At 33.5% G+C, this 57,671-nt stretch carries 52 protein-coding genes (2 of these 52 only partly in view); 17 read left to right on the forward strand and 35 right to left on the reverse strand.

The genetic code is table 11. The features are described from left to right. The 6 genes from BOW57_RS03390 to BOW57_RS03415 form a co-directional block, all read left to right on the forward strand. Positions 1-299: the final stretch of a GntP family permease gene (locus BOW57_RS03390; RefSeq protein WP_129053040.1), read on the forward strand. Its footprint begins 1,021 nt before the window's first position; the window shows 299 of its 1,320 coding nt (coding positions 1,022-1,320); its start codon lies beyond the left edge, outside the window; its stop codon occupies positions 297-299. A 4-nt stretch (positions 300-303) separates the two neighbouring features. Then, positions 304-771 carry a RidA family protein gene (locus BOW57_RS03395; RefSeq protein WP_089054685.1) on the forward strand — a complete coding sequence of 156 codons (468 nt, stop codon included), beginning with the start codon at positions 304-306 and terminating at the stop codon, positions 769-771. 186 nt (positions 772-957) lie between these two features. Next, positions 958-1,989, forward strand: a complete 1,032-nt coding sequence (locus BOW57_RS03400) for a sugar kinase (protein WP_129053041.1) — start codon at positions 958-960, stop codon at positions 1,987-1,989. Positions 1,990-1,998: 9 nt separating this feature from the next. After that, positions 1,999-2,646 (forward strand): bifunctional 4-hydroxy-2-oxoglutarate aldolase/2-dehydro-3-deoxy-phosphogluconate aldolase, encoded by a 648-nt coding sequence (locus tag BOW57_RS03405; protein WP_089054683.1) that lies wholly within the window; start codon positions 1,999-2,001, stop codon positions 2,644-2,646. Positions 2,647-2,649: 3 nt separating this feature from the next. After that, the gene (locus BOW57_RS03410) at positions 2,650-3,765 is read left to right on the forward strand and encodes a D-TA family PLP-dependent enzyme (protein WP_129053042.1); all 1,116 of its coding nucleotides are present in this window, start codon (positions 2,650-2,652) and stop codon (positions 3,763-3,765) included. Positions 3,766-3,783: 18 nt separating this feature from the next. Continuing rightward, entirely contained in the window at positions 3,784-4,854 is a 1,071-nt protein-coding gene (locus BOW57_RS03415) for a dipeptidase (protein WP_129053043.1), read from the forward strand. On the opposite strand, the gene BOW57_RS03420 is transcribed toward BOW57_RS03415, so the two are convergent. Beyond that, positions 4,851-5,627 (reverse strand): DeoR/GlpR family DNA-binding transcription regulator, encoded by a 777-nt coding sequence (locus tag BOW57_RS03420; protein WP_089054680.1) that lies wholly within the window; start codon positions 5,625-5,627, stop codon positions 4,851-4,853. The genes BOW57_RS03415 and BOW57_RS03420 overlap by 4 nt on opposite strands. Positions 5,628-5,818: 191 nt before the next feature. Here BOW57_RS03420 and BOW57_RS03425 point away from each other — a divergent pair, with 191 nt between their 5' ends. Beyond that, on the forward strand, positions 5,819-8,122 hold the full coding sequence (locus BOW57_RS03425; RefSeq protein ID WP_129053044.1) for a family 20 glycosylhydrolase: 2,304 nt from the start codon (positions 5,819-5,821) through the stop codon (positions 8,120-8,122). A 65-nt stretch (positions 8,123-8,187) separates the two neighbouring features. Here BOW57_RS03425 and BOW57_RS03430 read toward each other — a convergent pair whose 3' ends face one another. Genes BOW57_RS03430 through BOW57_RS03440 form a run of 3 tightly spaced genes read right to left on the reverse strand, consistent with a single transcriptional unit; the run spans position 8,188 to position 11,663 of the window. Further along, positions 8,188-8,934, reverse strand: coding sequence for a succinate dehydrogenase/fumarate reductase iron-sulfur subunit (locus tag BOW57_RS03430; protein WP_089054678.1), 747 nt, complete (start codon positions 8,932-8,934; stop codon positions 8,188-8,190). A gap of 51 nt (positions 8,935-8,985) precedes the next feature. Next, a complete protein-coding gene (locus tag BOW57_RS03435) occupies positions 8,986-10,986 on the reverse strand; it encodes a fumarate reductase/succinate dehydrogenase flavoprotein subunit (RefSeq protein WP_129053045.1) in 2,001 nt (666 codons plus the stop codon). Between the two features lie 11 nt (positions 10,987-10,997). Further along, positions 10,998-11,663, reverse strand: a complete 666-nt coding sequence (locus tag BOW57_RS03440; RefSeq protein WP_089054676.1) for a succinate dehydrogenase cytochrome b subunit — start codon at positions 11,661-11,663, stop codon at positions 10,998-11,000. A 359-nt stretch (positions 11,664-12,022) separates the two neighbouring features. On the opposite strand from BOW57_RS03440, the gene BOW57_RS03445 reads away from it, so the two are divergent. Next, positions 12,023-13,384, forward strand: a complete 1,362-nt coding sequence (locus BOW57_RS03445; protein ID WP_129053046.1) for a hydroxymethylglutaryl-CoA synthase family protein — start codon at positions 12,023-12,025, stop codon at positions 13,382-13,384. 289 nt (positions 13,385-13,673) lie between these two features. On the opposite strand, the gene BOW57_RS03450 is transcribed toward BOW57_RS03445, so the two are convergent. The 10 genes from BOW57_RS03450 to BOW57_RS03490 all read right to left on the reverse strand — a co-directional run bounded on the left by BOW57_RS03450 (position 13,674) and on the right by BOW57_RS03490 (position 19,043). Beyond that, positions 13,674-13,859 carry a hypothetical protein gene (locus tag BOW57_RS03450; RefSeq protein WP_129053047.1) on the reverse strand — a complete coding sequence of 62 codons (186 nt, stop codon included), beginning with the start codon at positions 13,857-13,859 and terminating at the stop codon, positions 13,674-13,676. Positions 13,860-13,938: 79 nt separating this feature from the next. Further along, positions 13,939-14,310, reverse strand: a complete 372-nt coding sequence (locus BOW57_RS03455; RefSeq protein WP_129053048.1) for a hypothetical protein — start codon at positions 14,308-14,310, stop codon at positions 13,939-13,941. Positions 14,311-14,347: 37 nt separating this feature from the next. Continuing rightward, positions 14,348-14,908 carry a hypothetical protein gene (locus BOW57_RS03460; protein ID WP_129053049.1) on the reverse strand — a complete coding sequence of 187 codons (561 nt, stop codon included), beginning with the start codon at positions 14,906-14,908 and terminating at the stop codon, positions 14,348-14,350. A gap of 102 nt (positions 14,909-15,010) precedes the next feature. Further along, positions 15,011-15,751 carry a LytTR family DNA-binding domain-containing protein gene (locus BOW57_RS03465; protein WP_129053050.1) on the reverse strand — a complete coding sequence of 247 codons (741 nt, stop codon included), beginning with the start codon at positions 15,749-15,751 and terminating at the stop codon, positions 15,011-15,013. Between the two features lie 11 nt (positions 15,752-15,762). After that, the gene (locus BOW57_RS03470) at positions 15,763-16,212 is read right to left on the reverse strand and encodes a GNAT family N-acetyltransferase (RefSeq protein ID WP_129053051.1); all 450 of its coding nucleotides are present in this window, start codon (positions 16,210-16,212) and stop codon (positions 15,763-15,765) included. Positions 16,213-16,254: 42 nt separating this feature from the next. Then, complete coding sequence (locus BOW57_RS03475; protein ID WP_129053052.1) at positions 16,255-16,554, reverse strand: hypothetical protein; 300 nt, start codon at positions 16,552-16,554, stop codon at positions 16,255-16,257. A 13-nt stretch (positions 16,555-16,567) separates the two neighbouring features. Beyond that, the gene (locus BOW57_RS03480) at positions 16,568-17,002 is read right to left on the reverse strand and encodes a GNAT family N-acetyltransferase (protein WP_241687371.1); all 435 of its coding nucleotides are present in this window, start codon (positions 17,000-17,002) and stop codon (positions 16,568-16,570) included. A gap of 19 nt (positions 17,003-17,021) precedes the next feature. Then, positions 17,022-17,189: a hypothetical protein gene (locus BOW57_RS20830; protein ID WP_241687372.1), complete on the reverse strand. Its 168-nt coding sequence runs from the start codon at positions 17,187-17,189 to the stop codon at positions 17,022-17,024. Between the two features lie 27 nt (positions 17,190-17,216). Further along, entirely contained in the window at positions 17,217-18,368 is a 1,152-nt protein-coding gene (locus BOW57_RS03485) for a polymer-forming cytoskeletal protein (RefSeq protein WP_241687373.1), read from the reverse strand. 36 nt (positions 18,369-18,404) lie between these two features. Beyond that, positions 18,405-19,043, reverse strand: coding sequence for a DUF2306 domain-containing protein (locus tag BOW57_RS03490; protein ID WP_241687374.1), 639 nt, complete (start codon positions 19,041-19,043; stop codon positions 18,405-18,407). 519 nt (positions 19,044-19,562) lie between these two features. On the opposite strand from BOW57_RS03490, the gene BOW57_RS03495 reads away from it, so the two are divergent. Then, positions 19,563-20,855: an aminopeptidase P family protein gene (locus tag BOW57_RS03495; protein ID WP_129053055.1), complete on the forward strand. Its 1,293-nt coding sequence runs from the start codon at positions 19,563-19,565 to the stop codon at positions 20,853-20,855. A gap of 65 nt (positions 20,856-20,920) precedes the next feature. Here BOW57_RS03495 and BOW57_RS03500 read toward each other — a convergent pair whose 3' ends face one another. Then, positions 20,921-21,439 (reverse strand): ferritin, encoded by a 519-nt coding sequence (locus BOW57_RS03500; RefSeq protein ID WP_089054664.1) that lies wholly within the window; start codon positions 21,437-21,439, stop codon positions 20,921-20,923. Positions 21,440-21,528: 89 nt separating this feature from the next. Next, positions 21,529-21,885 carry a hypothetical protein gene (locus tag BOW57_RS03505; protein WP_129023389.1) on the reverse strand — a complete coding sequence of 119 codons (357 nt, stop codon included), beginning with the start codon at positions 21,883-21,885 and terminating at the stop codon, positions 21,529-21,531. 181 nt (positions 21,886-22,066) lie between these two features. Between BOW57_RS03505 and BOW57_RS03510 the strand changes: the two genes are divergently transcribed. After that, a complete protein-coding gene (locus BOW57_RS03510; protein WP_089054662.1) occupies positions 22,067-22,870 on the forward strand; it encodes a TIGR00266 family protein in 804 nt (267 codons plus the stop codon). A 96-nt stretch (positions 22,871-22,966) separates the two neighbouring features. Here the strand turns inward: BOW57_RS03510 and BOW57_RS03515 are convergent, their stop codons facing one another. The 3 genes from BOW57_RS03515 to BOW57_RS03525 form a co-directional block, all read right to left on the reverse strand. Beyond that, complete coding sequence (locus BOW57_RS03515; protein ID WP_129053056.1) at positions 22,967-24,826, reverse strand: RagB/SusD family nutrient uptake outer membrane protein; 1,860 nt, start codon at positions 24,824-24,826, stop codon at positions 22,967-22,969. 4 nt (positions 24,827-24,830) lie between these two features. Beyond that, positions 24,831-28,157, reverse strand: coding sequence for a TonB-dependent receptor (locus BOW57_RS03520; protein ID WP_164973664.1), 3,327 nt, complete (start codon positions 28,155-28,157; stop codon positions 24,831-24,833). Between the two features lie 215 nt (positions 28,158-28,372). Further along, entirely contained in the window at positions 28,373-29,512 is a 1,140-nt protein-coding gene (locus BOW57_RS03525) for a FecR family protein (protein WP_129053058.1), read from the reverse strand. A 166-nt stretch (positions 29,513-29,678) separates the two neighbouring features. Here BOW57_RS03525 and BOW57_RS03530 point away from each other — a divergent pair, with 166 nt between their 5' ends. Further along, on the forward strand, positions 29,679-30,221 hold the full coding sequence (locus BOW57_RS03530) for a sigma-70 family RNA polymerase sigma factor (RefSeq protein ID WP_129053059.1): 543 nt from the start codon (positions 29,679-29,681) through the stop codon (positions 30,219-30,221). 28 nt (positions 30,222-30,249) lie between these two features. Then, positions 30,250-31,026 (forward strand): alpha/beta fold hydrolase, encoded by a 777-nt coding sequence (locus tag BOW57_RS03535; protein ID WP_129053060.1) that lies wholly within the window; start codon positions 30,250-30,252, stop codon positions 31,024-31,026. A 56-nt stretch (positions 31,027-31,082) separates the two neighbouring features. Here the strand turns inward: BOW57_RS03535 and BOW57_RS03540 are convergent, their stop codons facing one another. The 6 genes from BOW57_RS03540 to BOW57_RS03565 all read right to left on the reverse strand — a co-directional run bounded on the left by BOW57_RS03540 (position 31,083) and on the right by BOW57_RS03565 (position 40,972). After that, on the reverse strand, positions 31,083-33,848 hold the full coding sequence (locus BOW57_RS03540; protein WP_129053061.1) for a PD-(D/E)XK nuclease family protein: 2,766 nt from the start codon (positions 33,846-33,848) through the stop codon (positions 31,083-31,085). A gap of 63 nt (positions 33,849-33,911) precedes the next feature. Further along, positions 33,912-35,375 carry an OmpA family protein gene (locus tag BOW57_RS03545; RefSeq protein ID WP_129053062.1) on the reverse strand — a complete coding sequence of 488 codons (1,464 nt, stop codon included), beginning with the start codon at positions 35,373-35,375 and terminating at the stop codon, positions 33,912-33,914. 113 nt (positions 35,376-35,488) lie between these two features. Beyond that, positions 35,489-36,682, reverse strand: coding sequence for a glycine C-acetyltransferase (gene kbl / locus BOW57_RS03550; RefSeq protein ID WP_129053063.1), 1,194 nt, complete (start codon positions 36,680-36,682; stop codon positions 35,489-35,491). Positions 36,683-36,762: 80 nt separating this feature from the next. After that, a complete protein-coding gene (locus BOW57_RS03555) occupies positions 36,763-39,918 on the reverse strand; it encodes an exodeoxyribonuclease V subunit beta (protein ID WP_129053064.1) in 3,156 nt (1,051 codons plus the stop codon). A 133-nt stretch (positions 39,919-40,051) separates the two neighbouring features. Further along, positions 40,052-40,651 carry a lipoprotein signal peptidase gene (locus tag BOW57_RS03560; RefSeq protein ID WP_129053065.1) on the reverse strand — a complete coding sequence of 200 codons (600 nt, stop codon included), beginning with the start codon at positions 40,649-40,651 and terminating at the stop codon, positions 40,052-40,054. Positions 40,652-40,771: 120 nt separating this feature from the next. Then, positions 40,772-40,972: a hypothetical protein gene (locus tag BOW57_RS03565; protein WP_089057100.1), complete on the reverse strand. Its 201-nt coding sequence runs from the start codon at positions 40,970-40,972 to the stop codon at positions 40,772-40,774. Between the two features lie 177 nt (positions 40,973-41,149). Here BOW57_RS03565 and BOW57_RS03570 point away from each other — a divergent pair, with 177 nt between their 5' ends. Continuing rightward, entirely contained in the window at positions 41,150-41,506 is a 357-nt protein-coding gene (locus BOW57_RS03570) for a roadblock/LC7 domain-containing protein (RefSeq protein WP_089053285.1), read from the forward strand. A 31-nt stretch (positions 41,507-41,537) separates the two neighbouring features. Further along, the gene (locus BOW57_RS03575; RefSeq protein ID WP_089053286.1) at positions 41,538-41,918 is read left to right on the forward strand and encodes a hypothetical protein; all 381 of its coding nucleotides are present in this window, start codon (positions 41,538-41,540) and stop codon (positions 41,916-41,918) included. Positions 41,919-42,157: 239 nt separating this feature from the next. Here the strand turns inward: BOW57_RS03575 and BOW57_RS03580 are convergent, their stop codons facing one another. The 5 genes from BOW57_RS03580 to gdhA form a co-directional block, all read right to left on the reverse strand. Continuing rightward, positions 42,158-42,538, reverse strand: a complete 381-nt coding sequence (locus BOW57_RS03580; protein ID WP_089053287.1) for a TraR/DksA C4-type zinc finger protein — start codon at positions 42,536-42,538, stop codon at positions 42,158-42,160. A gap of 10 nt (positions 42,539-42,548) precedes the next feature. Beyond that, the gene (gene ileS, locus BOW57_RS03585) at positions 42,549-45,950 is read right to left on the reverse strand and encodes an isoleucine--tRNA ligase (RefSeq protein WP_129053066.1); all 3,402 of its coding nucleotides are present in this window, start codon (positions 45,948-45,950) and stop codon (positions 42,549-42,551) included. Between the two features lie 130 nt (positions 45,951-46,080). Beyond that, positions 46,081-46,794 carry a DNA repair protein RecO gene (gene recO, locus BOW57_RS03590; RefSeq protein ID WP_129053067.1) on the reverse strand — a complete coding sequence of 238 codons (714 nt, stop codon included), beginning with the start codon at positions 46,792-46,794 and terminating at the stop codon, positions 46,081-46,083. A 102-nt stretch (positions 46,795-46,896) separates the two neighbouring features. Further along, positions 46,897-49,179: a T9SS type A sorting domain-containing protein gene (locus tag BOW57_RS03595; RefSeq protein WP_129053068.1), complete on the reverse strand. Its 2,283-nt coding sequence runs from the start codon at positions 49,177-49,179 to the stop codon at positions 46,897-46,899. Between the two features lie 126 nt (positions 49,180-49,305). After that, positions 49,306-50,649 (reverse strand): NADP-specific glutamate dehydrogenase, encoded by a 1,344-nt coding sequence (gdhA, locus tag BOW57_RS03600; RefSeq protein ID WP_089053291.1) that lies wholly within the window; start codon positions 50,647-50,649, stop codon positions 49,306-49,308. 325 nt (positions 50,650-50,974) lie between these two features. Between gdhA and BOW57_RS03605 the strand changes: the two genes are divergently transcribed. Beyond that, positions 50,975-51,766 carry a glutamate dehydrogenase gene (locus BOW57_RS03605; protein WP_129053069.1) on the forward strand — a complete coding sequence of 264 codons (792 nt, stop codon included), beginning with the start codon at positions 50,975-50,977 and terminating at the stop codon, positions 51,764-51,766. Between the two features lie 71 nt (positions 51,767-51,837). On the opposite strand, the gene BOW57_RS03610 is transcribed toward BOW57_RS03605, so the two are convergent. After that, positions 51,838-52,980, reverse strand: a complete 1,143-nt coding sequence (locus BOW57_RS03610) for a cystathionine gamma-synthase (RefSeq protein ID WP_089053293.1) — start codon at positions 52,978-52,980, stop codon at positions 51,838-51,840. 104 nt (positions 52,981-53,084) lie between these two features. On the opposite strand from BOW57_RS03610, the gene BOW57_RS03615 reads away from it, so the two are divergent. Continuing rightward, positions 53,085-53,828 carry a DUF3298 and DUF4163 domain-containing protein gene (locus tag BOW57_RS03615; RefSeq protein ID WP_129053070.1) on the forward strand — a complete coding sequence of 248 codons (744 nt, stop codon included), beginning with the start codon at positions 53,085-53,087 and terminating at the stop codon, positions 53,826-53,828. A 95-nt stretch (positions 53,829-53,923) separates the two neighbouring features. On the opposite strand, the gene BOW57_RS03620 is transcribed toward BOW57_RS03615, so the two are convergent. The 4 genes from BOW57_RS03620 to BOW57_RS03635 form a co-directional block, all read right to left on the reverse strand. After that, a complete protein-coding gene (locus BOW57_RS03620) occupies positions 53,924-55,069 on the reverse strand; it encodes an ATP-binding protein (protein ID WP_129053071.1) in 1,146 nt (381 codons plus the stop codon). Between the two features lie 103 nt (positions 55,070-55,172). Beyond that, a complete protein-coding gene (locus tag BOW57_RS03625; protein ID WP_129053072.1) occupies positions 55,173-55,925 on the reverse strand; it encodes an SDR family NAD(P)-dependent oxidoreductase in 753 nt (250 codons plus the stop codon). A gap of 85 nt (positions 55,926-56,010) precedes the next feature. Next, the gene (locus tag BOW57_RS03630; RefSeq protein ID WP_129053073.1) at positions 56,011-56,502 is read right to left on the reverse strand and encodes a GNAT family N-acetyltransferase; all 492 of its coding nucleotides are present in this window, start codon (positions 56,500-56,502) and stop codon (positions 56,011-56,013) included. A gap of 15 nt (positions 56,503-56,517) precedes the next feature. Next, complete coding sequence (locus BOW57_RS03635; RefSeq protein WP_129053074.1) at positions 56,518-57,390, reverse strand: aldo/keto reductase family oxidoreductase; 873 nt, start codon at positions 57,388-57,390, stop codon at positions 56,518-56,520. Positions 57,391-57,602: 212 nt separating this feature from the next. Between BOW57_RS03635 and BOW57_RS03640 the strand changes: the two genes are divergently transcribed. Then, positions 57,603-57,671, forward strand: partial view of a MoxR family ATPase gene (locus BOW57_RS03640; protein ID WP_129053075.1) — the 5' end (the start) only. Its footprint extends 936 nt past the window's final position; only the first 69 of its 1,005 coding nucleotides appear in the window; its start codon is at positions 57,603-57,605; its stop codon lies off the right edge, out of view.

Below are 57,671 nucleotides of genomic sequence, written 5' to 3' on the forward strand. Positions count from 1 at the left end.
GGATAATGGCTGCGATAATTCGTGTTTGTGTGGGCTCTGCAACCGCTGCCGGATTAATGACTGCCAGCGTTTTATTGCCTTTACTGCAGCTTAATGGCTTAGATCCAAACTTACTGGTTTTATCAGTAGGCGCAGGAAGTTTGATGTGCTCGCATGTAAACGATCCAAGTTTTTGGATGTTCAAGGAATATTTTAATATCAGCCTGAAAGATACTTTCAAATCATGGACAGTCATGGAATCATTAGTATCTGTTTTAGGAATCATTTTCGTTTTTATTTTAAACTCTATAATACATTAATATCATGAATTTATTACCTCAAGAAAAATTTGACACTCTTGGTTTGTCTTTACCGCCAGCACCTCAGCCTTTGGGTATTTACAAACCCTATTTAGTTGATGGTAAATATTTATACCTTTCAGGTCACGGCCCTGTTAGAGATGACAAATCCTTAATCATTGGCCGAATTGGCGATGATATGGATATCGAAGAAGGAAAATTAGCAGCAAGACAAGTCGGACTAACTATGCTTTCTACAATTGTAACCAATTTTGGAAGCCTAAACAAAGTAAAAAGAGTCATAAAAGTACTTGGAATGGTGAATTGCAATGGCGATTTTTTAAGACATCCTTATGTAATAAACGGCTGCAGTGAGTTGTTTGCGGAAGTTTGGGGACAAGAAAACGGAATTGGAGTAAGAAGTGCCGTAGGAATGGGTTCTTTACCAGACAATATTCCTGTAGAAGTTGAAGCTGTTTTCGAATTATATTAAAAAAAGATATGCCACAGATTAAAAAGGATTATTTTTTTGTTAGCCACGAATTTCACTAATTTTCACTAATTCGCTGCGTAAAAAATAATTCGTGCTAATTCGTGAAATTCGTGGCGAACAAAAATCTAAAGACACAATTTATAAATCCTTTTAATCTGTGCAATCAGTGGCAAAAAAACAAAAACCATGAATACAATTACCTCACAAACTAGAATTGCAACTTTTGGAGAGTTGTTACTCCGAATGAATGTTGCTGATGGAAACCGATTTACGCAAGCCAATGAAATAAAAATTCACGTAGGCGGCGCTGAAGCAAATGTTTGTGTTTTACTTTCTCAACTCGGAATTCAAACTGACTATATTACCCGACTGCCACAAAATGATCTGGCACAATTAGCCGTAAACGAACTTCAAAAATACAATGTTAACACTTCAAAATGTGTTTACGGCGGAGAACGTTTAGGCTTATATTTTGTTGAATCTGGAAATCAAATCAGACAATCTCAGGTAATTTACGACCGAAGCAATTCCTCTTTTGCAACCATTCAGAAAGATCAAATTGATTGGAATAAGGTTTTAGAAGATGTTACTCATTTTCACTGGTCTGGAATAAGTCCAGGAGTTTCTAATGAAGCTGGTTTAGCCTGTAAAGAAGCAGTTCTTACCGCACATAAAAAAGGACTTCCTATTTCTTCTGATTTTAATTATCGCTCGAAATTATGGCAATACGGAAAACATCCTTCTGAAGTTATGCCCGATTTACTTCAATACAGCACAATTACAGTAGCCGATTTAGATGCTATTGAAATTTATTTCGGAATCAAAACGGATAAAAATGAATCTGATGAAAACCGATTTCAAAAAACATTTGAGCTGCTAAAAGAAAAAATGCCCTACTTAAAAACATTGGCAATGAGTTTTAGAAAATCTGAAGGTCAGGCGCATCTGTACAAAGGATTATTGATTCATGAAGGCAATTTTTACCAAACTCAAGAACACAAAATACATGTTGTAACAGACCAAATTGGTTCTGGAGACGCTTTCAATGCGGGATTATTATACGGATTATCCAATAAATTATCTGGACAAGAATGCATCGAATGGGCAACAGCTTGCGGCGTAATCAAACAAAGTATACACGGAGATTTCGCAATAAGCAACATTACCGAAATAAGTCATTTTATTAAAAATGGCTCAAGTAACAGAATTAATAGATAAAATAAGAATATGTACAGCATTTTAAAAACGCAAGGTGTACTTCCGTTAGTAACCCAAATCGACATCGAAACTGCCCAAATAATATTGCGATCAGCTGCTGATGCTGGCATTAAAATTATTGAGTTTGCTGCGCGTTCAAATGACTCTAAAGAAGTTTTCAGCCAAATGATAAACTTTAAAAAGGCAAACAATTTAAACATTAAAATAGCTGTTGGCTCTATTTTGACTATTGAAGATGCAGAGACCTACCATAAACTAGGCGCCGACTGTATTGTATGTCCCCACACTGATTTAGAAATTGGCAATTACTGTATTAAAAACAACATTTACTGGATTCCAGGAGCAGCTACATTAAACGAAATACTTTATGCCAACAAACAAGGAGCCGAAATTGTAAAACTATTTCCTGCTGATAAAATTGGAGGATCAGGATATGTAAAAGCAATAAAAGCACCATTTCCAAACTTAAAAATAATGCCCACTGGAGGCGTAACTTTAGAAGAAAGTAATTTAAAATCTTGGTTTAAATCTGGTGTTGTGTGTGTTGGAATTGGTTCAAATTTATTCTCAAAAGAAATGCTGCAGCATTTAACTTATGATCAATCACTCGAAGCATTTCAAAATTTAATTGAAGTGATCGAAAAAATAAGAAACTAGATTATGCAAAAAAAATGGTGGAAAATTAATTCCGAAACTCAACTTGATACCCCATATCTAGCAGTGTACGAAGATCGTCTCCGCTGTAATATTGAATATCTGATCAGTTTGGTAAAAGGAGACACTCAAAAACTGCGTCCTCATATCAAAACACATAAAATAGGCGAAATTCTAGAGTTGTTTAAAATTTACAATATCAAGAAAGTAAAATGCGCTACAATAGCAGAGGCAGAACTTGCTTCTATACATCAAATTCCCGATGTACTTCTTGCCTACCAGCCAGTTGGACTTAAAGTTGACCGATGGATTTCACTTATTCAAAAATATCCCGAAGTTCATTTTTCTACCATTGTCGACAATTTAGAATCTGCAAAAACATTAAATGAAACCGCTTTAGAACACAATTTAAATCTCACCATTTATCTAGATTTAAATACAGGAATGAACAGAACAGGAATCGCTGTTTCTGAAAACTGGAGCGCTTTAGCTAAAAAAATTATTCAGTTAAAAAATATCAATCTAGCTGGTATTCATATTTATGATGGTCATTTGAAAGGCAGTATCGAACAGCGAAAAGAAGAAGCTCAAGAAGCCTTTACGAAAATCGTCGATGAAATCGAAAAACTACAACAAAATCTAAATTACGAATTAAAAATTGTTGCCGGCGGATCAAATACATTCCCATTTTATGCCCTTCAGGAAAATGTAGAATGCAGTCCTGGTACTTTTGTTTTTTGGGATGCTAATTATCAAACCAATTTACCCGAGCAATTATTTAAACCTGCTCTGGTTATAGTTGGAACAATTATTTCAAAACCTACAGCATCAACCTTTTGCATTGATATTGGATATAAAGCAGTTTCTTCAGAAAACCCAATTGATAAAAGAGTAATAATCCTAAATGATGAAGATTTAATTCCTGTTTCACATTCAGAAGAACATTTGATTATAGAAAACAAAGGCCAAAATGATTATAAAATTGGCGATACGATTTATGCTCTTCCATATCATGTTTGTCCAACCTGCGCCTTATATGATACTGTTCAGGTAATAAATAAAGAAAATCGTATTTGCGACCAATGGCAGGTTGCCGCAAGAAGCAGAACAATTAATATATAAAACTAAGTCCATACAAATATGTTTATAATAGACGCCCATTTAGACCTGAGCATGAATGCAATGGAATGGAATAGAGATTTACGAAATGATGTTACCACTTTGCGTCATTTAGAAAAAGGAATGACAGATAAACCCGATCGTGAACGCGCAACGGTTTCATTTCCAGACTTACGAAAAGGAAACATCGGAATCGTGGTTGCTACTCAAATTGCAAGATTTGTAAAACCTGACAGTATTATTCCGGGTTGGAATTCTCCTGAACAAGCTTGGGCACAAACGCAAGGACAGCTTACTTGGTACAAAACTATGGAAGAAGCGGGAGAAATGACACAAATAACAGATAAAAAATCGCTTCAAAAACAAATTGATTTGTGGAATGACGGCACTCCAAATGACAAAAAACCTATTGGATATATTTTGAGTTTAGAAGGCGCTGATTCTATTATTGACATTTCTTATTTAGAAAAAGCATATAATTACGGATTACGTGCTATTGGGCCAGCACATTATGGGCCAGGCAGATATGCAAACGGAACGGATGCAACGGGAAAAATGAATCAAAATGGTCTTGATTTATTGAAAGAAATGGAACGTTTAAACATTATTTTGGACGCAACTCATTTGTGCGACGATGCTTTCTGGCAAGCTTTAGATCATTACAATGGTCCAGTTTGGGCAAGTCATAATAACTGCCGAAGTTTGGTTGATCACAATCGTCAATACAGCGATGAAATGGTTAAAGCTTTAATTTCTAGAGGAGCAGTTATTGGAGGTGCTTTAGATGCATGGATGCTGGTTCCGAATTGGCAGAGAGGTATTTCGATGCCTTTAGAAATGAATTGCAATTTAGAAACCGTTTTTAGACACATGGATCACATTTGTCAATTGGCTGGAAACGCAAATCACATTGGCGTAGGTTCAGATTTGGACGGTGCTTTTGGAACAGAACAATCTCCGCATGATTTAAATACAATAGCCGATTTACAAAAATTGGTCTTGATCTTTAAAAACAATGGATATTCTGATGCAGATTTAGACAAAATCTTTCATCAGAACTGGATTAATTTTTTAATGAAAAATTGGGATTAAACAAAAACTAAACTTGGAACTGCCTTCTTATACGCTTGTAATTTTTCGTCGTTAGGATCAACTTCTGTAACAACGTAATCTACCTCAGATAAGTTGGCAATTTTCATTTTTAGCACCGTATCTAATTTTTCAGAAATAGTAAGAATCGCTGTTTTTTCAGAGGCTTGAATCATTGCTTTTTTTACCTGAACTGTTTCCCAGTCAGAATCTGAGAAACCACCTTCGACGTCTAAAGCATTTGTACCTAATATTAACAAATCAACTTTAATATTAGCCAATTGAGTATAGACATCGCCGCTCACACACATTTGGCTGTAAGATGAAATACTGCCGCCAATCATTATAATTTTAACATTAGGTTTGTCTAGAAGTTCAACTGCAGACAAAACAGTAACAGTAAAAATGGTCAAGTTTAAGTAGTCAGGAATCAATCGGATAAACTCTCTAATTGTTGTACCGCCTCCTAATAACAAAACCATTCCATCGCGAAGCAACCCTATTGTTTTTTGTGCAATAATTTGTTTAGACTCGCCCGCATAAACTTGATTTGATGAAGAATGATGATACGCTTTTGTCATTGCACCGCCTTTCACTTTTATCAATAACGATTCAGATTCAAGTTCATTAACATCGCGTCTAACAGTATCTTCCGAAACAAACAATTTAACCGATAGTGTTTCAAAACTTACACGGGTATGCAGATTTATCTCTTTTAAAATAAGATTTTTACGTTCTTCCTTCGTGTAATTTACCAACTCATTATCATTATTCATGCAAATTCATATTTATAAAAACAAAGGTAAACAATAAATGCAATATTATTGCGAAACAAATTATAACAGAAAGCAACCAAAAAGTTAATTAGCCTATTACAAAGACATTTAAACAAATTTTAGTTTTGCATTTTTTTTGCAAAAAGCATTTCATAAACTCTAAATTTGTTTTGTAAATCAAGAAAACAACCATGCAAAAAAGTATCTTTTTATTTTTAATGTTTTGCTGTTTCTTCGGAAATGCTCAAAACCCATCCAACAACAATACAATAATCCCAGAACCAAACTTTTACAAAGCTACAGGAGACAGTATTCGAATTAACGGATTGATAAAAGTCATTTTTAAAGACAACAAATTCAGCACCAAAGAAAAAAGAACAGCTTCTATTTATGAATCGGTCGTAAACTCTAATATGCCCAATAAAAAAAGCAATATTGAAGTTCTGTTTATTGCTCAAACTCCAAGTACGTCTGAAAAAAAAGAAGCTTACAAAATCAATATAACTTCAAAAAAAATAACAGTTACAGGAAACGAAGAAGGATTGTTCTATGCTGTTCAAAGTTTACTGCAGCTGCTTCCAAATCAACTAAAAAATCAGGAAATAAAACTTCCTTGCGTAACTATCGAGGATGAACCAAGATATACGTATCGCGGATTACATTTAGATGTCTGCCGTCACTTTTTTAGCGTTGATGTTATAAAAGATTTTATAGCACAGATGTCTTATTATAAATTAAATAATTTCCACTGGCACCTAACTGACGATCAAGGCTGGAGAATCGAAATAAAAAAATATCCAAAACTAACCGAAGTAGGATCAAAAAGAGCGCAGACTTTAGTGGGAAATAAGTTTGAAAGATTCCCTTATTTTTTTGATGGAAATCCATATGGAGGTTTTTACACGCAGGAAGAAATCAAAGACGTTGTAAAATTTGCCGAAGAACATTATGTTAACATCATTCCTGAAATCGAAATGCCGGGACACGCAACAGCTGCCGTAAGTGCGTATCCTAATTTATCCTGCTTTCCTGATCGTCAATATAAAGTTGTCGAATACTGGGGTGTTTTTGAAGATATATTCTGTGCCGGAAAAGAAGAAACTTTTACATTTTTAGAAGATGTTTTAACTGAGGTTATGGCTTTGTTTCCGAGTAAATACATTCATATTGGCGGAGACGAATGTCCAAAAGCAAGATGGAAAGAATGCCCGAACTGCCAGAAAAAAATCAAAGAATTAGGCATAAAAGACGAGCACGAATTACAAACTTATTTAACTACTAGAATCGAGAAATTCCTAAATGCAAACGGCAGACAAATTTTAGGCTGGGATGAAATGCTCGAAGGTGGACTGGCTCCAAATGCAGCCGTAATGTCTTGGCGTGGAGAATCTGGCGGTATAAGCGCTGCTAAGCAAAAACATTTTGTTATTATGAATCCTGAACAATTTTTATATCTGGATTACAATCAAGGCTACTCTCCACAAGAACCGCTTACCGTTGGAAGACTAGTAACTGTCGAAAAAATCTACAACTACAACCCAACTCCTGTTGACAGTTTAACCATTGATGAACAGAAATATATTTTAGGAGTACAATCTAATCTTTGGTCTGAATATTTGACGAGTCCTGCCAAATTAAACTACCAAATTTATCCCCGAGTATTTGCTTTTTCTGAAATTGCCTGGACAAACTCTCAAAATAAAAACTACAATAGTTTCATTTTAAACCGAATGCCACATCATTTAGAAAAACTAGAATCTCAAAAACGATTGTATAAAGTTCCAGTACCATTTGGAGCAGAAGAAACGGCGTTAATCACATCAAAATATGTTTTAGACTTAAAACCGACTATTAAAAACGGGCAGATTTTTTATACAATTGACGGTTATAATCCAGATGAAACCGCAGCACTTTACGAAAAGCCTGTAACGATAAACATTTCAAAAGGAGAATATAGAACCATAAAAACTGTTCAAATAAGTCCAAGCGGAAGAAAAAGTTCTATTAATAAAATAATAGTCAAGAATCCTGATTTAAAAACTGCTCTCTCTATAAAACCAACAAAACAAGGTTTAAAGTTTGATTATTATACAGGAAAATTATTCCAACAGGTACAAGATTTAGAATTGGCAAAACCTATTAATTCTGGAATTCTTGAAGGTAATATCAGCAGCGAGAAATGGAAAACGAAATTGGAGCGTTATATCGGCTTAAAATTTAACGGATACATCTATATTCCAGAAACAGGAAATTATACCTTTTCAACGCTTTCAGACGACGGATCGAAGCTTTTTATAGATGATGAACTAATTGTCGATAATGACGGTATCCATTGGCTAAATGAAGCTTATGGAGCTGTAAAACTCGAAAAAGGATTTCATAAAATAAACATCAGTTATTTTGACCAAATTGGAGGAACAACTTTAAACTGTTTTATACAACAGGAAGGAAAAGAAAAACAAGAAATAAGTGCTTCACAATTGTTTTACGAATAGACCACAAAAAAACGCATCCGCCTAAGCGGATGCGTTTTCAATATAAACTAAAATTGCGTTCTAAATTATCCTTTCAAACTTGCTGCTAAATACTCACGGTTCATACGTGCAATATTTTCAAGTGAAATTCCTTTTGGACATTCGATTTCACAAGCTCCTGTATTTGTACAGTTACCAAAACCTTCTAAATCCATTTGGTGAACCATGTTTAATACACGGTCAACCGCCTCAACTTTACCTTGCGGTAATAAAGCATATTGAGACACTTTTGCAGAAACGAACAACATTGCTGAAGAGTTTTTACAAGTTGCAACACAAGCACCGCAACCAATACAAGCAGCAGCATCAAATGATTTATCTGCATCGTGTTTGTTAATTGGAATTGTATTTGCGTCAATAGTATTTCCTGAAGTATTTACAGAGATAAATCCTCCTGCGTGTTGAATTCTGTCAAAAGAACTTCTGTCAACCACTAAATCTTTAATTACCGGGAAAGCTTTTGCTCTAAATGGCTCAATAAAAATCGTATCACCATCTTTAAACATACGCATGTGTAACTGACAAGTTGTAACACCTCTGTCTGGTCCGTGCGCTTCTCCGTTGATGAATAAAGAACACATTCCACAGATTCCCTCACGACAATCGTGGTCAAATGCAACTGGCTCTTCTCCTTTATTGATTAATTGTTCGTTAAGAACATCAAGCATTTCAAGGAAAGACATATCTGGTTCGATTCCATCAATAGGATATTCTACAATCCCTCCTTTATCTTGGGCGTTTTTTTGACGCCATATTTTTAATGTAAGTTTCATTTTGTATAAGTTTTAAGTAATATGAAATAAGTATCAAGACTTTTTCAAATACTATTTATAGCTTCTTTGAACTAATTTAATGTTTTCGTAATTAAGAGCTTCTTTGTGTAATACTGCATCACTTGGTTTTCCTTTGTATTCCCAAGCTGCAACATATGCAAAGTTCTCATCGTCACGAAGTGCTTCTCCTTCTTCTGTTTGGTATTCCTCACGGAAGTGACCACCACAAGATTCGTTACGGTGTAAAGCATCTTTCGCGAACAATTCTCCTAATTCTAAGAAATCGGCAACACGAGTTGCTTTTTCTAATTCTTGATTAAATTCGTTAGCGCTTCCTGGAACTTTTACATCTTTATAAAACTCTTCACGTAAAGCAGCAATTTCTTCGATAGCTTCAGTTAAACCTTTAGCATTACGAGCCATACCTACTTTATCCCACATGATTTTTCCTAATTTCTTGTGGAAATAATCTACAGAATGTTTACCGTTGTTATTGATGAATTTGTTAATTTGATCTACAACCGCTTTTTCAGCTTCAACGAATTCTGGTAAGTCTGTAGAAATTTCTCCCATTTTAATATCCGGAGCAAGATAATCTCCAATAGTATATGGCAATACGAAATATCCATCAGCTAAACCTTGCATTAAAGCAGAAGCTCCAAGTCTGTTTGCTCCGTGATCAGAGAAGTTAGATTCTCCAATTGAGAAACATCCAGGAATTGTAGTCATTAAATTATAATCAACCCAAGTTCCGCCCATTGTGTAGTGAACCGCTGGATAAATCATCATTGGTGTTGTATAAGGATCTTCGTCAACGATTTTGTAATACATCTGGAATAAGTTTCCGTATTTACTTTTCACGATTGCAGCTCCTAATTTAGTTACCAAAGCAGCATCTTTATCATCTAAACCTTTTACATAAGCATCTTCAGTTCCGTAACGTTTAATTGCTGCGGCGAAATCTAAGTAAACAGCTTCTCCAGTTTTGTTAACTCCAAAACCAGCATCACATCTTTCTTTAGCTGCACGAGACGCAACGTCACGAGGAACTAAGTTACCAAAAGCTGGGTATCTTCTTTCTAAGAAATAATCTCTCTCTGCTTCCGATAAATCTGTTGCTTTTTTCTTTCCTTCACGAATTGCCTGAGCATCTTCTAATTTTGCAGGAACCCAAATACGACCATCATTACGTAAAGATTCAGACATCAAAGTCAGTTTTGACTGGTGATCTCCTGAAACTGGAATACATGTTGGGTGAATTTGTGTGTAGCAAGGATTTGCGAAAAACGCTCCTTTTTTATGAATTTTCCAAGCTGCTGTTGCGTTACTTCCCATAGCATTTGTTGAAAGGAAAAATACGTTTCCGTATCCTCCAGAACCAATTACTACCGCGTGAGCAGAATGTCTTTCTATTTCTCCAGTAATTAAGTTACGAGCGATAATACCTCTCGCTTTTCCGTTCACGATTACAATGTCTAACATTTCGTGACGGTTGTACATTTTTACTTTACCACGACCAATTTGACGGTTCATTGCAGAATAAGCTCCTAACAATAATTGCTGTCCAGTTTGTCCTTGTGCATAAAATGTACGAGAAACCAAAGTTCCTCCAAAAGAACGGTTATCTAAAAGTCCGCCATATTCACGAGCCAACGGCACCCCTTGAGCCACACATTGGTCAATAATATTTGCCGAAACTTCAGCCAAACGATAAACGTTTGCCTCACGTGCACGGTAGTCACCACCTTTTACAGTATCATAAAACAATCTGTAAGTTGAGTCACCGTCACCTTTATAGTTTTTTGCTGCGTTGATACCCCCTTGCGCAGCGATTGAGTGCGCACGACGTGGTGAATCTTGAAAACAAAATGCTTTTACGTTATATCCTAACTCAGCCAAAGTAGCTGCTGCAGAACCTCCAGCCAAACCTGTACCAACAACGATAATATCTAAATTACGTTTGTTAGCAGGGTTTACTAAATTAATATGATCTTTATAATTTGTCCATTTGTCCGCTATAGGACCATTTGGAATTTTTGAATCTAATGCCATTATAATTGATATTAATTATTGAAATGATGAAATAATGCGATAATTACGAAAAGTGCCGGTACTATTACAGCAAACCAATAACCTACTTTACTTAAAAATCTAGAATACTTATTGTGCATCCCAACTGATTGAAGAGATGAACTGAATCCGTGCCAAAGGTGAAATCCTAACAACACAAACGCGATACAGTACAATCCTGTACGAATTGGGTCATGAAATTTATGCACCAATTCTCCATAATATCTTGTAGCATCTGGAGCTGTTCCTGCAATATACTTGTAGGTTACTTCTGGAAACCAAAAATCATAAAAATGCAATACTAAGAAAGCTAAAATAACTGCTCCAGAAATAATCATATTTCTTGAAGTCCAAGAAGCATTAGCCGCTCCGTTGTATTTTGCATACGCAATTGGTCTTGCTGCCTTATTTTGTGCAGTTAAAATAAATCCCATTACAAAATGGAAAATTACCCCGATCGCCAAAACTGGCTGCATTACATATTGAATCAGCGGATTGTATCCCATAAAGTGAGAAGCCTCGTTGAAAACGTCTTCACTAATAATAGAAATAAAATTTAAGGAAACATGCAGCGCTAAAAACGTGATTAAGAATATTCCCGAAAGAGCCATAGCTACTTTCTTTAAGATGGAAGCATTCAATAGTGCAGATTGTGCCATAAGTGTTTAAGTAGTTTGTTTTAAAAAATTATACAAAAATAACTCAAATACAAAAGAACTACAACCATTTCGTTCTTATTTATAATGATTTTAAAATAGCTTCCAAGTACGTATTTTTACGTACAAAAAAGAAGCTGCTAAAAAATAATTCCCTATAGAAGATTCCAAAAACCTACTCACAAAGGCTTAAACCCAAAAATCACTTCTAAGTATATTGTCAAAAATTTATGATATTGATATTTTATTTAAAGTTTTAATCTGTTTTCTTCAAAAGTGCAGCTGGAGCAAAATTTAATCAATCTAAAAAATTGCCATTCCACAACATAATTTTACCTTTATCGGCTTCAAAAAAAATGAGAATGAAAACAGGAATTGACGCTATTTCTTTTGATGTAGCAAACATACACTTACCCATAAAAACTTTGGCAATCGCCAGAAATATTGAACCAGAAAAATTAGAAAAAGGTCTTGGATTACTTAAAATGACTTTCCCAGACGTTCATCAAGATGCGGTTGTGTTTGGCGCAAATGCTTTAACTAAACTTATTATTGATAATAAAATAAACCTAAACGAAATAGGTCGAATTTATGTTGGGACCGAAAGCGGAATCGACAGTTCAAAACCAATTGCTTCTTATTTAATTAACTTAATGGAGCAAAAATTTGGAGAAGATACCTTATCCGAATGTGATGTAGTCGATTTTACTTTTGCTTGCATCGGCGCTGTTGATGCCTTGCAAAACTGTCTTGACTTTGTAAAATTAAACCCAGCAAAAAAAGCAATTGTAGTAGCTGCTGATTTTGCAAAATACGATTTAAATTCAGGCGGAGAATATACACAAGGAGCTGGAGCTGTTGCAATGTTAATTAGTGCAGATCCCAAGATCATTGCTTTTGATGACAATTGGGCGACAAGTACAAAAGGTGTTTTTGATTTCTTCAAACCGTACAGGACTATCTCTAAAAACGAAATCACAAAAAACACAAACAACGATTCTTGGTTTGATAATTTAGAAGCAGAAATCGAAATCCATAAAGATCAACCTGTTTTCGACGGACAATATTCAAATCAATGTTATATGGATCGTACGCGAAATGCTTACTTTTCATTCAAAAAATTAAAAAACACTACCGAAACACTATATAACACTTGGCATAGCATCGTAATGCATTTGCCGTATTCTTTCCAGGGAAGAAGAATGTTATCTGAAATTTATGCTTTAGACAGCACTGAAAAAATTATTGCCGATGATATTGCACCAGCAGATTATCAGACAAAAATTAAAGAAGTGGCAAAATCTGAAGATTACAAAAGTTTTGTGACTGAGAAATTACAACCTGCCGAATTGGCTTCTTCATTAATTGGAAACCTTTACACTGGTTCCATTTTCATGGGATTATTATCGACTTTGGCTCATTTTTATGATACTAATGCAGCAATTTCAGGAACTAAATTCGGTTTTCTAGCTTACGGAAGCGGATCGAAATCTAAAGTTTTTGAAGGAACAATTCAACCAGAATGGAAATCTGCTCTAGAAAATGTAAAGCTTTTTGAAAATTTAGCCGAAAGTGTAGAAATTGATTTCAATACTTATGAAAGCCTTCACAAAAAAGAACAAAAACAAAGTGTTAGAACTCCAAAAAACGAATGGATTTTAGATCGAATTGAAAAAGAGATTCCAGTTTTGATTGGGGCTAGATATTATAAATGGGTTGATTAAATTCCAACATTTGAAATCCCAAAATTCAAACAAAAAACCGAAGCTTTCGCTTCGGTTTTTTTATACATGTATAATTTGTCATTTCGACGGAGGAGAAATCTTCGCAAGAAGCTCTACAAAGATTGACTTTCGTTGCGGAGTCACTTGTAGAGATTTCTCCTCCGTCGAAATGACAAGATTATGTGTGGACTTTGACAAAGGTCACAATATAAAATTGAAGCTGATTATTTTTCTCAATTTCATAAAAATTCTCTAATTATCAAATTGACACATTCTCTAATTAAAGAAATCAATCTTTTTTATCCTGTTGTTCTGTCTGAACAAAACTTCCGTTAATGGAACGATCTTCGGCATTCATTCCGTTTGACATTCCGAGCATAAAAGCAGTCATTATTAAAAGTAATTTTCTTTTTATCCAATTAAGAACTGGTCGCTTAGATTGCTCCAAACGAGATTTTTTGTTTTGTTTATACATTTTGAAAATGATAAATGATTAGACATTATTATATCATCTTATGCTTTGAGATTGCATAAAGCCTCAGAAATAAATTTTCTTAAGCGTTGTATAAACTTTTACCGAAATGATTTGAAATGATTATTTCATTTATAAAAACAGACTGATTTATAAATGACGTTAGTTTTTGATGAAGCAGATTTTGTAATTTCAGTAGTTTCTCAATTTGAAAAGTAAAGACATTTTCGGTTTCAAGAAAATTCAAAACAATTGAAAATCTTGTTTTACCACATGAAGCAACTTGTCCAAATTTATATAAACGAGAACTTTTAAGATTTAATTCCCTTCTTAAAACTACAAAAGAAGATTCGTAATATTCTGCCGATTTAGATTGAGAATACAAAGTACCATCGCTCGCAATCACGACAAAAGCCAGAAAGAGTGCGATTAGATATTTTATATGTTTTTTCAATCTTTAAGTTTTTGATTATAGAGCGAAAATACAACTTTTATTCTTGAAATACTTTCTCTAATTCCTTTTTACAAAGCAGCAAACCCAATCCTAAAACAAAAACCAAACAGCTCAAGAACATACAAACACCATTTTTCAACACAAAAAATGAAAACCCAATAGCAGCCGAAGCAAAAATAACCATCAAAGATTTTATTGTTTCTGTTTTAATAAAACCAAAAGCATGTATTGCCAAACCAATAAAAAGCAAAGATGGTCCAACGACAACAAAAGGATACAAAATACTTGGAGAATTACTAATCTGGTTGCTTAATGCGGATTTTGCAATTTCATTATTTCCGTAACTCGACATAATAAAATCGATGGTGCAAAGTCCGATATGCGCAATAACACCCAAAGTTGTCAGCACAGAAGCCACTGAATTTAATCTGCTTTTAGGGAACACATCATTAAACGACAACAATAAACAAGCTCCAATTAAATTAAACCAATGAGCAAAATCAATTGGTTTTTGAAAATTGGGTAAAATTTTAGAAAAGAATAAATAACTGATCAGGAAAAATAATAATCCTAGAAGGCAAAGATGTTTTGTTTTCATAATTCATTTTTTAAATTGATGAAGCAAAACTAAAATGAAAAAACTAGCTCAAAGCCCTATTTTAGAGACTTAGGTACAAAACATATTGTTTTAGGTACGAAATTATAATATCAATAAGGTTTCTTTATAATTTTTAGAAACCGGCAGTTCAATTTGGGTCAAAATAATGGTATTTTGATTTCTCCAAGATTTAAAATGAGACGGATTTATTAAATGCGAACGATGAATCTGCATTAAAAAGCTAAAATCTTTTTGAATGTTTTTGAGCGAACTTCGCAATAGTTTTGAAGTTAGTTTTCCATTTTCTATATAAAAAATCTCGACATAATTTTGAGCATTCGAAATGCAAACCAAATCGGATTTTTTAATCTTTAGGACATCTAGTTTATTTTCGCCTTTAATTACCAGAAAATCTTCTTTTACCGGAATTAATTTGATTAAATATCTTCTTGCTAGAATAATTACCGGAGTCAAAATCAAAGCGACTTTTATAAATATTACCGAAAAGAACTCGTAAAAACTATATCCTCCATTTAAAATCGGGCTTTTATAATATGCATAAACCCCAAATAAATAAACCAAATAAAAGAAAATGACACTTGCTATTTCTAAACCGACATTCCACTTTGTTATTCTTTCGTAAAAGCTTTTTTGAACAATCGTTAAAAGACTGTAACACAAAAACGCTATAATACTAAAACCAAAACTAATTAAAAACCAAGCTTTAAAATTTATAGTGCCATCATCAAAAGGTTTTATGATGAAAGCAAAAACAAAAAGCCATAACGCAATAAACAAACCAACTAGAAGATTATGTTTTATGGAAATGTTTAGCTGTTTCACTTGAATTAAATTTAAAGTTTCATTTCCATAATAGGCATGAAACGATTTTTTATAGAAGTTTCGAATTCTCCAATTTTTACAAATCCCATTTTAGCATAAAAATCCTCAGCATTTGGTTCTGAATCGAGTATTATTCTTTCTGCTTTTTGGTCTTTAATTCGGTTTAAAAAATCAAGCACTAAATATTTACCCAATCCTTTGCCAATATATTCTGGCAAGATAAATAAATTATCAAGCTCGATTTCTTTTTCATCTTTAAAAAAATACGAATAATAGCCAATAATTAAATTATTAACTGTCAATTTATAAACATTATGTTCTTTAATATAATCCTTAGAAATGGTTAAGTTTTTATTCCATTTTTCAATTTGCTCTGCCGAATAACCCCAAAATGCTTTTGATTTTTTGGTTATTGAAGTTAGGATTTCATCGTCGGTTATATTGGCTTTTTCTATTATCATTGGTTTGAAAATATATGAACGAAGCTTTAAAAATTTTCATTTCTAATAATAATTACTGGAACCTCGATTTAATTCTTTAAGTTCAAAAAAACACACCTCACAAATGAGTTGAATTTGAGCAAATTCTTCAGATACATCATTCCATTCTCCTTGCTCAACCAGTATCTTATCACATTTATCACACCAAGCATTTAATTCGCCATCATCATACTCTTTTGTTGAATCTGAATCAAACGGTTCCCAAAAACCAGGAAACTCTGAGTTTACTAAATGCTGACACACAAAGGCGTTATTTCTTAATCCATGATTGCTGCATTCTACTTTTCTATGATTTTCTGACATTAAATTATAGCATTTATTTGTAAATCGTAAACTTATTATGACTCAGATTAAATCCGAGATTTTCATAAATTGCAACATTCTCTACTCGTCTTTTATTGGTTGTCACTTCGATACTTTTTAAATTATGCTGTTCTGCAAAATTCTTGATTTCATTTATCAATAAGCGTCCAACGCCTTTACCTCTATGTTTTTGATGAATAAAAAATTCCTGAATCTCACCAACTAATCCGCAATGATGGAGAAGATTTTGGGTATGAAAGCTAATAAAACCTAAACCTTCCATTTCGTTTTCGGCAATTAAATAAAGATTTTTCGGGTTTGAAATGTTTTCATTGAAAATTGCTTCGAAAACTTCAAAATCTAAAATTTCATTTTCGAGTTCGCAAATTGCTTTGTATACAAAGTCTAAGTCTTGTTTTTCTACTTTTCTGATATTAATATGTAACACTATAATCTATTTTACCGTTTTACAAGTATCCATTCAAACCAATGCGCTCAAACTTAAGTTTATATTTTTGAACATATTTGTTCCAATTCTCTTGATTTTTATAAACCGAAAAAGCATAATCAACCGTTTCTTTACTGAAATGATTTCCAAAAATATTATCCAAATATTCAATTCCAGAATCGATCACTTGCTTTAAAACCTGTAATTTATCAATTCAGTTTTGCTTGCACACTTTATCCAGCCACAATCCTTTTCCAATTTTTACATATTCTACAAGAAGATTCTCTGTAATAAATCGAGAAGGAACATCGTTGATATCAGGTTCATGTTTTCCGTTTTTAAAAACCAATAGTATCAGTTCTTCAGAGTAGTATTCTTCTGGAATCAATCGCAGCATTGTACCATTTTCAGCCGCTTTAAAAGAAAGTTCTTTTGTTATAAACTGATCTGGAATTACCTGAATTGCAAAACCATCTTTACTCACTAATTTCTCGCAAAGTTCGTATGTTATTAAATTCTGCTTGATAAATGGCAGAGCGTGAAATGTAATATTCAATGCCAAATTACAAAGTTCTTCGGTTTTAAATTGTTTTGGAACCAATTTAAGATCCCTATAATTTGCCAAAACACGATCGCGCCAATATTCATAAGTTTTCGCAGGTGGATTATTTTGTTTTAAAACCAATTCGCCTCTTGTCAAATCTCGTTCCAACTCTTCAAAAGTTTCAATTAACGGATTATCCAATAACTTTCGAAGTTCATTCGAGATAATTTCATCGCCGGTTTCATCATCATATTCACATTCATTTTTTGGATCGACATCATCGGCTCTGTCATTATAATAAAAGAGAATATTTTTTCTTTCTGCAAATGTTGTATTATGATCATTAACAATAAAAACTGGAGAATCAATTAATCCTGTACAATTAAAACTACCATGATTATAATACGTCATAACCACTTCTTTCGCTTCAATATTTCCTTTTATTTCAACATTGGCACCTCCTAACAACAGACTTTGACAAACAATATTTCCGTTTATAAAAACATAAGGCCCGTAATCGCCTTCAGCATTAATAATTGAACCGCTTACAGAGAAATTTCCATTTATCAAAACACCTTCAATTCTTATTTCTTCCACCTTTTTAATTGGAAGATTTAACAAGTTGGCAAGCCATTTTTTCTCTTTATCTTCATAAAGATCTAAATAAAAATTCCCTTCAAAATTTACATCTTCTTCTGCAATAAGAAAAAAATCCTCGTTTTCCCAATCATCAAAATAATCAAACTTTTCATCTTCAATTAAAAAAGGATATTTGGCTTTGATTTCGGCTATTGTAATTAATTTAAAATTAGAAGTCTGCATTTTATTTTATTAATAGAAGTTTTCTTTCTTCAGTTTTTATTCCTTTTCTACGGCAATACTAACTTTCTGTTTTTTATTCAATTTACGAATCCAATACGCGATATAAAATCCTCCAATAATTCCGGGAATAAACCAGCCATAAAAACTTGAAAAAAATTCGTTTACCACTACAAAAGCTGTTACAGCGCAAATATATCCGCCAATCATTTTACCTAAATGCAGTTTTAACCAATCCTTTTTTAATTTATCAGTTTTATTAAAAAGCACTAAATCTCTCATTGAAAAACTCAAACTTACAATTCCAAAAACAGTTAGAACTATATTGATTTTGTGATTTACTAAAGGATTATACAAGATCATCAAAACAGCTGTAAAAACCATAATCCACGAAATTGTTTTATCTGTTTTTAGATTATAATTTATAGTTTTAAACCGCAAAGCTCTGTAACCCGTTAGAATAAAATAAGAGCTGAAAACTCCAATTGAAAATAAAAAAGGATTTTCATGTCTAGGCAAAACAGAAATTACTAATGCCGTAAACGCTGATAAAAGCATGGAAAAATAAAATAGTTTCCCCGTTTTTTTATGGATTATTTTTCCTTTTTCTACAATTAAAGAAACAAAACCTGAAAGCAATGCAATGCCGCCAAATAGTGCGTGACAAAAAATCAGCATTTGAATTATTTTCTCCTCTTCCACTTTATTAATACTTATTTCCCAAAATGATCAACACCTTAAACTATCTTGTCTTTAAGCTAAAGTAACTTTTTTTTCATTATTAGAAACAATTAAAACTAAGAATGTATTATAAAACTGACGGGAGCGTGAGAGATAGATTGTCAATCTTTGCAGAGTTACTTGCGAAGATTTCTCCTTTCGTCGAAATGACAAGATTGTGGTGAATTACGGCTTTGAAAAGAAAAAATCTGCTAAATCTGCTAAATCTGCGTGAAACAAAACTGCCAATCTTTGTAGAGTTACTCGTGATCCTTCGACTTCGCTCAGGATGACAATATTGAGGAAATCTTTGCGAGCTTTGCGTAATTCTTAGCGCCCTTTGCGGTTAGAAAACTTTGTGTCTTAGTGCCTTCATGGCAAAACTCAAAACAAATAAGAAAACTTTAATAAATCTATCATACACTACTTTGTAAAAAAATGTAATTTTGAAATTCGAAGTTCAAAAACTAAGTTATTATGAAATATCATCAAATAAACAGCGCTCTTTTTGTAAAAAACCGCAAAAAATTCACGGCAGAAATGAAACCAAACTCTGTTGCCGTTTTCAATTCTAATGACATTTACCCAGTTAGTGCCGACAGTACTCTTCCGTTTGCACAGCACAGAGATATTTTTTATCTAAGCGGCGTAGATCAGGAAGAAAGCATTTTACTTTTATTTCCAGATGCACCTTATGAAAATCAAAAAGAGATTCTTTTCCTGAAAGAAACTAACGATCATATCGCTGTTTGGGAAGGTGAAAAACTAACTAAAGAACGTGCTTTTCAGGTTTCGGGAATTAGAACTGTTTATTGGCTGCAGGATTTTCATAAAGTCTTAAACGAAATGATGACGTATGCGGATACAATGTACATCAACACAAACGAACATTACCGCGCGTCTGTTGAAACTGAAACTCGCGAAGCACGTTTTGTAAAATGGTGGAAAGAACGTTACCCAGCACATAATGTTGCAAAAAGCAACCCAATTTTACAGCGAATTCGCTCTGTAAAAGAAAGCGAAGAAATCGATTTGATTCAGCAGGCTTGTGATATTACAGAGAAAGGTTTCCGCAGATTATTGTCGTTTGTAAAACCAAATGTTACTGAATATGAAATCGAAGCTGAATTGGCTCACGAATTTATCCGTAACCGCTCAAAAGGTTTTGCTTACACGCCAATTATCGCTTCTGGAAACAATGCAAATGTTTTGCATTATATCGAAAACAATCAGCAATGTAAAGCTGGTGATTTAATTTTGTTGGATGTTGCAGCTGAATATGCAAATTATTCAAGTGATATGTCGAGAACAATTCCAGTTTCAGGACGTTTTTCTGATCGTCAAAAAGCCGTTTACAATGCTGTTTTAAGAGTTAAAAACGAAGCAACAAAAATGCTTACACCAGGAACACTTTGGAAACAATATCATATTGAAGTTGGTAAAATTATGACTTCTGAATTACTTAGTTTAGGCTTAATTGATAAAGCTGATGTTCAGAACGAAAATCCAGAATGGCCTGCTTACAAAAAATATTTCATGCACGGAACGTCTCACCACATGGGACTTGACACACACGATTACGGTTTGCTTCACGAACCTATGAAAGCGAATATGGTTTTTACGGTTGAACCAGGTATTTATATTCCTGCTGAAGGTTTCGGAATTCGTTTAGAAGACAATGTTGTCGTTCAAGAAAAAGGAGAGCCTTTTAACTTAATGCGCAACATTCCGATTGAAGCTGATGAGATCGAAAGCTTGATGAATGAATAAATAAACAAAGCCCTTAATAATTTCGAATCATTAAGGGCTTTTTTAATTTTATAAATTGGGTTTACTTATCCAATTTTAGCTATTTGCACATCTAATTGAAATTTGCCGTCAGCTGCGTTTTCGTTGATCAGTTCAAAAAGCTCTAAAGCTCTTCTTGCATTTTTCTCTTCTTCTCTTTGCTCAGCCACATACCACATCATAAAATCTTCTGTAGCATAATCATTTTCAGCTCTGCATTTTGCGATTACTTTATTGACTGCCTGAGTTACTGCAATTTCATTTTGTAATGCGATTTCAAATACTTCTTTAAAAGAAGCAAATTCTTGCTGCACTTCTGGAACAGATGGCGTAACTGCAATCCCTCCCATGTCTGTAATATATTTGAAAACTTTTAGAAAGTGCTCTCTTTCTTCTTCGGCTTGCTTATACATATAAGATGCTGTATTTGCGTAACCATTTCTATCCAGCCATGCAGCCATAGCTAAATATTTGTTAGAAGCGTCGCTTTCTAATTTTGCTTGTAAGTTCAATATATTTTCGATTCCTTCAACTAATGAAGTACTTGTTCTTAGTAAATCTTTCATAACCTTTAATTTTTATACGTGTAAAATTACAAAAATTAAAGACGGCAGCTCTAAACACCTGAAAATTTGGATTTAATCTAAGTAAGAATCTAAATAAGCTCTACATTAACAATATTGCAAAGCATAGAATGTAATGTAAGGGTAAATTTAGTTCCGTTCAATAAATCTCTCAACTGCACTATTTCGCAGATAGTAAGATTTCTGGAAAAATTTCTTTTGGTAGTTTCAATCAACTGCGCATCTGACTGATCAGATAGGTCATAAAGCATGTTAAGAATGTCAACGCTGTTAACCTTTCTTTGAAAAATCAAAAAATCCTGAATTCTATAACTTGACACTGTATCAACAAAATTGATAATAATGCTATTGGTCAAATCACATTGATAACTGTATCCTTTTTCGGTTTCAAATAATACTTTGGTGGTCAAATCACTAACTAATGCCATTCTGATAAAATATAATAACGGTGCAAAAATATAGAATTTAAAGCAATAAAAAACATAATTAAGACTAATTTAAAATAACAAAATCATATAATATTCTTAAAAACAGCCGAAGTACACAAAATGCTGTAACATTCGATAGCATTTTGTGTCTAATTTTAAAAACCAAAAAAATTTAGAAATTATGCAGGCACACGAAATAGATTATCAGATTTTTGGAGAAGAAATGCAGTATGTTGAAATAGAACTAGACCCGCAGGAAATTGTAATTGCCGAAGCTGGAAGTTTTATGATGATGGAAAACAATATCCAGATGGAAACGATATTTGGAGACGGTTCTCAGCAACAAGGTTCAGGTTTGTTTGGCAAACTTTTAAATGCAGGTAAAAGAGTTCTTACTGGCGAAAGCTTGTTTATGACAGCATTTTTAAACCAAGGAAATACTAAAAGCAAAGTATCATTTGCATCGCCATATCCAGGAAAAATCCTTCCAATTGATTTAACAGAATTTCAAGGTAAATTTATCTGTCAAAAAAGTTCCTTTTTATGCGCTGCCAAAGGTGTTTCTGTTGGAATAGAATTTTCTCAGAAATTAGGACGCGGTTTATTTGGAGGCGAAGGTTTTATCATGCAGAAAATTGAAGGAGACGGAATGGCATTTGTACATTCTGGCGGAACAATGGCTAAAAAAGTATTAGGTCACGGCGAAGTTTTAAAAGTAGATACAGGATGCATTATTGGTTTTACCAAAGATGTAGATTATGATATTGAGTTTATTGGCGGAATCAAAAATTCTATTTTTGGCGGCGAAGGATTATTTTATGCTACTTTAAAAGGTCCGGGAACAGTTTACATACAGTCACTCCCATTCTCAAGACTGGCTGACCGCATTATTGCATCGGCACCGAAATCTGGCGGAAACAGTCGTGATGAAGGAAGTCTGCTTGGCGGATTAGGAAATCTTTTGGATGGCGATAATCGTTTTTAATTTTATAGAATGACTTTCAGAAATGGAAGTCATTTTAATTTATAAAAAGAAGGGCAGCTCTTTCGAACTGCCCAAAGCACCTAACCAAAAGTGCACTTAATACCCATTAGTACCAAATTCTTTGGCATTTGAAATTGCATCCAAAAATGATCTCGGAATTGGTCTAACAGTATGTTTGCCTTCAACAAAATTTGTTCCTGCGATTGGGTTTGTCTGATCCAAATAAGTTTTAGTTAACTTTCCTGTACGTTTTAGATCAATCCATCTTGTATGTTCGCCAGATAACTCTCTTGCTCTTTCTTTTAAAATAAAATCGATATTCATTTGAGCACCTGAAACCAACATTTCGCTTTCTCTTGATGTTAACGCGGCTCTTTTTCTAAGAGTATTTACATAGGTCAATGCCTTAGCCTGATTATCTGTTAAAATAGCTGCTTCTGCCGCTATCAAATACACTTCTCCCAAACGAATAATAGGAATATCTCCTAACCAATACTGATTGCTTTGACAATACAATGCTGCAGAAAATTTTCGCATGGCTGGAAAAATATTAATAAGATTGGGATCGTTTGGATACATTGCAGGATCCTTATACTTATTGGTTCCTGATTCGAAAATATCACTTGGATCAGCTACAAGCATTGGCATTTTGCTTTTCACAACTGGATCGATATTCCAATTTGGAGTGAATACAGCTAAACCTTCATCATTATTCATATTAATTTGTTCCTCTATTCTTTGCGAATAAAAATTAACCGCCGGAAGTGCCTGTGCTAATGTGTTTTTAATGGTATAACCAACTACCGAAGGATCTTTTTTATAAGCCGTCGCCATAGTTTGTGTAATCGTTTTATTTGCTGCAGCATAAAACTTGTACGTAAATGTTTCTGCAAAACGTGTATCTGCTGGCGATTGTACAGGCGTAAACACTTCTGTCAACAAATATTTACTTGGTTTTAGCAAACGGCTATTGGCTCGTCCGTACAAAATACTAGTTGCTCCTGCTCCCCATTCAGCTCCTCTAGTTGCTAAATCTGGCAAATAATACTGTCTTGTTCTTCCTCTGTTGAAACCTTCTGGATTAAGACCTCCAGGATCAATTCCCTGAGTAAACAAAAATTCTGTGTTTTTCTTATTATTGCTGCCTTCCCATAGCTTCTTAAATCCCGATTTAGCATTGTCGCTTAAATATAAAGCAGTCTGGTATTTTGTTGCATTATTAATTAATTCTTCAGCGGTTTCTAAAGCCAATTTTGCATACTCAGAAGCGTCTCCTAATCTTGTTCTCTGCAGATATACTTTTGACAATAAACCATAAGCTGCTTTTTTAGCCACTCGTCCTTGTAAAGTCTGCTGCACTGGGAGATTTGCACAGGCAAATTTTAAATCTTCAATAATTAAATCGTAAAACTCTTTCTCGGAACTACGCACTGGAGCGTTATCTGCTCCTTCGATAATAGACGATTTTGTTCTTAAAACTACACCTCCAAATTGTTCTACCAATGTAAAATTACTAAAGGCTCTTAAGAAATAAGCTTCTGCCAATTTTGCATTCAACTCTTCTGTAGAAGCATAACCTTTAACATCTTTTGAATAATAAATTGCTGTATTGCATAGATTAATAGTCGTGTAAGCTGTACCCCAAATTACTTTAATATTTCCGTCATCTGGATTTAACTGACTGGCATATTGCGTAAAACCAATTCCGCTATTACTCACGTTCTCCCAAGAATCGGTTCCTGCTTCTGTAGGCGCTATGTAATCAACCTTTCCGTGCAGGAAATATAAATTCTCATAACAACTGTTGATTAATCCTTCGAATCCCGGCCTTTCGCTATAGGATTTATCCAAAGAAACAGTAGTAAGATTTTTTTCGTCTAAACTGCATGACTGAGTTAATCCAGCCATAAAAAACGTTAAGACAATTACTGATTTTAATTTTATATATTTTTTCATGATACTACAATGATAAATTAAGACCGAAAACAACTTGTTTAAATAATGGGAATGAATCTGACCCTCCACTTTCTGGATCTACATTTTTCAACAAATGACTACGGCTAAAAACAAAAGGATTATAAGATGTTAAATAAAGTCTCAAATTACTTAAACCCGTTTTTTTAAGAAAATCTTCGGGCATAGAATAACCAAGAGTAATATTCTTGATTTTTATATATGATGCATCTACAAGCTCTAATGACGATTGAAATTGTGTATTAAAACTGCCTCCCGGTCTAGGAAAATCATTTGTTGGATTATCTTGTGTCCAGTAACTATACGTTTCCGGCTGTGCTTCTTTGTTCCAATAACCCAAAACCTGAGCACGCATCATACCGCCTTGTCTTCCGTTTACAAATATTGTAAGATCAAAATTCTTGTACTTGAATGTGTTTTGGAAACCAAAGAAATAATCTGGAACATTATTCCCTACAATCATTCTGTCTTTTGTAGAATAAACGTGTACTCCATTATCAGAAACTCCATTAGCATCAACTTGCGGCACTGTCTGCAATTTTATGTCTCCAGGTTTTGCACCATATAAAGCGGCTTCGGTTTCTTGACCCAATTGCCAGATTCCTATTTTTTTATAATCATAAAACACACCGCCTGACGCTGGAGTCTGCCCAATGAAGAGACCTTCAGAGATTAATTCATTAACGGTTAAATTCCCTAAATCAATATTGGTCAGCTTTTCTGTGGCATGTGTAAAGGTGAATGAAGTATTCCATTTAAAATTTTCGGTATCAATATTTTTAGTATTTATAGAAAGTTCAAAACCTCTGTTTTGAGAAGTTGCAATATTAGAAGTCTTTTTATAAGGTGTTTTAGCATCGTAACCTCCTGAACTTGTAGGCAGACGACGATCCCATAAAATACCATCTGTATTCGTCCAATAATATTCGGCTACAAGATCAATTCTATTTTTTAAAACAGAGATATCTAAACCTAAATTAGTATTTGTAGAACGTTCCCAAGTTAAATCTGAATTTGAAATATGCTCAGTAGGAACATACATTGGCAAAGCTGTACCACCGCCAAGAGAAAGACTGCTTGTTTTAGTAGAGGTACGAGTCAAACTAGAGTAAGGATCAATATTTGCCGATCCCGAAACACCATAACCAAGTCTCAGTTTTAAATTATTTAGCCATGAACTCATTCCTTCCATAAAACTTTCATCGCTGATACGCCAAGCCAATGATGCAGATGGAAAAGATGCCCATTTATTACCTTCCGCCAAAGGAGAAACTCCATCCCAGCGATTGGTTAATTGAAATAAGTATCTTCCTTTAAAGCTGTAATTAAAACGACCCGCAAATGACATTCTGTTAAACTGACTGTAAGCATTCATTCTGGTAGTTAGATTTTTTACCGCTCCCATGTTATAAAACTTAAAGTCGTCGTAATCTATACCATTACCGCCTAAATAAGCTCCCTCTGATCTGCTGTCTGCCCAAGAAGTAATTCCTGTTAAACCAAAATCATGATCTTTACCAATTTTAAAGTTATAGCTCAAAATATTTTCCCAGATATAACTATAAGCCAGTTCATTATTATAAGTGGCTTCGCTAGCAGTTCTACCTTCCGTTAACAGATTGTATGAATTTTTATTTTGAAAAGTCCCCGCTCTGCTTCCTGAAAATCGAGTTCCTAAATTAGATCTTAACTTAAAATTTTTAGCAAATTCAAACTCCAAATAAGGATTGAATTGTACATTATAACTTAATGATTCATTAGCAAAAGCCCCTGGATAATTATTCGCCAAAATACTAATGTTGTTTTGATCTCCTTCGATTGGATAAAGATTCACAACACCATTTTCATCAAACGGAACTCCTAAAGGATAAACACTGTATGCTTTATTAATTCTACTGTTGGTTGTGCTGTTTTTACGATAGTTTAAAATCAATTGGAAACCTGTTTTAAATTTATTACTAAATTTAATATCAACTCCTCCTCTGGAATTAAAGCTGTTTACTTTATCATTTTCATAAATTCCTTCTTCACCTATATATCCTAAAGAAAAATACCCTTGTACTTTTTCAGATCCGCCTCTCATAAAAAGATTATGGTTTTGCTGCGTTCCTACTTGTAAAGTTTTATCGATCCAGTTTACATATTGTCCTTTTTCAATCGCGGCAACTGCTGATGCGTTCAAACCTAAATCTGTTAAATTCGTTGCTTGGTAGCCATTGTCTAAATAAAATCGGTCTTTTTTATAGTTTAACCATTTCTCTCCTGTAAGAGGAGCAGGAAAAGAAGAGAAACCATTTAGTCCAAAATAACTGTTAAAGTCAATTTGTGTTTTTCCTGCTTTTGCTTTTTTAGTGGTAACAATAATAACCCCATTCGCGCCCGAAGAACCATATATTGCAGTAGACGAAGCATCTTTTAAAACATCAATACTTTCTATATCATTCGGATTCAAATTATCGATGCTAGAAGGAAGTCCGTCAACAATATACAACGGATCCTGACTCGCTGTCAAAGATCTATTCCCTCTTAATAAGACTTTTGGAGATGTTCCAGCTTTTCCAGATCCACGTTGAATATCCAGACCCGAAACTCTCCCTTGAAGTGCTTCCATCGGACTTAAAACTGGACTTAAAGCAATATCCGTTGATTTCACAGTTGCTACAGCTCCTGTCAAATCTTTTTTCTTTACCGCACCATAACCAACAATTACAACTTCATTTAAAGCTGCATTTTGCTCGTTTAAAATCACACTCAAAGACTTACTTTGACCAACCGTTACTTCTTTGTTCTCAAATCCTATAAAAGAAAAAACTAAAACACTATTGGCTCCATTTATACGAATTATAAACTTTCCGTCTAAGTCGGTTTGTACGCCATTTTTAGTTCCTTTTTCAGTAACATTAGCTCCTGGTATGGGCATATTCTTCGAGTCGGTTACAACTCCAGTAACTTCAATACCTTGTTCGATTATAACCTTCTGAGCTACATTTTTTTCCTGAAGATGTACTTGCTGTTTTTTCTTTACCAAAATAATCTGGCGATCATTTATCGTATAAGAAATATCGGTTCCTTTAAAAACCTCTTCTAATATTTCGGTTATCCCCTTTTTCTTTACATTAACTGTCACCTTTCTGTTCAGGTCAATTATACTGCTTTCAAAAAGAAATCTGTATTCTGAAACAGATTCTACTTTGTTAAACAGCTTTTCGACTGGCGCATTCTTTATGTTAAATGTAAGCTTTGTATTTTGCGAATAGACACTTGCTTGAATTTTCATCAAAGAAAGTATCAGTAATAATGTGGTTAGTTTCATTCTTAGACTAATTTTAGGCAAATAAGGACTAAGCCAATTCCTCTTAATTATTTTTTTCATAATTTTGGATTGATTTTAAATGATTTAATTTCGATACGTCGTTTGAAACACTTAAATCGGGAAATACTGGTACTATTTTCCGATTTTACTTCTTATGTTTCTCAAAAAATTACATCCTCTTCATAATTTCTTTTTTTTGGTTGGTTAGTAAATAGTTAGTTTATTTTTATAAGCTTTCCTTCTATTTTATAAGTAAAGCCTTGAATTTTACTCATTGTTTCTAATACCTTTTCTATACTTTCAATATTCTTATTGAAACTGGCATTGAATTTTTTATCTAAAATATCTTTCCTGTTATTTTCAATAGTAACATTGTAAGTCCTTTCTAGTTTTATTATAATATCTTTAAAAGCCGTTTTTCTGAAAACAATTTCACCATTTATCCATTCGGTATAAAAACGGGTATCTACTTTCTCTTTAGCTATCTCCATATTTCGACTATTCCAAGATCCTTTTTCACCTGGAACCAGCATTGTTTTTGTATTTGCATTAGCAGCATCAGACAAACTCACCGAACCTTCGACTAAAACTGTATTGATATCTGTATCTTCTTTATAAGAACTCACATTAAACTTTGTTCCCAAAACTTTCACATTTACACCTCTTGTTTTAACAATAAATGGATGCGCTTTATCTTTTGCAACATCAAAAAAAGCTTCTCCTTCTAAAGCAACTTCCCTATTATGTCCCTTAATAAATTGAACTGGATATTTCAAAGAAGAACCAGCGTTCATATTGACCAATGTTCCATCCGATAATGTTATTTTAAAAGTCTTACCGTACGGAATTTTAATTTCGTTGTAAACCAATTTGTTCATTGACTTAGCCGAATGATAATTAATCTCATTTTCTTTTTGAGAAGCCACTACTTCTCCATTTTTCTTGATAATCTGTTGTTCTCCATTCGGATTTAAAATCTGAATATCTCCATTTTCTAAAACCAATTGAATGGCATTAGGAGAAACTGCTTTATTATTTTGTTTACCCGTTTTGTACTGAAAAACATACACTAAACCTAATACGCAAAAAAACATTGCCGCATATTGAAAAATACTCCTCCAATTGATTACAACTGATTTTTTTTCCAGATTTAGTTTCACTTGTAATTCTTCCCAATTCTTATCAGCGTCAATAGATTCCAAATACAACAGCGCTTCTTCCAGCAAACCATTAATCTGAAGATTTTTTATCAATTCCTGATCTTCAAAGGGCAGTAATTCAATTTTAGACGTATCAAAGTTCTTTTTCGTCACTATTTCCCTAAGGATATCGAGCAATTGTGAGTTTCTGTTCATTGTTTTATATAAGTGGTTATTTGTATAGGTTAGAAAAAAAGTTTTTTAGGGTGACAACTAATCAAAAAATTTTGATTTTTTTTACACTTTGTTGAAAATAAATAACTTTTTATTTTACATTTGACACCGTGTAATCCATTACAGAACGAATAAATGCAATTCTCAGATGTCTAATTTTAAGGATTTAAAAGTATTTGAAGCCTTGTACAAAGAACATTTTGCTTTTTTTTCCTTAGTCTCTTTTAACATAGTTAAGGATAAAGATGCAGCAAAAGATCTGGTACAAGATTTTTTTATGTACTTATGGGAAAAAGAAGAATCATTGAATTTTACCATTTCATTTAAGGCATATGGTACAAAAGCAATCAAAAACTTAAGTCTGCAGCATTTAGAAAAAACCAAGACTATCAGTCTAAAAAATGCAAAAATTGCCCTTCCAAAATCTGAAGAAGAACTTGCATTTGAGAACACAGAAGAAAACAAAAAGCCTAAAATTCAAACATTAATTGACAAAATTCCGCAATCGAGAAGAGAAATTTTTATATCGCATGTAGTCGAAGGACTGAGTTACGCAGAAATTGCCGAAGACCAGAACATCTCAATAAATACGGTAAAAACACAAATGAAAAGAGCTTATGCCTCCTTAAGAGACTCTAAAAACACTTTGCACTTAAAATTCATCCTATATTTCATATGGCTTATAAAATAACTTATTTTTGCTATATAAAATTTACATTTTGAATTACACTTTATACAAAAACACAAAAATATCTTACTCCGATACTGGAAAAGGAAATACAATTGTTTTACTTCACGGTTTTCTAGAAAACAAAAAAATGTGGAAAGATTATGTTGCTCTTTTCTCAGAAAAATATCGCGTAATAGCAATCGATTTATTAGGTCACGGCGAATCCGATTCTCTAGGTTATGTTCACGAAATGGAAGATAATGCGAATGCTGTTCACGAAGTTTTACAGCATTTAAAAATTGAAAAAGCAACTATTCTCGGACATTCTATGGGCGGCTACGTTGGTTTGGCTTTCGCCGAATTGTTTCCGAATAACATAAAAAAACTAGTTTTACTAAATTCAACTTCTAAAGAAGACAGTGCTGAAAAAAAAATAAATAGAACTCGCGCCATAAAAGCAGTAAAACAAAACTATGTTGGTTTTGTAAGTTTAGCTATTGCTAATTTATTCAGCGAAACCAATCGCGCTCGATTAGTAAAGGAAATTGAAAACGCAAAAGAACAAGCTCTAAAAACACCATTACAAGGAATTATAGCTTCTTTGGAAGGAATGAAAATACGAAAAGACAGAGAAGCGCTTTTACATGAAAATCGATTTCCTGTTTTATTAGTTTTAGGCAAAAAAGACCCCGTTTTAAGCTATGAAGAAAGTCTTTCTCAAATTCATGACACAACAGTTGAATTAGTTTCGTTTGAAGACGGACATATGAGTCACATCGAAAACAAAGAAGAATTAAAAACAATCCTGCTTAATTTTTTCGATTAAAAAAACGAATTCACTTATTATTACCGAATAAAATTTTCAAACAATTTTCTAATTGTTTAACTTATCTTTTCTTCAAAAGGAATAGTTACGTCTAAGATTTCCTTTAGAAGTAAAACGATTTCCTCTAGGTAATTTTTCAAAATTTCGTTAGTCACTGTCAAATTCAATTCTTTATCTTCTTTGAAACCAAATGGCAGAAAACCTGATTTTAGATTTTTAAATGATATAATTCCAACTTCCATAGGAATATCTCCTGCTTCATTCTCAAACATGAAAGCATAAGCTAAAACCTGAATTATTTTATCATTTTTAAGCTCTTGTGTCAAGCCATTCCATGATTTAAGCACGACATTAGCCTTTTCGACTTTTCCTGTCTTATAATCAATAATTCGTATTCTTCCGTTTCGAAGCTCAATACGATCCACATTTCCTTTAATTAAAACTGGGAATGGAAGATTAGGGTGATTTAATTCACGCTCGAATGTTTTCTCTAAAGCTATAATCTTAACCGCATCACCATTTTTCACAGCATCCAATTCCATTTTCAAGAAATTAGAAACATTTCGTTTAGCTACTTCAAAAGCCAAAAGATTGCGGCCTTTTTTAATTTCACCTTCTTTATAAACCAATTTAAACTGCTTTAAAACTTCATCATCCAGCAAATTGAAGCAATTTTTAATATCTGCCTCCGAAATAAACTTATCAATAAAAGGATCATACAACGCCTTTAAAGTTTCGTGAATAATAGTTCCAAGCGTATTTAAAGCAATATTCTCCTCCACCTCTTCAACTTCTCTAATGCGAAGAATCTTTTGAAAATAAAAATCAATTGGATTTCTAATATAACTTGTCAAAGCCGAAGGCGAAAAACCGGCAGCAGCAATTTCTTTCAAACGTTCTAATACCGCTTCTGATTTTGGAACCACCATTGGCTGATAAGCCGTATCTGGCAAAACAGGATTATATATGTCAAAAGTCAAATTGTGATTAGACTGTTTTTCTACTTCTAATTGTGTAATAAAACGACTTCGTTCCCCAGCATCTAAACCATCATTCTCTGTATTGTAAATCAGATAAATATTTTTTGCTCTTTGCAATAAATGATAAAAGTGATAGGTATAAATTGCGTCTTTCTCTTTAAAAGTCGGCAATCCAAGTTCTTTTTTAACATCATAAGGAATAAAGGAATTTTGAGATTTTCCGGCAGGAAACTTCCCTTCATTCATCGAGGTTACAATAACAGTCTCAAAATCTAAAACACGACTTTCAAGAACCCCCATAAGTTGTAAACCACGTAAAGGCTCACCTTCAAAAGAAACCTCCGCCACATCAATAATCTGCTTATAAATTGCATGAAGCGTATCAATATTATCAATGTGCTTGTGTTGCGAATAATAATTAATTAATTTATTAATCACTTTAAAAACAGCGTACACAAAAGTTTTAGCAATCTTTTCTTCTTCATTATCACTGCTGAAATTTTCTTTAATCAGCAGTAAAATTGCCGAGATATTCTCCAAAACCGCAATAGACCCATTCTCCCATTTCTGAAACAGTAAAGAAAATAACTTACTCGGATTTGGATTGAGCTCTAAAATCTTATTTAAAGTAATAAAAGTATAATTATTCTCTTTAATGATTTTCACCAAATGATTACTGTCAGCATATGGCTCAACTAACGGATGGGTTAAAATATCTAGAACATCTTTATAATAAAAAACATAACTGCCGCCTGCACGAGAAAGTGCATTAGTATGCATTTTGAAAAATTTTGCCACCAATATCTGTGACGGATTATTCTTTCCAGAATATCCCATCGTAATATTTAATGCTCCAACCGACGAAGGAAGTGCATACAAAATTGGAATTAACAAATTTTCTTCACCCAGCACAACTGCTACTTTATCAAGGCTTGCTGCGGGATTAGCAGTCATTAAATCCTCAATTATACTACCAGCCAATTTAGCCTGTCCAATTGTCTTTGGAGTACCAATAACTTGAATGTTTTTAGTTTGAGAAAAATCATCTACAATCCATTCAAAAGGATGTGATTTGTAACGCTTCCAATTCTGTTTAAAACGACGAACAAAAAGTCCTGCATCATGAAATGGATCATTTAGAAATGTCTGGTCAACATCCCAGTAAATTCTCGCTTGATCTAAAGCCAAAAGATGTTGTACAATTTTTTCTTCAGCCGCATTCAAAGCATTGAACCCCGCAAAAATAAAATTATGATTCGAAATTGTATTAGAAAAATGATTCAGATTATTTACTGCTTCTCGATAAATTAAGCCCTGATAACCAATCGCCTTATTTAACAAATGGTTATAAAGTGATTCATAATACAATGGAAGAAGTTTCCAGAAATCAATATAATTTTCTAGTAGTTTTGTTTTATTTTCAACTTCAACTCCCCATTTCTTAATATCCTCGATGTCTTTTAAATAAGACAAAACATATGAAGGATCTAACAAATAGCGATCAATTTCATTAAAATCCTGCAGAAGCGTTTTAGCCCAATTTGCAAAAAGCTCAAAAGATTGCTGATTTTGCTTTTCTGTAATAGACAAATAGACTTCATAAAACTCAAACAATAGCTCTATTGCATCTATAGAACGGATTGATGCAACGTCTTGAACAAAATCTTCAATACTAATAATATTGGGCGAAAGAATTGTCTTTTGAGTTTCTTTTTTAAGCGCTTCGATTAAAAAAACCTTAGCTCTCTTGTTGGGTAAAATAATAGTAGTTTCCGCAAGTTTATCAGAATAATCTTGAATTACAACCGCTGCTATTTTTTCTAGAAAAGAAATATTTATCATTTGATAAAAATAAAAAAAGCCATTCAATTAAGAATGGCTTTTGATATTTATTTAGAAAATAAATTAGATTTTACCTTGGTATTTAGAACCAATGTGTCTAATTTCTGTTCTTCTGTTTTGTGCTTTACCTGCAGCAGTTTTGTTACTTGCAACTGGTTGAGAAGCTCCAAATCCTTTAGACTCTAAGTTTTCTGGATTAACACCTCTTTGAACTAAAGCATCTAATACAGCTTTTGCTCTGTCTTCAGAAAGTTTTTGATTCAATTTAGCAGAACCTGTGCTATCTGTGTGTCCTTCAATAGAGAATTTCGCGTTTGGATAGTTTTTAAGGATTTCTTTAATTGCATCTAATCTAGCTGGAGTTTCTTTGTCTCCTGTTTTGAAAGTAGCTTTACCTGAGTTAAAGTAAACTGCTCTTGCTTGAACTTTAAGATCTTCTAAAGCTTCAGTTGTAACTTCAGGACATCCTCTGTTTGAAGCAGGACCGTATACTGTAGGACAATCGTCATCTTTATCAGCAACACCATCTTTGTCAGCATCTAAGAAAGGACAACCACCATTTTCTTTTGGACCAGCAACTGTAGGACATTTGTCATCTTTATCAGCAATACCGTCTCCGTCTGTATCAGGACAACCTTTTAAAGCAGCTAAACCAGCAACATCTGGACAAGCATCATCTTTATCAGCAATTCCGTCTCCGTCAGTATCAGGACATCCGTTTAATGCAGCTAAACCAAATACATCTGGACAAGCGTCAGAAGCATCAACGATTCCGTCACCGTCAGTATCAGGACATCCGTTGAATTGTTTTAAACCAGCAACATCTGGACAAGCATCATCTTTGTCATAGATTCCATCTCCGTCAGTATCTTTACCTCCAAATTTGAAAACTAGACCTGCAGTGTGTTGGAAATGAGATGGAGCATCTGGAACACCAGTCGCATCTTGTCTATCACCACTAACTGACCATTTGTATCTTGTAGCAAGCTCAAGACCAATAGCATCTGTAAACCAGAAAGTAACACCAGCACCTGGGTTAACAGTTCCGTAGCTGCTATCTCCAAAGAAAGTGTAACCACCACCTACAGATAACGAAGGATCAATCACTTTAGATTTGATTAATTCTTGGAAGCTGTATTTGATAGTAGCATCAATTCCGTAGTACATCAAGTCACCAGGATTAGTAACTACATTACCTCTTCCGTCATGGCCTGGAGTAGCTGGAGAGAATGTAACATATTTATCAATTTTGTTTACAGACCCTTGTAAACCAACAGAAAAACCTTTACCTACATATCTATTTACACCAATGTAAGATAATGAAGGAAGAATGTTCCAGTTGTCTTTTACAGCGAATGGCTGAGAAAAATGTTGATCAAAGAAACCGCTTCCGGCACCAGAACTAGTTCTTGTATCAACTGCATTAACTCCAAATGAGATCGCCCATGGATTGTTACTGTCTTGTGCGTGAGAACTTAAACCCATCGCCATCATCACAGCAACTAAAAGTTTGTTAAGATGTTTCATACTTAATTTTTTTAATTACAATTTAGTTAATTACAAGCAAAAGTAACACCAAATTTTTTAAATACAAAATCAAATGTTAAAAAAAACCTACAAAAATTTCCCGAATGTGGTAATTATATAACTTTTAACATTTTTCCAACTGATACAAAGGCACTTACAGCCTTGTCTAAATGTTCTTTTGTATGAGCCGCAGAAAGTTGCACTCTGATTCTTGCTTTTTCTTTTGGCACTACAGGAAAAAAGAAACCTATTACATATATACCTTCTTTTAAAAGCTCGTCTGCCATAGTCTGCGACAATTTCGCATCATACAACATTACAGGCACGATTGCCGAATCACCATCAATTATATCAAACCCGGCATTTTTCATACCTTCTTTAAAGTAATTTGTATTCCACTCTAATTTATCTCTCAAAGAAGTATCTTTTTCTAACAGTTCAAAAACCTTAATAGACGCTCCTACTATTGCAGGCGCAAGCGAATTTGAAAACAAATAAGGTCTTGAACGCTGACGCAGCAATTCAATAATTTCTTTTTTAGCTGTAGTATATCCTCCCATAGCACCGCCAAGAGCTTTACCAAGAGTTCCTGTAATAATATCTACACGTCCCATTACTCCTTTTGCTTCAAGAGTTCCTTTTCCAGTTGCACCAATAAAACCTGCAGCATGACATTCATCTACCATAACCATTGCATCATATTTATCAGCTAGATCACAGATTTTATCTAGAGGCGCCACTAAACCGTCCATAGAAAAGACTCCATCTGTAACTATTAATTTAAAACGAGCGCCTGCTTCGTTTGCTTTAATTAACTGTTGCTCTAAGTCATCCATATTGTTGTTTTCATAGCGGTAGCGCGCTGCTTTACACAGACGAACTCCATCAATAATAGAAGCGTGATTTAAACTATCAGAAATAATCGCATCATTTTCTCCTAATAAAGGTTCGAAAACACCACCATTTGCATCAAAAGCCGCTGCATATAATATAGTATCTTCTGTACCATAAAAATCAGCAATCTTTTTTTCTAGTGTTTTATGAATATCTTGCGTTCCACAAATAAAACGAACTGATGACATTCCAAAACCATGAGTATCCATAGCATCTTTTGCCGCTTGAATAACCTCTGGATGCGAAGAAAGTCCTAAATAATTATTTGCACAGAAGTTCAAAACTTTCTCTCCTGTAGAAATAGTTATTTCTGCATCTTGTGCAGAAGTTATAATACGTTCTTTTTTAAAAATTCCGTTTTCTTCAATAACCTGCAATTCTTTTTGCAAGTGTTCTTTAATTTTACCGTACATTTCTATTTATTTAAAACGTTAAAAATTAACACTATAAGCCGTTTTTGACCGTATAATTCTTTAACATCTGATTAATATTTTCACAAATTTACTACATCGATTTCGGTTCCTATATACACCAAAGCCTTTTTTAACACTTTATATCCCAAATCTTCTACTGCGTCCTGATATTCCTGAATTTGAAGCTTATACTTTGAATTAACTGCTCCTGTTTTATAATCCAGCAAAAAAGCTTTTTTATCTTTTGTCAAAACGATTCGATCTGGCTTCAATATTTTTCCTTCCTTCTGGACAATCGTCTGTTCATTTAAAATATGATTTTCACCATCAAAACAAATACTCAATTCCGGATGATTAACGATCTCTAAAAGCGTTTTCAAAACCGCTTCTCGTTGCTCAATTGTAATTAATCCATTTTCAATTGCTTTAGTGACTGCCAAATCAATATCTGATTTATCTTTTACAAAAGCCAAAATTTCGTGCACAATATTTCCATATGATATCGCTTCCTGCTGATGAGTTCCCCACATGAGCGCTTCTCTCTGAGCAATCTTAATATTTTTAGGATTCAAAACCTCTTTTACAACCGGAATTATTTTTACCAAATCGGCTGCTTCTGACGATGTTGAAAGTTTTGTTTTGTTTCCAAATTCATATTCTAAGTTCTCAGATTCATAAACTCCTTCATGAATTAGATATTTTATAAAATAGGAAGCCATATTATTAGGCCACTCTCCGTCTTTTCTTTCTTTTAAAGATTGCGTAATAACATACAATTGCTCTTCCGCACGTGTTAACGCAACATACAAAACATTTATGTTATCCAATAATTCTTCTTGCTTCTTTTCATTAAAAACAGCCGAAGCACTTTCACCAAAACCTTCAACTGCACTGCTATTATCAACCAAAGCTCTTGGAACTCCCAAATCTTCTGCTTCAGTATCGAGCCATAATTTATCCTTTGGTTTACGATCATAATCTTCTTCTGCAAATGGCATAATTACAACTGGAAACTCCAAACCTTTAGATTTATGAATCGTCATAATACGAACTGCATTATTTCCTTCAGGAGAGGGAATACTAAATTTCTCAGAATTCTTTTCCCAGTAATTTAAAAAATCAGCAATTCCAGCCTGATTTCTAATATCTCTTTCTAAAACGATATCAAGAAAAAACTGTACATAAGCATTTCCCTCAGGCGGAAGAATAAATTTTGAGATAATTATCTCTACAGCTTCGTAAAGTGATTTTTTGCGAATATTTTCAAAAGAAAGAGAAACATCAAAAGTCAAAAGCCATTTCTCAAAATCAGATTCACTTTTATAAGCCATCCCTTGAGCAATAAAATCATGCATTGGCATTTCAACATTTAAAGTATTCCCTAAGAAATGAAGAAAATGCGCTTTTGATTCTAAATCTCTGCTATTATTCAAATACTTCAACAAATGAACAATCAATCTAACTTCTGTTGCATTTTGAATCATCAAGGTTTCTGATGACAAAAGCGGAATTCGCTGCTCTGTTAGATAATTTGCAATTGCTACCCCCTGTCCTCTTTTTCGAGTTAAAATAACAATATCTTTATACTCAAATCCTTCTTGAACAACTTTTTGAATTGTATTTAGTGTTGCCAAAACATACAAATCAGATTTCTCAACAGCATCTTCTTCGTCTGCTTCATTCTTTTCAATTATTGGCAGAAAAGAAATATTTACATATCCGCCTTTTTTTGAATTAGTATTCTGAAAACTATGATTTTCATACAAATCTTTATAATCTAAGTTTGAAAACTCACTCGAAATGAGTTTAAAAAAAGCATTATTAAACTCAATAACCTCACTATAACTTCTATAGTTTGTATTTAAATGTTTAATTTCTTTATCTGGATTATTAAAAGGATTTGAATCTTTGCTTAATTCAATAAACTGTTCCGCCTTCCCGCCTCTCCATCGATAAATGGACTGTTTTGGATCACCAACAATCATCAAAGTTCCTTTGTTCCCTAAATCATCTTGACCAGAAAGTGCATTATCAATTAATGGAATTAAATTTTGCCACTGCATCTCAGAAGTATCCTGAAACTCATCAATAAAAAAATGACGATAACGCTCTCCTAAGCGTTCATATATAAAAGGAGCAGGCTGGTTCTGAATTTCTCGATGAATAATAGCATTAAATTCAGAAATGGACAAAATATTTTGTTCTGTCTGAATTTTCGCCAATTCATTACTAACTGTATTAAGTAATGACAAAGGCGTAATGTTTTTCAAGAACGCTTTATAGAAATCTCTTTTTTCAAAGTTCTTATAAATCTTCTTTAAAATACTCAGCAATTCTGGAATCAAGCTTTCTATTAATGCTTTATCTTTCGCTGTTTTATTAATTGCAATATCATCAAATTCATGAAAAGTTTTATTTCTTGGATTAAACTTTCCATCACGAATACTTTCAAGATGATTTGGAAATGTTCCTCTTGAAAAAGATTTCAAATCAACACCATTTCCGTCCAGTAACGAAAGTGCTTCTACCGCAAATTGTTCATTCTCTGACTCCAAATCCTTGCACAAAGCAAGCATCTTCTTTTTTATAACAACAAATTCCTCTATGGTTTTGTCATTAAAATGTAAAATCTCATTTCGATTATTCTCATTCAAAACTAAACGTCCTGTTTCAAGAATTTCACGAGAAACATCCCAGCTTTTATCATCATCTGTCTTCTCCATCGTGAAGTCGATCAGTAATTTAGTCAGCGTTTCATCTTGACCAGCTTGAGCAATAATCGCATCGACTGCCTCAACCAATAAATTTTCTGTATCCAGGGTAACCTCAAAAGTCATTGGCAGATTTAGATCATGAGCAAAAGCTCTAATCACTTTATGAGTAAATTTATCTATGGTAGAAATATCAAAAGCCGCATAATTATGAATTAAGTGTTTTATGATACTTTGAGATTTTATTTTGATTTGAATAATCGAAAGCCCCGTTTCGCGAGACAAATCTTCCATTAAATCAACTGCTTTTGCAGAAGGCTCTTCTTTCGCAAATTCAGACAAACTCCCTACAATACGGCTTTTCATTTCATGAACCGCTTTGTTGGTAAATGTTATCGCGAGAATATTTCGATAAGCATCATTTTTTGGAGATGAAAGAATAATTTTAAGATATTCTTTAACCAAAGTATAAGTCTTCCCTGACCCTGCAGAGGCATCATAAATTGAGAAAGACGGACTTTGCATAAGTTGAAGCTTTTGTATGGTAAAAATAGCACAATATTATTAAATCCCAATAATGAAAAATTCCAAATCCCAATATTTACCTGCAATGAATGCCTCAAATATTGAAATTTGGAATTTTACTATTTTGAAATATTTATGTGTGTTTTGGGAATGCTCTTTTATTAAAAACTAATAATATTCCAACTCCTGTAGAGATAGCCATATCGGCAACATTAAAAATGGCATTAAAAAACATAAAATGTTTACCGCCAAAAACAGGTATCCAAGAAGGCAGATTACCTTCCCAAATTGGAAAATAAAACATATCAACTACTAAACCATGAAACCATGTTCCGTATGGTTCAGGTGAGAAAATTGTTGCTAAACTATGCGTACTGTCGTCAAAAATTACTCCATAAAAAACAGAATCAATAATATTACCAGCTGCTCCTGCAAATATTAATGCGATAGAAACAATCAGATAAGTAGAGTGACGTTTTTTTATAGCATCTGAAAGCCACCATCCAATTCCGAATACGGCAAAAATTCTAAAAACTGTTAGGATTAGTTTTCCATATTCTCCTGGTATTTTTGTCCCCCATGCCATTCCTTCATTTTCTATAAAATGAATTCTAAACCAATCAAAAATTACAACTTCTTCACCTAAAACAAAGTTTGTTTTTACATAGATTTTTGAAAGCTGATCGACAATTAAAACTAAAAATATAAGGAAATACGCTTTTCGTAATGACATTTTAAGGAATTTTGATGGGCAAAAATAGTAATTAAATCAAAAAAAACGTCCCTAAAGGAACGTTAATTCTTTGCTGTAAGTCTAAACCTCATCAGTTTTCATTAAACACAGTCCGAAAATCTACTTTTTTGCTGTTGCAGGACTATCAGCAAAAAAATTAGAAATAGATTTAAGCAACCCCTTTCCTTCTGCCCCTGCGGTACTTTTTTTTGCCGCAGCTTTGCTCAAATCAGATTTAAATTTTGTTCTTAACTTCTCAAATTCCTTCATTCTGCTCTCAACATCAGAATTTACATCTTTGAATTTCAATACTTTAGCCATACTGTAAGTTTTATAAGTAAAAAAATAAAATAATAACGATTTGATATTACAATGATACATATTTTAATTTATATTTGTTAATAAAATTAACAATTGTTTAGTTATTACAATAAAAAAATTGCCGAACCGATGTGAAATACCACCTATTTTTAACAACATCCTTAATCCTACAAAAATATGAACGAAATCACTTCTGCATTAAATGACTTTTTAACCACTACCAAAGCAACTGCGGCTTTAATTTTAAACGGAAAAGGAAAACTCATCACCTCTCTGAATTTAGATTATGGAGACAGTGTTGCTGCTATGAGTGCAGCAATTTTATCAATGAGTGAAAAGTTTCTCCTTGATCTAGAAAAAGGACTACTTAAACAACTTTATCTAAAAACCTCCGAAGGTGTAGTTATTGGAAACAAAATAAGTGGTACGAATTTCGTCATTGTGTTTTCAAAAGAAGGAAGCAACCTTGCCTTATTAATGCGTTCAACTGATGAACTATCCTCAGAACTTAGTAAAAATTCCCTATTGAAATAACATAAATCTATTAACCACAAACCCAAAAACTATGAGCAACGATTTTTTAAACGTGTTTTTAAATGAGATGAAAACTAATGTAAATGGCTTTATTGCTGTATCTGTAACTGAAATTGAGTCAGGATTAAGCTTTGGCAATTTAACTATTGATCCAGCTTTTGATCCAGAATTAGCAGCAGCTTACAACCTTGAAGTTGTAAAAGCTAAATTAAATGCAGTAAAAGCTTTAAACTTAAATCAAGATATCGAAGATATTTTAATTACGCTTTCAAATCAAATTCACGTTATCGACATTTCTCCTAACAAAAAATTCATGATTTATTTGGCTGCTGATGCACAAAAAGCAAATCTTGGAATGACAAGAGCCGTTTTAAGAAAACACAAAGCAGACTTAGAAAAAAATCTTGCTTAATTTTCATTATTCTTAAAATTAGAACTGTCTGAAATTGGGCAGTTCTAATTTAAACATACTTCTTTTGCCTCTGCAATTACGATTCCTACAAAAAGCAAATCCAAAAAACAGCAGCTACCTTTTACTTTGAAAACAAATTCTTTCAAATAGATCTAAACAACAGCATTACTATTCCTTAAAAACATTAAACAAAAAAAACGCCCCTAAAAGGAGCGTTATTTTTTGGATAGATATATTTATTATCTCTGCAAATTTTTAGCTTCGATACTCATTGTTGCATGAGGAACGATTTTAAGCCTTTCTTTGCTGATTAATTTACCTGTTACTTTGCAAATACCATATGTTTTATTTTCAACACGGAATAGCGCATTTTTTAAATCGCGAATAAACTTTTCTTGTCTGATAGCCAACTGAGAGTTTGCTTCTTTAGACATTGTTTCGCTTCCTTCTTCAAAAGCTTTAAAAGTTGGAGAAGTATCGTCTGTTCCGTTATTTAAATCGTTCATATAAGCACTTTTGATCAAATCAAGATCTTCTTGTGCTTTTTTTATTTTGCTTTGTATTATTTCTTTGAACTCCGCCAAATCAGCGTCAGAGTATCTTGTAATTTCATCTATCATAGTATTTATCTTATTTTGAAATTAATATCACTGTTTTAATATCATCAAACTCAATTTCTGTGCCGTTTTCTAAAGCGTCTACAAAAACCAAATCATCTGTTAATGTCTCAGACTTAATATAGTCTTCATTTTTCAAAATAGCTTCTTCTAAAAGTCCATTTCGTTTAATTTGAACTTTGATCTTATCAGTAACTTCAAATCCTGAATCTTTACGGATATTCTGAATTCTGTTTACTAATTCTCTCGCGATCCCTTCATTTTTCAATTCTTCAGATATTGTAATGTCAAGCGCAACTGTAATTCCATTTGAATTTGCAACCAGCCATCCTTCGATATCTTGCGATGTTATTTCGACGTCTTCTAATGATAAAGTTACATTATTTCCAGAAATAACAATATCCAGCGTTCCCTGCTTATCTAACTGATTAATCTGTTCTGCCGAAAAAGCTTGTATCTCTTTAGAAATCAGACCCATATCCTTTCCAAAACGAGGTCCCAATGCTTTAAAATTAGGTTTAATTTGCTTTACCAAAATACCTGAATCATCATCTAAAAGCACGATTTCTTTCACGTTTACTTCGGCTTTTACAAGCTCAGAAATAGCCTCAATTTCAGCTCTCTGATTCTCGTCAAGTACTGGTATCATTACCTTTTGCAGCGGTTGACGTACTTTGATCATTTCCTTTTTACGAAGAGATAAAACTAAAGAAGAGATTGTCTGCGCCTTCTGCATTTTACTCTCTAACGTTTTATTAACAAAGTTTTCGACAAATTTTGGGAATTCAGCCAAGTGAACACTGGCGAATTGCTCAGTTTGCGTTGAACTTGTCAAATCTCTGTACAACTTATCCATGAAAAAAGGAGCGACTGGAGCGCTTAATTTACTTATCGTTAATAAACAAGTATAAAGCGTTTGGTAAGCTGCAATTTTATCATGAGCATATTCTCCTTTCCAGAAACGACGACGACACAAACGAACGTACCAGTTACTCAAATTCTCCTGAACGAATTCAGAAATAGCTCTTGTAGCTTTTGTCGGCTCATAATCCTCATAACATTCATCAACAAACTTTACTAAAGTATTCAGCTCAGATATGATCCACTGATCGATTTCTGGTCTTTCGTTTAACGGAATTTCTGCTTCAGCATATTTAAATCCATCAATATTAGCATATAATGAGAAAAATGAATACGTGTTATATAAAGTTCCAAAGAATTTACGACGAACCTCAGCGATTCCTTCGATGTCAAATTTCAAGTTATCCCAAGGATTTGCATTTGAAATCATGTACCAACGTGTAGCATCAGGACCGTATTCTGCAATGGTTTCAAAAGGATCTGTTGCGTTCCCTAAACGTTTCGACATTTTTTGTCCGTTTTTATCCAAAACAAGACCATTCGAAACTACATTTTTATAGGCAACTTTATCAAAAACCAAAGTTCCGATAGCGTGTAAAGTATAAAACCACCCGCGCGTTTGATCAACTCCTTCTGCAATAAAATTTGCTGGAAAATCTTTATTATCGTCAATTTTATCTTTGTTTTCAAAAGGATAATGCCATTGTGCATAAGGCATTGCTCCAGAATCGAACCAAACATCAATTAAATCGCTTTCACGTTTCATTGGCTGCCCTGAAGCTGAAACTAAAGTAATCTGATCAACTACATTTTTATGCAAATCAATTAAATCATAATTAGATTCAGACATATTTCCGATTTCAAAACCTTTGAATGGATTTTCTTTTTGAAAACCTGCTTCGATAGATTTCTCGATCGCATTGTACAATTCTTCTACAGAACCAATAAGAACTTCTTCTTTTTTGTCTTCAGTTCTCCAAATTGGCAACGGAATTCCCCAATATCTAGAACGAGATAAGTTCCAGTCGTTAGCATTTTTAAGCCAATTTCCAAAACGTCCTTCACCAGTAGACTTAGGTTTCCAATTGATAGTTTCGTTCAGGTCGAACATTCTATCTTTTACATCGGTTACTTTAATGAACCAAGAGTCTAGAGGATAATATAATAACGGCTCATCAGTTCTCCAGCTGTGTGGATAACTGTGTACGTATTTTTCAACCTTAAAGGCTTTATTTTCTTCTTTTAATCGAATAGCAATTTCAACATCAACAGAACGCTCTGGCGCTTGTCCTGCATCATAATATTCATTCTTAACGTATTTACCAGCAAGTTCACCAACATGCGAAGTGAATTTTCCTTGCAAATCTACTAAAGGAACAGCAGTTCCGTTTTCGTCTAAAACCAACATTGGCGGAACTTCTGGTTTTGCTTCTTTTGCTACTTTAGCATCATCTGCGCCAAAAGTCGGCGCTGTATGCACAATTCCCGTTCCGTCTTCCGTAGTAACGAAATCTCCAGAAATCACTCTAAATGCATTTTCAGGATTCTGATATGGCAATACGTAAGGCAATAACTGTTCGTAACGGATTTCTACTAAATCTGCTCCTTTTGCTTCGGTTAAGATTTTGTACGGAAGTTTTTTATCGCCGTTTTTAACGTTATCAAAATCAGCGTCATCTTCACTTAAGAAAAATCCTTTTCCGAATTGTTTTCCAACTAAGTTTTTAGCCAAAACAACATTGATTGGCTCAAAAGTATATTGATTGAAAGTTTTTACTAAAACATAATCAATTTTTGGTCCAACTGTCAAAGCTGTATTCGATGGTAATGTCCAAGGCGTTGTCGTCCAAGCTAAAATGTGGATATCTCCAAAACCTTGTAAAAAGCTTGGAAGCGTCTCTGGCAAAGTTTTGAATTGCGCTACAATTGTAGTATCTGTAACATCTCTGTAAGCTCCAGGCTGATTAACTTCGTGAGAAGATAATCCAGTTCCCGCTTTAGGAGAATATGGCTGAATCGTGTACCCTTTGTACAACAAACCTTTATCATAGATTTGTTTTAAAAGCCACCAAACAGATTCCATATATTTTGGTTTATAAGTTACATATGGATCTTCCATATCTACCCAATACCCCATTTTTTCGGTCAAATCATTCCATACGTCGGTATAACGCATAACGGTTTTTTTACACGCTTCGTTATATTCTTCGATAGAAATTGTTTTACCAATATCTTCTTTTGTAATTCCTAGTTCTTTCTCAGTACCTAATTCTACAGGCAAACCGTGAGTATCCCATCCGGCTTTTCTTTTTACCTGAAAACCTTTTTGAGTTTTATATCTGCAAAAAATATCTTTAATCGCACGTGCCATTACGTGGTGAATTCCTGGTAATCCATTTGCTGAAGGCGGACCTTCAAAAAATACGTAAGGTTCTGCACCTTCGCGAGTAGTTACACTCTTTTCAAATATATTTTCTTTCTTCCAAAAATCAAGAACTTCAGACGCTACAGTTGGCAAGTCAAGTCCTTTGTATTCAGTAAATTTTGTGCTCATTTTATCCTTTTCTTAAACGAGGTGCGAAAGTAAGGAATTTTGAGGGAAATAGAGAAAAGATGACGGAAAAAAGACTAATAACAGGTAATTTCACGTGGATTCCGCAAAAAAAAACAGCCTTTTGGCTGATTTAAGAGAAAACTTCCTTTAAAATATCTAAAGATTTCGGCTTTTTGAATCCATCTAAATGAAAACTATAGTAATCAATAATAATTTTTAGCAGAATTTGCCTTTCTAAAACATGAAAAACTTTTTGATCGTTATCAAATTTTAAATCGAGTAATTTTTTCAGCAAATTGGTTTCGTGCTCGGAAAGTGTATTTCCACCTGAAAAAAGTGTAAAAACTCCATCATTCATCTCAAAATGAGGTAGATCTATTTCGGAAACATCTGGATAAAAGCCTAGATATTTTGTAATTTCTAAAAGTAAAATCAAATGAAAATTCGAAATTTCATCATGATGATCCAGCCAAGTCAATGCAGTTTCTAAAAACACAAAAAGTGATTCGTTTTTTTCTTCTTCTTGAATAGAATAATGAAGCATTTCTGAAAGAAACATTACCATTGTGCTTTTTACAAGATCTGTATGAATGCTTTGAAAAGGAACTGCGGTTTTTATCTCTTTAAAATTTTCTAAAGTGCCTTTGTTTTTATGTACAGCTTCAATTTCTAAAATAGACAATGGCTGAAAATAAGCAATTTTCTGACTCGCTTTTCTACTGGAAAACGCATCACGCACAAAATAAGACTTCAAGCCGCTTGAAAGCGTAAAACATTTTACGATCAGACTTTTTTCTTGAAATTTTAAAGAGGAAATTACTATGGCTTTTGTTTTAACGAGCACTTTTATATTTTTAGATTATGAGACTTCTTAGACTTTAGATGTCTTAGATTGTTAGAATTTTGATTATAAACTTTTGCCTATATCTTCTTAGTTATTTAGCAATTATCTAATTATCATCACTTTTTTAACTTTTGTTTCTCCTCCGTCTTGCGCCGAGATAAAAACCATATACACACCAGAGGCTACTTTATATTTACCAAAAGCGGTTGTATCCCATTCTATTGTACCGCCTTCTGAAGTAGTTTCGAAAACAAGATTCCCTTCAATATCGGTAATTTTAACATTGGCTTTATCTAGCAATCCTGCCACTTTTACGGTTCCTGAATAGGTTGGACGAACTGGATTTGGATACACATAAACATTGCTCAAATCATCATTGGCTCCAGTTGCAACTCCTTTAAACGAAATCATTCCTTTGTTGGTTGCTATAAAAACTTCACCAGTTACGCTATTAATCTTAATATCATTCACCATATTACTTGGCATTGGCGAGTTATTTATAGTAAAATGATATTTTGTTTCCTGCCCGTTAGGTGAAACCATAAAAACTCCAGAATCAGCCGTTCCAATCCATTTATTATTTGATCCGTCTACTGCGATAGAAGTAATAAACTGTTCGTACATTAATTCTTGAGCCAAATTATCTTCCATAATAATGATCGGATTTGCTTTTAACTGGCTGTCAGATTGAAAACTTCCCACGTTTGACAAAACTCTTAATCCTTTTGTAGTTCCTATCCAAAGTTGATTTTTAGTATCTATTACCACTGATCTCACATCTGCAGCTGGTAAATTTCCTGCATCAACGCCAAATGTCATTTTCTTGAATGTATTTGTAGTTTCGTTAAAAGCAATCACACCTTCGTTACTTGTCGAAATCCATTTGGTATTATTTCTATCAATAACAATATTAGCATAACTGGTTGTTTCTGCATTATTCAAAATTGAGCTGGTTGCGTAACTCTGCCATTGTCCGTTTGCTTTCAAAACTTTCAATCCGTTTTTAATCCTGCTGTTTGTTATCCAAAGATTTCCAGTTTTATCAAATGCGGTTCCATTTATACGAACATCTTTATAATTTGGTCCTTCATAAGTTATGCTTTCTAGACCGCTGTTTTTTTCGTTATACAAAAAGTTAGGAATATCATTCTCTACTCGCAGCAAACCTGAGAAAAAAGAACTTGCATAGACTTGTTTTTCATTTTTAGGATTTACAATAATTCTTGTTATAGATTTTGCATCAAGCACGTCAGAATATGGAATATTCAACCAACTAGAAGACGCGTATTTACTAATTCCATAACTATCCAAATCATACGGATTGTAATAAGTATCATAATCTCCGTAAACTGCCCAAAGCACATTTGGCGTAACATCTAATGAAAAAATGTTATTTCTAAAAGGCCCCGCCGGCGTACTATTTACAAAAACTCCAGCACTACTGAGCGAAGAAGTCATCAATCCTTTGTCTTTTGTTCCAATATACAATAAATCTCCAACCGCTGTGGCACAGGTAAAAACTAAGCTGTTATCTAGAACCTGGGTATTTGAAATCTGACGACTTAAAATCATCTGATTATTATAAACATATACTGTATTAGGGATTGTAATAAACAAATTGTGGTTTACTGCCCGCATATCAGAAGAAGACTGAGGAAGTTGTAAAAACCCAATAAAATTAATTGAATTATAACGATGAACATAACCCGAAGCGTTAATTGCTATCAGCTCTGAATCTAAAGCCTCAACACTTGACCAATCCCCAGCATTTACAACAGTCCATTGACTAAAATCGTTTAGGCTAACACTTGCTGCATCTGCTTTTCTCATTCCTGACGAAGTGGCCGCAAAAATAAAACCGTTAAAAAAAGCGGTTTGCTTTACGCTTATTTCAGCACCATTATCTCCTATAAAATAAGTATCACCAAACTGCAATGTCGCCAAATTGAACTGTACAATTCCAAAATCACACGCAACATAGAGCAATCCGTTATGCTCCATTATATGATTGATCTTTTTTAAATTTGAAGGAAGCTGTTTATTTATAATATCGACTTTCTTGGTTATACTTCCATCAGTTTCATTAATAATAATCATCAAACCATTTTCGTAACCAACGATTGTTTTTTTGAAAGCTTCACTATGATAAACCGTAGAAATTGTCTGCCCTGAAAGACCATCGACGGTTGTTTTTGTCTTCAAAACATTTGACGCGGCGTTTTTAAAAAACAGTGCATTTTCTGATGCGGCAAAAACTGTATTTGGAGACTCTGAAATATCTTTAATTTCATTGAAAGAAAAATAACCCTGCCATGATAATTGACTTTGAGCAAAACCAAATTGAAACAAAGTCAAAAACAAAATGTATAGCGCCTTTCTTGTCATTATTACTATATTCAGATAGACAAATATACTATAAACAAGTACATTTAATTTTTGTTACTGCACAAAAAAAATGCTCTCGATTCATCCTGAAAGACAAATGAGAGCATTTTTCAATTGTAATTAATCTTATACTACACCTTGAGCAAGCATAGCATCGGCAACTTTAACAAATCCGGCAATGTTAGCTCCTTTTACGTAGTTTACATAACCATCTTCTTCTGCACCGTATTTTTTACATTGGTTGTGAATTCCAACCATGATATCTTTTAATCTTAAATCTACTTCTTCACTTGTCCAGTTTAAACGAATTGAGTTTTGTGTCATTTCTAATCCAGACGCTGCAACTCCACCAGCATTCGCTGCTTTTCCTGGAGCAAAAAGTACTTTATTATCTAAGAACAATTTAATAGCATCTAAAGTCGAAGGCATGTTTGCCGCTTCAGTTACACATAAAACGCCATTATCAATAAGTTTCTGAGCATCATCTCCATTCAATTCATTTTGAGTAGCACAAGGAATAGCGATATCTACTTTTACTTCCCAAGGGCTTTTCCCTTTATGGAAAACAGCATTTGGATATTTCTCTAAATATCTTTCGGCTCTGTTATCTCCACTCGCTCTCATTTCGACCATATGATCGATTTTCTCGCCAGAGATTCCTTCTTCATCATAAATATAACCATCAGGACCAGAAATAGTAACCAGTTTACCTCCTAATTCGTTTATTTTTAAAGCAACTCCCCAAGCTACATTTCCAAATCCAGAAATAGCAACTCTTTTACCTTTAATATCGTGTCCAATAGTACGAAGCATTTGATCTGTAAAGTAAACAACTCCGTAACCTGTAGCTTCTGGTCTAATCAAAGAACCACCGTAAGCAATTCCTTTTCCAGTTAAAACTCCAGTAAACTCATTTCTAATTCTTTTGTATTGACCAAAAAGGTAACCAATTTCTCTTGCTCCAACACCAATATCACCAGCAGGAACATCTAAGTCTGGACCAATATGACGGCATAATTCAGTCATAAATGATTGACAGAAACGCATGATCTCTCCATCAGATTTTCCTTCAGGATCAAAATCAGAACCTCCTTTTCCACCACCCATTGGCAGTGTTGTCAAACTATTTTTAAAAACCTGTTCGAAGGCCAAAAATTTCAAAACAGATAAATTTACTGTGTGATGAAATCTAATTCCTCCTTTGTAAGGTCCAATTGCAGAATTCATTTGAATTCTAAAACCTCTATTTACAATTATTTCTCCTTTGTCGTCAACCCACGGAACTCTAAAAATTATAGATCTTTCCGGCTCAGCAATTCTAAGAAGTAAATTTTTTCCGTCATACTTCTTACGTTCTGCGATAAATGGGATTACGGTTTCTGCAAATTCTCTAACAGCTTGAAGAAATTCTGGCTCATTTGGATTTTTTGACTCAACTTGAGCCATAAATTCATTTATTTTTTGTTCCATTTTTTTAAATAAATTATTCAAATAATAGTTTAACTTTTAACCCTTTAAAATAAGAAAATACGTTTTAAGAAAACGTTTTCGTTACAACTGACAAAGATACATCAAAATGATCATGCATTGTTATTTTTTTTCGTTTTTGAAGAAGAATTGTGTTATTTCTAAACAAACAATCAAATACAATTTTTCCCTTTCGAATTTACATCCAATTGCAGCACTTAAAGTTAGAAAATTAAGTGTTTTGTTACCAATTTTCTAATAGAAGATCATAATATTTTGAATAGATCACGTTTTTTATATATTTACCCAATATTTAAAAGCCTTAAAAATGTGTAAACGCCTATATTTCATTATTTTCGCCTTGTTGGGAATTTCAACAATAAATGCGCAGTCATCTCTTGCACATGAAATAGGAATTATGTTTGGCCCCGTAACTTTTCAATCAGATTATGGGGAAAGAAATAACTTTGACACAAATGTTGCCAATACAGGTTTTGGCATCGGAATTATTCACTTTCTCAACTTTTCTTCAAATAATAACAAAGAGCATTTTTTTTCCGAACACTTCAAAGTACGCACTGAGTTTTCATTCACTAAAACTAATCTTCATCATTTTGGCAAATGGGTTAGTAAAAATCCTCCAACATTAGGAGTCCAAAGACTTAAAGCCATGAGCGGAAGTACAAGTACAATAAATCTTGGACCGCAATTAGAGTTTTCTCCATTTATGAAAATTCACGATTACGAGAATAGTCCTGGAAGTTTAAGCCCGTATGTAAGTTTAGGTTTTCTTGCTAGTTATTACTCAACTAAAGCAAAATCTAGTTTAGGCGAATTAGGAACTATAGAAACAACGCCATTAAAATACCTAACTCCTTCTGATGGTCGTGAACATGGCTATTCAACCGAAAGTAATTTAGTCTTATCAGCAACTGCGGGCGCAGGTGTTCACTACAAATTAACCAATATGAGTGACTTAATGTTTGAAGCCCGTTTTCAAGTCTTTAATTCTGACTGGGTCGATGGTTTAAATCCAAACAAGGACATTTACAAAGAAAACAAATCAAACGATTCGCAAGTCTGGTTTAATGCGGGATACATTTATTATTTAGATTTCTAAAAAAATAGGATAAAAAAAATCCAAATACAAATAGTTAAATGTATTGGATTTTTTATTTGAAAATTTAACCTTTATGCTAAAGCTTGTTCTAGATCTGCAATTAAATCTTCGGCATCTTCAATACCTACACTTAATCGAACTAAATCATCAGTAATACCAACTTCGGCTCTTTTATCAGCTGGAATAGAAGCATGTGTCATTAAAGCTGGATGATTCGCCAAAGACTCTACTCCTCCCAAAGATTCTGCCAGAGTAAAAACTTTTAATTTCTCTAAAAATGCAATAGAATCTTCTTTTTTACCTGATTTAAAAGTAAAAGAAACCATTCCGCCAAAAGCCTTCATTTGTTTCTTAGCGATTTCGTGAAACGGATGGCTTTTTAATCCCGGATAATAAACAGTATCAATTTTTGGATGATTGCTTAAAAACTCCACCACTTTTTCTCCGTTTTCACAATGTCTCTGCACTCTTAACGAAAGTGTTTTGATTCCTCTTAAAACCAAAAAACTATCCATTGGTCCAAGTGTAGCACCAGTTGCAAATTGTTGAAAATGCAATTGATCTCCCAAAGCCTCATCTTTCACAATTAAAGCACCGGCTATAACATCAGAATGCCCGCCTAAATATTTTGTAGCGGAGTGCATCACAATATCTGCTCCTAAATCAAGAGGTTTTTGCAAATAAGGTGTTGCAAAAGTATTATCAACGGCAAACAAAATTTTATTCTCTTTTGTGATTTTGGCTACTTCCTCAATATCTGCCAATTTCATCAACGGATTTGTAGGCGTTTCTACCCAAACCAGTTTCGTGTTTTCATTAATTAATGACTTCAATTTTTCAATATCTGTCATATCTACAAAATGAAATTTAATTCCGGAATCTTTATAAATACGAGAAAACATTCTGTATGTTCCTCCATATAAATCATCCATTGCTATAATTTCATCGCCAGCTTTAAACGATCTTAAAATACAATCTGTCGCTGCTAAACCTGATGAAAAAGCTAAACCGCGAGTACCGTTTTCAATACTTGCTAATGCATTTTCTAAAGCGCTTCGAGTTGGGTTTGACGCTCGGCTATATTCGTAATCAGCCAAAGGTTTCCCTGGGCTTGTTTGAATAAAAGTTGAAGTTTGATACACCGGAGGCATAACAGCTCCCGTACTTGGATCATGATGTTGACCACCGTGTATTACCTTAGTATTGAATTTCATATCGTTATAAATTTTAGATCTTTATTTACAGCACAAATTTACCGTTTAATTTATTTTATCGTGACACAACTTCTTACCTTTGTATTTAATTAACACTTATTGATATGAAACATTGTTCTTTTTTAATCTTTTTGTGTTTGATTTTTATAAGCTGCAATAAAGGACTTTCATTTGAAAATGAAACGTTTGAAGAAAAATCAACTATTCCGTGCAAAAATGACTGCCCAAAAATCAGCATCGATATTCCGATCGCAAAAAATAGTTCGCTTGCGGCTGATAGTATCAACAAGAAAGTTTTTGCGGTGGTAAAAGAAATCATTTATTTTGGAGAAGACTCTATAAAAGTGAATGACTATAAATCATTGTCAAAATCTTTTATTACATCCTACGAAGAAATGCATCAAAAATTCCCAAATGACACTTTTGGCTGGGAAGGAAAAATAACTGGAAATGTAGAATTTGAATCAGATCAAATTTTAAATATTAAAATAGATCATTATACTTTTACCGGAGGAGCTCATGGTTACCAAGGATTTCGATCTTTACTTTTTAATTTAAAAACAGGCAAAACCATTTTTAACAATCAGCTTTTTAAAAATGAAAAAGATTTTCTGGCTTTCGCCGAAAAGGAATTCAGAACTCAATATAAAATTCCGCAAAAATCAAATATAAACGCAACAGGATTAATGTTTGAAAATGATAAATTTCATTTACCTCAGAACATTTTCTATACAGACAAAGGCTTGCTTCTTTACTACAATTCATACGAAGCAGCATCTTACGCCGATGGTCCAAAAAAGATTCTGTTTCCTTATGACAAAGTCAGTAAATATTTAAGGTTTCAATAATTTATGTTAACAGGCTTTTAAATTAGACACGCTGCGGTGGCATCTCTACAGAAAAAAACTTAGAACCTCAGCATCTCAGTACCTTAGTACCTTTCCTACTGAACATCATATTTCATTTTGCGCAAAACACGTAAAGCCTCTTTAAAAGACAAATACACTTGCCCAAAAGGCTTCAACAACAACTTAGCATCTATCAGTTTTTGTTTGGCTTCTTCGAAACCATTCAAATAACAAATCATAAAAGTCGAAGGAAGGTTCTCTAGATCTTTTAATTCCCGTTCTGATAAAGCAATCCCTTTTTGCAATTTTTGAAGTAATGCCATATTCGAATTGTAAATATGGTAAAGCATTTTTCGATTGAATTCTGGCGGCTGAAAAAGTATTTCGCGATCAATTTTATAGTAGCCATTATCAAAAAAATGGATAGTTTGTTTTTCTAAAGGATAATAACTCGTTTTATCGTTTAACCCAAGCGGCACATATTCTGTTATCGTAAAACTATCGTCGTCGTAAACAATCGTAACAACATCTTGTGCCGAATAAAACAGTTTAATTTGCTCGTTGATTAATTCAATATCAACTCGAGACAAGAATGTTTTATCACGAGATTTTTTAGGAACTCCAGCCCAGCAAATCACAAATAATTCTTTAAAAACGTAATATTTGGGCGACATGTCTTTATGCCTGAAATTCATAAAATCAATTACGCCGTCCAGTGTATATTGAATACTGTTTCGGGAACTATTTTCGATACCAATTACCGTTTCTGTATTTTGATAATTTTTTTCAACTTCTTCACTAATTTCTAAAGGAATCGAATTACTACCTCGTCTCACAAAAATACTGTTAGTAAGAATGGTGTGAATTCCTTTTTTGAAATAGGAAATTTTGCTTTTAGGTTTAATCGTAACTAATCCAACTACTTTATCTTTTGGCAGATTTGGAAACGGTACATTTTCATATTGAATTTTAGGAGGGTTTTCAAGGAAAGCATTTACAAGATTTTGAATACGGCTGTCATCAAAAAAATCGTCTCCTACAATCTCATTATCATGATCTTCAACACCAACAACGATATAAGAATTATTGGTTGGATTTGAGTTTGATAATGCACAAATGTGCTTCAAAAACTTACCCTTTCCTTCTCTGGAATGCAAATTCAACTGCCTTTTTTTATCATAAAAACTGCTCTCGTCATTGTGAGCAAGTAGGTTTTTTATTAAAAGGCGTTTATTGATCATTCTTTTTTAGATTATTAGACTAGCTTAGACTTTTAGACTCCTTAGATTTTTACCGTAATAAACTTCAAATCTAAGAAGTCTAAGTTAATCTAAAAAATCTAAATTAGTCTCTTTTAACAATAGTCGAAGATGCTTGTGCTGTACTCATCACAACTAAATCGGCAATATTTACATGATACGGTCTTGAAACTACAAAATGAATAATATCTGCGATATCTTCTGCCTGCAGCGGTTCAAAACCTTTGTAAACATTTGAAGCTCTTTCGGCATCTCCTTTAAAACGCACTTCACTAAATTCTGTTTCTACCATTCCGGGATGAATGGCTCCCACTCTAATTCCAAACGGATTTAAATCAATTCGCATTCCTGCAGTAATAGCATCGACAGCATGTTTCGTTCCGCAATACACATTCCCGTTCGGATAAACTTCTTTTGCAGCAGTTGAGCCAATATTAATGATATGTCCAGATTGTTTTGCTGTCATTTTAGGAATTACAGCTTTTGAAACGTACAAAAGTCCCTTTACATTAATATCAATCATGGCATCCCAATCGTCTAAATCTCCTGTTTGAATTGGATCTAAACCGTGCGCATTTCCTGCATTATTAATCAAAACATCAATGTCTGAAAAACCTGCAGGAAGAGATTCTATTTTTTGAAGAACATCATTTTTATCACGAACATCAAAAGAAAGCGAATGCACTTCGGTAAAAGCAGAAAGTTCTTTTTCTAATTCTTCTAAACGTTCTTTACGCCTTCCGCAAAGAATAATTTTATAGTTATTTTTTGCTAAAATTTGAGCGGTTGCTTTTCCTATTCCGCTTGTCGCTCCAGTAATTAGGGCTGTTTTTTTCATTTTATTTTTTTTCATTTTGCTACAGATTAAAAGGATTTTTTAATCTGTGAGAATCCTTTTAATCTGTGACAAAATATTTTAATTCTTATTTTTCCAAATTCAACACCATATTAAGCGCCGTCCAAGTTTCACCTTCTACTTCTCTTATTAGCTTTTTATCTGGATTTATATAGAATCCTACTTTTTCGTAACATTTTATAGCGCCAATATTAAAATCAAAAACATTCAATTCGATATGTCGCTCTTTTCGGTTTTCAAAAATGAACTTCAACAATAAAAACACCATTTGCTCACCAATTCCTTTTCCTCTTTGATTTTCATCAATAATAAGAATTCGTCCAAGTTTTGCAGAATCATCTTTAAAATAAATTTCAGAATGTCCTATCGTAGTGTCATCAGAAGTATTTACAACTCTAAAAGCAATTCTGTTTTCATCAGAAAGTGTTTTATCTATTTGCTGTTCCGTTAACGGAAAAATAAATTCAGGCCCGCCAAATTGCATTAATTCTTTTGCATTTTTGATGGAATTAATCAATTCTGGATAAAACTCTTTAGTAAACTTTTCTAGTCGAATCATTTTAGAATATATCAATTAAGGCACATCGTCGCCCATACTTTCAGTCCAAATTGCAAACCAGTCTTCTTTATCCATTTCCAGTTCAACCGCTTTCATTAACGCTTGAATTCTAGCAATGTTTACTGTTCCTGCAATTGGAATAACTCCCGATGGATGTTTTAAAATCCAAGCAAGCAAAAGCGTATCAGAACCAAAACCGTATTTTTGAACTAAATCTGCCAGTAATTTTTTCAAACGACGCGTTTTTTTCGTGTCTTCTCTAAATACTGTTCCAAGCGGATTCCATGACAACGGACGGATTCCGTGCGTTTGCATATAATCTAAACTTCCATCAACCATTGCTTCATAATGAGTTGCCGAAAATTGAACCTGATTGTAACTCACTTCTGTTTTCTGACGAATCAATTCAGTTTGAGAGCTGGTGAAATTTGAAAGTCCAAAATCAACAATTTTCCCTTCTGATTTTAATTTTTCAACAGCTTCCGCAATTTCGTCAGCCTGCATTAATGGGCTTGGTCTGTGCAATAAAAACACATCAACAAAATCTGTTTTTAATTTTTTAAGAGATTCTTCGACAGACCAAATAATATATTCTTTAGAATAATCGTAATGCTTGATTTTGTTAGTACGGCTTTCAGCAATCATCTGAATACCGCATTTAGTAATTAATTGTAGTTTTTCGCGCGAAATTTTGCTGGCTTTAAATGCTTTTCCAAAATCGGCTTCAGTGGTGTAGCCTCCATAAATATCGGCATGATCAAAAGTGGTGATTTTATTTTCGACACAAATTTGTATCATATTCTCCATCTCTTTAGTTGTTAGGTTTTTATCCCAAACTCCCCAATTCATAGTGCCCGAAATAATAGGCGATAATGCTGTTTTACTCATGGTTTTATTGTATTATTTTTGCTAATATGTATGCTTTTTAAAAGCATAATCATCAAAGTTCTTAAAAATATAAAAATAGATTCACAATTCGTCCTTAAAATTAGAACTTTGGTCGAAGTTTTAACCATTCTTTAACATCTTACTTCTCAAAAAATAGTCAATTTGCACTCTCAAAATTCAGGCATAAAAATCAAGGTTTTAAAAATATTTATATGGAAGAAAATACAACGACTTTAGACATTAGAGCGATAAATGAAAAAATTGAGAGAGAAAGCGCTTTT

Source organism: Flavobacterium sp. YO64, from assembly GCF_004119505.1.
Classification (GTDB): domain Bacteria; phylum Bacteroidota; class Bacteroidia; order Flavobacteriales; family Flavobacteriaceae; genus Flavobacterium; species Flavobacterium oncorhynchi.

Excerpts from the sequence above, each read along its gene's own strand:
- BOW57_RS03395 (WP_089054685.1), top strand. The coding sequence starts at position 304 with ATGAATTTATTACCTCAAGAAAAATTTGACACTCTTGGTTTGTCTTTA.
- BOW57_RS03400 (WP_129053041.1), top strand. The coding sequence starts at position 958 with ATGAATACAATTACCTCACAAACTAGAATTGCAACTTTTGGAGAGTTG.
- BOW57_RS03405 (WP_089054683.1), top strand. The coding sequence starts at position 1,999 with ATGTACAGCATTTTAAAAACGCAAGGTGTACTTCCGTTAGTAACCCAA.
- BOW57_RS03410 (WP_129053042.1), top strand. The coding sequence starts at position 2,650 with ATGCAAAAAAAATGGTGGAAAATTAATTCCGAAACTCAACTTGATACC.
- BOW57_RS03415 (WP_129053043.1), top strand. The coding sequence starts at position 3,784 with ATGTTTATAATAGACGCCCATTTAGACCTGAGCATGAATGCAATGGAA.
- BOW57_RS03420 (WP_089054680.1), bottom strand. The coding sequence starts at position 5,627 with ATGAATAATGATAATGAGTTGGTAAATTACACGAAGGAAGAACGTAAA.
- BOW57_RS03425 (WP_129053044.1), top strand. The coding sequence starts at position 5,819 with ATGCAAAAAAGTATCTTTTTATTTTTAATGTTTTGCTGTTTCTTCGGA.
- BOW57_RS03430 (WP_089054678.1), bottom strand. The coding sequence starts at position 8,934 with ATGAAACTTACATTAAAAATATGGCGTCAAAAAAACGCCCAAGATAAA.
- BOW57_RS03435 (WP_129053045.1), bottom strand. The coding sequence starts at position 10,986 with ATGGCATTAGATTCAAAAATTCCAAATGGTCCTATAGCGGACAAATGG.
- BOW57_RS03440 (WP_089054676.1), bottom strand. The coding sequence starts at position 11,663 with ATGGCACAATCTGCACTATTGAATGCTTCCATCTTAAAGAAAGTAGCT.
- BOW57_RS03445 (WP_129053046.1), top strand. The coding sequence starts at position 12,023 with ATGAAAACAGGAATTGACGCTATTTCTTTTGATGTAGCAAACATACAC.
- BOW57_RS03450 (WP_129053047.1), bottom strand. The coding sequence starts at position 13,859 with ATGTATAAACAAAACAAAAAATCTCGTTTGGAGCAATCTAAGCGACCA.
- BOW57_RS03460 (WP_129053049.1), bottom strand. The coding sequence starts at position 14,908 with ATGAAAACAAAACATCTTTGCCTTCTAGGATTATTATTTTTCCTGATC.
- BOW57_RS03470 (WP_129053051.1), bottom strand. The coding sequence starts at position 16,212 with ATGATAATAGAAAAAGCCAATATAACCGACGATGAAATCCTAACTTCA.
- BOW57_RS03475 (WP_129053052.1), bottom strand. The coding sequence starts at position 16,554 with ATGTCAGAAAATCATAGAAAAGTAGAATGCAGCAATCATGGATTAAGA.
- BOW57_RS03485 (WP_241687373.1), bottom strand. The coding sequence starts at position 18,368 with ATGCAGACTTCTAATTTTAAATTAATTACAATAGCCGAAATCAAAGCC.
- BOW57_RS03490 (WP_241687374.1), bottom strand. The coding sequence starts at position 19,043 with ATGCTGATTTTTTGTCACGCACTATTTGGCGGCATTGCATTGCTTTCA.
- BOW57_RS03495 (WP_129053055.1), top strand. The coding sequence starts at position 19,563 with ATGAAATATCATCAAATAAACAGCGCTCTTTTTGTAAAAAACCGCAAA.
- BOW57_RS03500 (WP_089054664.1), bottom strand. The coding sequence starts at position 21,439 with ATGAAAGATTTACTAAGAACAAGTACTTCATTAGTTGAAGGAATCGAA.
- BOW57_RS03505 (WP_129023389.1), bottom strand. The coding sequence starts at position 21,885 with ATGGCATTAGTTAGTGATTTGACCACCAAAGTATTATTTGAAACCGAA.
- BOW57_RS03510 (WP_089054662.1), top strand. The coding sequence starts at position 22,067 with ATGCAGGCACACGAAATAGATTATCAGATTTTTGGAGAAGAAATGCAG.
- BOW57_RS03515 (WP_129053056.1), bottom strand. The coding sequence starts at position 24,826 with ATGAAAAAATATATAAAATTAAAATCAGTAATTGTCTTAACGTTTTTT.
- BOW57_RS03520 (WP_164973664.1), bottom strand. The coding sequence starts at position 28,157 with ATGAAACTAACCACATTATTACTGATACTTTCTTTGATGAAAATTCAA.
- BOW57_RS03525 (WP_129053058.1), bottom strand. The coding sequence starts at position 29,512 with ATGAACAGAAACTCACAATTGCTCGATATCCTTAGGGAAATAGTGACG.
- BOW57_RS03530 (WP_129053059.1), top strand. The coding sequence starts at position 29,679 with ATGTCTAATTTTAAGGATTTAAAAGTATTTGAAGCCTTGTACAAAGAA.
- BOW57_RS03540 (WP_129053061.1), bottom strand. The coding sequence starts at position 33,848 with ATGATAAATATTTCTTTTCTAGAAAAAATAGCAGCGGTTGTAATTCAA.
- BOW57_RS03545 (WP_129053062.1), bottom strand. The coding sequence starts at position 35,375 with ATGAAACATCTTAACAAACTTTTAGTTGCTGTGATGATGGCGATGGGT.
- kbl (WP_129053063.1), bottom strand. The coding sequence starts at position 36,682 with ATGTACGGTAAAATTAAAGAACACTTGCAAAAAGAATTGCAGGTTATT.
- BOW57_RS03555 (WP_129053064.1), bottom strand. The coding sequence starts at position 39,918 with ATGCAAAGTCCGTCTTTCTCAATTTATGATGCCTCTGCAGGGTCAGGG.
- BOW57_RS03560 (WP_129053065.1), bottom strand. The coding sequence starts at position 40,651 with ATGTCATTACGAAAAGCGTATTTCCTTATATTTTTAGTTTTAATTGTC.
- BOW57_RS03565 (WP_089057100.1), bottom strand. The coding sequence starts at position 40,972 with ATGGCTAAAGTATTGAAATTCAAAGATGTAAATTCTGATGTTGAGAGC.
- BOW57_RS03570 (WP_089053285.1), top strand. The coding sequence starts at position 41,150 with ATGAACGAAATCACTTCTGCATTAAATGACTTTTTAACCACTACCAAA.
- BOW57_RS03575 (WP_089053286.1), top strand. The coding sequence starts at position 41,538 with ATGAGCAACGATTTTTTAAACGTGTTTTTAAATGAGATGAAAACTAAT.
- BOW57_RS03580 (WP_089053287.1), bottom strand. The coding sequence starts at position 42,538 with ATGATAGATGAAATTACAAGATACTCTGACGCTGATTTGGCGGAGTTC.
- ileS (WP_129053066.1), bottom strand. The coding sequence starts at position 45,950 with ATGAGCACAAAATTTACTGAATACAAAGGACTTGACTTGCCAACTGTA.
- BOW57_RS03595 (WP_129053068.1), bottom strand. The coding sequence starts at position 49,179 with ATGACAAGAAAGGCGCTATACATTTTGTTTTTGACTTTGTTTCAATTT.
- gdhA (WP_089053291.1), bottom strand. The coding sequence starts at position 50,649 with ATGGAACAAAAAATAAATGAATTTATGGCTCAAGTTGAGTCAAAAAAT.
- BOW57_RS03605 (WP_129053069.1), top strand. The coding sequence starts at position 50,975 with ATGTGTAAACGCCTATATTTCATTATTTTCGCCTTGTTGGGAATTTCA.
- BOW57_RS03610 (WP_089053293.1), bottom strand. The coding sequence starts at position 52,980 with ATGAAATTCAATACTAAGGTAATACACGGTGGTCAACATCATGATCCA.
- BOW57_RS03615 (WP_129053070.1), top strand. The coding sequence starts at position 53,085 with ATGAAACATTGTTCTTTTTTAATCTTTTTGTGTTTGATTTTTATAAGC.
- BOW57_RS03620 (WP_129053071.1), bottom strand. The coding sequence starts at position 55,069 with ATGATCAATAAACGCCTTTTAATAAAAAACCTACTTGCTCACAATGAC.
- BOW57_RS03625 (WP_129053072.1), bottom strand. The coding sequence starts at position 55,925 with ATGAAAAAAACAGCCCTAATTACTGGAGCGACAAGCGGAATAGGAAAA.
- BOW57_RS03630 (WP_129053073.1), bottom strand. The coding sequence starts at position 56,502 with ATGATTCGACTAGAAAAGTTTACTAAAGAGTTTTATCCAGAATTGATT.
- BOW57_RS03635 (WP_129053074.1), bottom strand. The coding sequence starts at position 57,390 with ATGAGTAAAACAGCATTATCGCCTATTATTTCGGGCACTATGAATTGG.